At 72.0% G+C, this 56,409-nt stretch carries 51 protein-coding genes and 1 tRNA gene (2 of these 52 cut by a window edge); 17 read left to right on the forward strand and 35 right to left on the reverse strand.

All coding sequences use genetic code 11. The features are described from left to right. The 4 genes in view from ACFWU9_RS16105 to ACFWU9_RS16120 are tightly spaced (at most 51 nt apart) and all read right to left on the reverse strand, a layout consistent with a single transcriptional unit that may run on beyond the window. Positions 1-908, reverse strand: the 5' portion of a protein-coding gene (locus ACFWU9_RS16105) for a serine hydrolase domain-containing protein (RefSeq protein WP_384318655.1). The gene continues 295 nt to the left of window position 1, outside the view; the window shows 908 of its 1,203 coding nt (coding positions 1-908); the start codon lies at positions 906-908; the stop codon falls past the left edge of the window. A 51-nt stretch (positions 909-959) separates the two neighbouring features. Beyond that, positions 960-1,730 carry an energy-coupling factor ABC transporter ATP-binding protein gene (locus tag ACFWU9_RS16110; RefSeq protein ID WP_384318657.1) on the reverse strand — a complete coding sequence of 257 codons (771 nt, stop codon included), beginning with the start codon at positions 1,728-1,730 and terminating at the stop codon, positions 960-962. Beyond that, complete coding sequence (gene cbiQ / locus ACFWU9_RS16115) at positions 1,727-2,488, reverse strand: cobalt ECF transporter T component CbiQ (protein ID WP_384318659.1); 762 nt, start codon at positions 2,486-2,488, stop codon at positions 1,727-1,729. The genes ACFWU9_RS16110 and cbiQ overlap by 4 nt, the downstream gene beginning before the upstream one ends. Before the next feature lies 1 nt (position 2,489). Then, entirely contained in the window at positions 2,490-3,575 is a 1,086-nt protein-coding gene (locus tag ACFWU9_RS16120) for an energy-coupling factor ABC transporter permease (protein WP_384318661.1), read from the reverse strand. A gap of 315 nt (positions 3,576-3,890) precedes the next feature. On the opposite strand from ACFWU9_RS16120, the gene ACFWU9_RS16125 reads away from it, so the two are divergent. Next, positions 3,891-4,325 carry an SsgA family sporulation/cell division regulator gene (locus tag ACFWU9_RS16125; protein WP_384318663.1) on the forward strand — a complete coding sequence of 145 codons (435 nt, stop codon included), beginning with the start codon at positions 3,891-3,893 and terminating at the stop codon, positions 4,323-4,325. Positions 4,326-4,448: 123 nt separating this feature from the next. On the opposite strand, the gene ACFWU9_RS16130 is transcribed toward ACFWU9_RS16125, so the two are convergent. Both ACFWU9_RS16130 and ACFWU9_RS16135 read right to left on the reverse strand, forming a co-directional pair. Further along, positions 4,449-6,698 (reverse strand): MMPL family transporter, encoded by a 2,250-nt coding sequence (locus ACFWU9_RS16130; protein ID WP_384318665.1) that lies wholly within the window; start codon positions 6,696-6,698, stop codon positions 4,449-4,451. 150 nt (positions 6,699-6,848) lie between these two features. Next, on the reverse strand, positions 6,849-7,421 hold the full coding sequence (locus ACFWU9_RS16135) for a TetR/AcrR family transcriptional regulator (RefSeq protein ID WP_384318667.1): 573 nt from the start codon (positions 7,419-7,421) through the stop codon (positions 6,849-6,851). Between the two features lie 218 nt (positions 7,422-7,639). On the opposite strand from ACFWU9_RS16135, the gene ACFWU9_RS16140 reads away from it, so the two are divergent. Continuing rightward, complete coding sequence (locus ACFWU9_RS16140) at positions 7,640-11,044, forward strand: S41 family peptidase (protein ID WP_384318669.1); 3,405 nt, start codon at positions 7,640-7,642, stop codon at positions 11,042-11,044. Between the two features lie 324 nt (positions 11,045-11,368). On the opposite strand, the gene ACFWU9_RS16145 is transcribed toward ACFWU9_RS16140, so the two are convergent. The 4 genes from ACFWU9_RS16145 to ACFWU9_RS16160 form a co-directional block, all read right to left on the reverse strand. Then, positions 11,369-11,548 carry a hypothetical protein gene (locus ACFWU9_RS16145; protein WP_384318671.1) on the reverse strand — a complete coding sequence of 60 codons (180 nt, stop codon included), beginning with the start codon at positions 11,546-11,548 and terminating at the stop codon, positions 11,369-11,371. Between the two features lie 92 nt (positions 11,549-11,640). After that, the gene (locus ACFWU9_RS16150) at positions 11,641-12,522 is read right to left on the reverse strand and encodes an SDR family oxidoreductase (protein ID WP_384318673.1); all 882 of its coding nucleotides are present in this window, start codon (positions 12,520-12,522) and stop codon (positions 11,641-11,643) included. Further along, positions 12,519-13,466: an alpha/beta fold hydrolase gene (locus ACFWU9_RS16155; protein WP_384318675.1), complete on the reverse strand. Its 948-nt coding sequence runs from the start codon at positions 13,464-13,466 to the stop codon at positions 12,519-12,521. Before ACFWU9_RS16155 ends, ACFWU9_RS16150 begins: the two co-directional genes overlap by 4 nt. Beyond that, complete coding sequence (locus ACFWU9_RS16160; RefSeq protein ID WP_384318677.1) at positions 13,463-14,974, reverse strand: flavin-containing monooxygenase; 1,512 nt, start codon at positions 14,972-14,974, stop codon at positions 13,463-13,465. Before ACFWU9_RS16160 ends, ACFWU9_RS16155 begins: the two co-directional genes overlap by 4 nt. 259 nt (positions 14,975-15,233) lie before the next feature. Here ACFWU9_RS16160 and ACFWU9_RS16165 point away from each other — a divergent pair, with 259 nt between their 5' ends. Continuing rightward, positions 15,234-15,851, forward strand: a complete 618-nt coding sequence (locus ACFWU9_RS16165; protein ID WP_384318811.1) for a MerR family transcriptional regulator — start codon at positions 15,234-15,236, stop codon at positions 15,849-15,851. 5 nt (positions 15,852-15,856) lie between these two features. Here ACFWU9_RS16165 and ACFWU9_RS16170 read toward each other — a convergent pair whose 3' ends face one another. Next, the gene (locus ACFWU9_RS16170; protein ID WP_384318679.1) at positions 15,857-16,657 is read right to left on the reverse strand and encodes an exodeoxyribonuclease III; all 801 of its coding nucleotides are present in this window, start codon (positions 16,655-16,657) and stop codon (positions 15,857-15,859) included. A gap of 289 nt (positions 16,658-16,946) precedes the next feature. Between ACFWU9_RS16170 and ACFWU9_RS16175 the strand changes: the two genes are divergently transcribed. Both ACFWU9_RS16175 and ACFWU9_RS16180 read left to right on the forward strand, forming a co-directional pair. Further along, on the forward strand, positions 16,947-20,540 hold the full coding sequence (locus ACFWU9_RS16175) for a phosphodiester glycosidase family protein (protein WP_384318681.1): 3,594 nt from the start codon (positions 16,947-16,949) through the stop codon (positions 20,538-20,540). A gap of 93 nt (positions 20,541-20,633) precedes the next feature. Continuing rightward, positions 20,634-21,113, forward strand: a complete 480-nt coding sequence (locus ACFWU9_RS16180; RefSeq protein ID WP_384318813.1) for a GNAT family N-acetyltransferase — start codon at positions 20,634-20,636, stop codon at positions 21,111-21,113. A 76-nt stretch (positions 21,114-21,189) separates the two neighbouring features. On the opposite strand, the gene ACFWU9_RS16185 is transcribed toward ACFWU9_RS16180, so the two are convergent. Together ACFWU9_RS16185 and ACFWU9_RS16190 are read right to left on the reverse strand one after the other, a co-directional pair. Then, positions 21,190-21,597, reverse strand: coding sequence for a rodlin (locus ACFWU9_RS16185; RefSeq protein WP_384318683.1), 408 nt, complete (start codon positions 21,595-21,597; stop codon positions 21,190-21,192). A 191-nt stretch (positions 21,598-21,788) separates the two neighbouring features. After that, positions 21,789-22,199: a rodlin gene (locus ACFWU9_RS16190; RefSeq protein ID WP_384318685.1), complete on the reverse strand. Its 411-nt coding sequence runs from the start codon at positions 22,197-22,199 to the stop codon at positions 21,789-21,791. A 218-nt stretch (positions 22,200-22,417) separates the two neighbouring features. Between ACFWU9_RS16190 and ACFWU9_RS16195 the strand changes: the two genes are divergently transcribed. The 3 genes from ACFWU9_RS16195 to ACFWU9_RS16205 all read left to right on the forward strand — a co-directional run bounded on the left by ACFWU9_RS16195 (position 22,418) and on the right by ACFWU9_RS16205 (position 24,478). Next, positions 22,418-22,831, forward strand: a complete 414-nt coding sequence (locus ACFWU9_RS16195; protein ID WP_384318687.1) for a rodlin — start codon at positions 22,418-22,420, stop codon at positions 22,829-22,831. A gap of 287 nt (positions 22,832-23,118) precedes the next feature. Next, a complete protein-coding gene (locus ACFWU9_RS16200) occupies positions 23,119-23,352 on the forward strand; it encodes a chaplin (protein WP_384318689.1) in 234 nt (77 codons plus the stop codon). Positions 23,353-23,509: 157 nt separating this feature from the next. Beyond that, complete coding sequence (locus ACFWU9_RS16205; protein ID WP_384318691.1) at positions 23,510-24,478, forward strand: chaplin family protein; 969 nt, start codon at positions 23,510-23,512, stop codon at positions 24,476-24,478. 96 nt (positions 24,479-24,574) lie between these two features. Here the strand turns inward: ACFWU9_RS16205 and ACFWU9_RS16210 are convergent, their stop codons facing one another. Continuing rightward, positions 24,575-25,870, reverse strand: coding sequence for an FAD-dependent oxidoreductase (locus ACFWU9_RS16210; RefSeq protein WP_384318693.1), 1,296 nt, complete (start codon positions 25,868-25,870; stop codon positions 24,575-24,577). Positions 25,871-25,934: 64 nt separating this feature from the next. After that, a complete protein-coding gene (locus ACFWU9_RS16215; protein WP_384318695.1) occupies positions 25,935-27,329 on the reverse strand; it encodes an ATP-grasp domain-containing protein in 1,395 nt (464 codons plus the stop codon). Between the two features lie 147 nt (positions 27,330-27,476). Here ACFWU9_RS16215 and ACFWU9_RS16220 point away from each other — a divergent pair, with 147 nt between their 5' ends. Continuing rightward, positions 27,477-28,688, forward strand: coding sequence for a glycoside hydrolase family 26 protein (locus ACFWU9_RS16220; protein ID WP_384318697.1), 1,212 nt, complete (start codon positions 27,477-27,479; stop codon positions 28,686-28,688). 24 nt (positions 28,689-28,712) lie between these two features. Here ACFWU9_RS16220 and ACFWU9_RS16225 read toward each other — a convergent pair whose 3' ends face one another. The 9 genes from ACFWU9_RS16225 to ACFWU9_RS16265 all read right to left on the reverse strand — a co-directional run bounded on the left by ACFWU9_RS16225 (position 28,713) and on the right by ACFWU9_RS16265 (position 40,013). After that, positions 28,713-29,921: a GNAT family N-acetyltransferase gene (locus ACFWU9_RS16225; RefSeq protein ID WP_384318699.1), complete on the reverse strand. Its 1,209-nt coding sequence runs from the start codon at positions 29,919-29,921 to the stop codon at positions 28,713-28,715. Beyond that, complete coding sequence (locus tag ACFWU9_RS16230; RefSeq protein ID WP_384318701.1) at positions 29,921-30,586, reverse strand: Wzz/FepE/Etk N-terminal domain-containing protein; 666 nt, start codon at positions 30,584-30,586, stop codon at positions 29,921-29,923. The genes ACFWU9_RS16225 and ACFWU9_RS16230 overlap by 1 nt, the downstream gene beginning before the upstream one ends. An 8-nt stretch (positions 30,587-30,594) precedes the next feature. Beyond that, positions 30,595-31,782: a glycosyltransferase gene (locus ACFWU9_RS16235; RefSeq protein ID WP_384318703.1), complete on the reverse strand. Its 1,188-nt coding sequence runs from the start codon at positions 31,780-31,782 to the stop codon at positions 30,595-30,597. Then, on the reverse strand, positions 31,779-32,570 hold the full coding sequence (locus tag ACFWU9_RS16240; protein ID WP_384318704.1) for a polysaccharide deacetylase family protein: 792 nt from the start codon (positions 32,568-32,570) through the stop codon (positions 31,779-31,781). Before ACFWU9_RS16240 ends, ACFWU9_RS16235 begins: the two co-directional genes overlap by 4 nt. Beyond that, entirely contained in the window at positions 32,560-34,434 is a 1,875-nt protein-coding gene (gene murJ, locus ACFWU9_RS16245) for a murein biosynthesis integral membrane protein MurJ (RefSeq protein ID WP_384318706.1), read from the reverse strand. Before murJ ends, ACFWU9_RS16240 begins: the two co-directional genes overlap by 11 nt. Continuing rightward, entirely contained in the window at positions 34,431-35,816 is a 1,386-nt protein-coding gene (locus ACFWU9_RS16250; protein ID WP_384318815.1) for an O-antigen ligase family protein, read from the reverse strand. Before ACFWU9_RS16250 ends, murJ begins: the two co-directional genes overlap by 4 nt. Before the next feature lie 97 nt (positions 35,817-35,913). After that, positions 35,914-37,548, reverse strand: a complete 1,635-nt coding sequence (locus ACFWU9_RS16255; protein ID WP_384318708.1) for a sugar transferase — start codon at positions 37,546-37,548, stop codon at positions 35,914-35,916. Beyond that, positions 37,545-38,738, reverse strand: coding sequence for a glycosyltransferase (locus ACFWU9_RS16260; RefSeq protein WP_384318710.1), 1,194 nt, complete (start codon positions 38,736-38,738; stop codon positions 37,545-37,547). Before ACFWU9_RS16260 ends, ACFWU9_RS16255 begins: the two co-directional genes overlap by 4 nt. 93 nt (positions 38,739-38,831) lie before the next feature. Then, positions 38,832-40,013 (reverse strand): DUF3344 domain-containing protein, encoded by a 1,182-nt coding sequence (locus ACFWU9_RS16265; protein ID WP_384318712.1) that lies wholly within the window; start codon positions 40,011-40,013, stop codon positions 38,832-38,834. Between the two features lie 229 nt (positions 40,014-40,242). On the opposite strand from ACFWU9_RS16265, the gene ACFWU9_RS16270 reads away from it, so the two are divergent. From ACFWU9_RS16270 to ACFWU9_RS16285, 4 genes are all read left to right on the forward strand, one after another. Further along, positions 40,243-40,494, forward strand: a complete 252-nt coding sequence (locus ACFWU9_RS16270; protein WP_384318714.1) for a chaplin — start codon at positions 40,243-40,245, stop codon at positions 40,492-40,494. Positions 40,495-40,730: 236 nt separating this feature from the next. Then, the gene (locus ACFWU9_RS16275) at positions 40,731-40,970 is read left to right on the forward strand and encodes a chaplin (RefSeq protein ID WP_384318715.1); all 240 of its coding nucleotides are present in this window, start codon (positions 40,731-40,733) and stop codon (positions 40,968-40,970) included. A 278-nt stretch (positions 40,971-41,248) separates the two neighbouring features. Next, the gene (locus ACFWU9_RS16280; protein ID WP_384318717.1) at positions 41,249-41,932 is read left to right on the forward strand and encodes a hypothetical protein; all 684 of its coding nucleotides are present in this window, start codon (positions 41,249-41,251) and stop codon (positions 41,930-41,932) included. 141 nt (positions 41,933-42,073) lie between these two features. Next, positions 42,074-42,373: a hypothetical protein gene (locus ACFWU9_RS16285; protein WP_384318719.1), complete on the forward strand. Its 300-nt coding sequence runs from the start codon at positions 42,074-42,076 to the stop codon at positions 42,371-42,373. Between the two features lie 117 nt (positions 42,374-42,490). Here the strand turns inward: ACFWU9_RS16285 and ACFWU9_RS16290 are convergent, their stop codons facing one another. Together ACFWU9_RS16290 and ACFWU9_RS16295 are read right to left on the reverse strand one after the other, a co-directional pair. Beyond that, positions 42,491-43,183, reverse strand: coding sequence for a vitamin K epoxide reductase family protein (locus ACFWU9_RS16290; protein WP_384318721.1), 693 nt, complete (start codon positions 43,181-43,183; stop codon positions 42,491-42,493). A gap of 329 nt (positions 43,184-43,512) precedes the next feature. After that, entirely contained in the window at positions 43,513-44,022 is a 510-nt protein-coding gene (locus ACFWU9_RS16295) for a DUF5949 family protein (protein ID WP_384318723.1), read from the reverse strand. A gap of 176 nt (positions 44,023-44,198) precedes the next feature. Between ACFWU9_RS16295 and ACFWU9_RS16300 the strand changes: the two genes are divergently transcribed. Then, positions 44,199-45,440: a cytochrome P450 gene (locus tag ACFWU9_RS16300; protein WP_384318725.1), complete on the forward strand. Its 1,242-nt coding sequence runs from the start codon at positions 44,199-44,201 to the stop codon at positions 45,438-45,440. Positions 45,441-45,517: 77 nt separating this feature from the next. Here the strand turns inward: ACFWU9_RS16300 and ACFWU9_RS16305 are convergent, their stop codons facing one another. Together ACFWU9_RS16305 and ACFWU9_RS16310 are read right to left on the reverse strand one after the other, a co-directional pair. Beyond that, positions 45,518-46,711: a winged helix DNA-binding domain-containing protein gene (locus ACFWU9_RS16305; protein WP_384318727.1), complete on the reverse strand. Its 1,194-nt coding sequence runs from the start codon at positions 46,709-46,711 to the stop codon at positions 45,518-45,520. Positions 46,712-46,743: 32 nt separating this feature from the next. Next, entirely contained in the window at positions 46,744-48,255 is a 1,512-nt protein-coding gene (locus tag ACFWU9_RS16310; protein ID WP_384318729.1) for a short-chain fatty acid transporter, read from the reverse strand. 143 nt (positions 48,256-48,398) lie between these two features. Between ACFWU9_RS16310 and ACFWU9_RS16315 the strand changes: the two genes are divergently transcribed. Next, positions 48,399-49,370 (forward strand): hypothetical protein, encoded by a 972-nt coding sequence (locus tag ACFWU9_RS16315; RefSeq protein WP_384318731.1) that lies wholly within the window; start codon positions 48,399-48,401, stop codon positions 49,368-49,370. 128 nt (positions 49,371-49,498) lie between these two features. Continuing rightward, positions 49,499-50,266 carry a type I methionyl aminopeptidase gene (gene map, locus ACFWU9_RS16320; RefSeq protein WP_384318733.1) on the forward strand — a complete coding sequence of 256 codons (768 nt, stop codon included), beginning with the start codon at positions 49,499-49,501 and terminating at the stop codon, positions 50,264-50,266. Between the two features lie 238 nt (positions 50,267-50,504). Here the strand turns inward: map and ACFWU9_RS16325 are convergent, their stop codons facing one another. Next, positions 50,505-51,662: a nuclear transport factor 2 family protein gene (locus tag ACFWU9_RS16325; protein WP_384318735.1), complete on the reverse strand. Its 1,158-nt coding sequence runs from the start codon at positions 51,660-51,662 to the stop codon at positions 50,505-50,507. A gap of 94 nt (positions 51,663-51,756) precedes the next feature. On the opposite strand from ACFWU9_RS16325, the gene ACFWU9_RS16330 reads away from it, so the two are divergent. Then, on the forward strand, positions 51,757-52,680 hold the full coding sequence (locus tag ACFWU9_RS16330; protein ID WP_384318737.1) for a LysR family transcriptional regulator: 924 nt from the start codon (positions 51,757-51,759) through the stop codon (positions 52,678-52,680). Between the two features lie 500 nt (positions 52,681-53,180). Here ACFWU9_RS16330 and ACFWU9_RS16335 read toward each other — a convergent pair. From ACFWU9_RS16335 to glp, 6 genes are all read right to left on the reverse strand, one after another. Then, positions 53,181-53,254 (reverse strand) — tRNA-Ala (locus tag ACFWU9_RS16335). Between the two features lie 60 nt (positions 53,255-53,314). Beyond that, entirely contained in the window at positions 53,315-54,367 is a 1,053-nt protein-coding gene (gene glpR, locus ACFWU9_RS16340; RefSeq protein WP_384318739.1) for a gephyrin-like molybdotransferase receptor GlpR, read from the reverse strand. Positions 54,368-54,509: 142 nt separating this feature from the next. Beyond that, positions 54,510-55,133, reverse strand: a complete 624-nt coding sequence (locus tag ACFWU9_RS16345) for a GNAT family N-acetyltransferase (RefSeq protein WP_384318741.1) — start codon at positions 55,131-55,133, stop codon at positions 54,510-54,512. After that, positions 55,130-55,669, reverse strand: coding sequence for a molybdenum cofactor biosynthesis protein B (locus tag ACFWU9_RS16350; RefSeq protein ID WP_384318743.1), 540 nt, complete (start codon positions 55,667-55,669; stop codon positions 55,130-55,132). Before ACFWU9_RS16350 ends, ACFWU9_RS16345 begins: the two co-directional genes overlap by 4 nt. Next, on the reverse strand, positions 55,666-56,235 hold the full coding sequence (gene moaC, locus ACFWU9_RS16355; RefSeq protein WP_384318745.1) for a cyclic pyranopterin monophosphate synthase MoaC: 570 nt from the start codon (positions 56,233-56,235) through the stop codon (positions 55,666-55,668). The genes ACFWU9_RS16350 and moaC overlap by 4 nt, the downstream gene beginning before the upstream one ends. A 71-nt stretch (positions 56,236-56,306) precedes the next feature. Further along, positions 56,307-56,409 carry the final stretch of a gephyrin-like molybdotransferase Glp gene (gene glp, locus ACFWU9_RS16360; protein WP_384318747.1) on the reverse strand. It continues 1,238 nt past the right edge of the window, so only the last 103 of its 1,341 coding nucleotides appear in the window; the start codon falls outside the window, past its right edge; its stop codon occupies positions 56,307-56,309.

A 56,409-nucleotide genomic window follows, 5' to 3' on the forward strand; every position in this document is an offset into this window, starting at 1 on the left:
CCGGCCCGGTAGCCGCGCCCGGGACCGTCCACCGGGCCGATCATCGCCGCGTAACAGCGCGCGAGGGCGCGCGCGGTGGAGATCCCGCCGCTGGCGGGCATCTCGGCGGCGCGGTAGACGGCGCTGTTCTCGTCCGGCGGCGGTTCGATCGCGCCGAACGCCCGCCGGGTGAGCGAATCGGGGTCCTTGTACGCCTCGGTGACCGAGCGCTTGGCGCGCAGCCGCAGTTCGCCGCCGACGGCGGCCGGCTCCTCGATCCGCCCGATCCGGCCCACCCGGTGCGCCTCTTCGACGGGCAGGCCTATCCAGAAGTCCAGGCCGAGCGGGCGGGCGATCTCGTCGGCGATCCACCGGCCGACGGAACGCCCCGTGACGCGTCTCACCAGCTCGGCGAGGAGCCAGCCGTAGGTGTGCGCGTGATAGCCGTGGTCGGCGCCGGGCTCCCACACCGGCCGCTGCGCGGCGAGCGCGTGGGCGCCCGACTCGCCGTCGAGCGCCTCGGTGGTGCCGAGCGGCCGGTCGAGCACGGGCAACCCCGCGCGGTGCGACAACAGGTGCCGTACGAGCACCCGTTCCTTGCCGGCCGCCTTGAACTCCGGCCAGTACGTGCCCACCGGCGCGTCCAGGTCGATCCGTCCGCGCTGGTGCAGCAGAAGCGGTACGGCGGCGGCCACACCCTTCGTCGCGGAGCGGACGACCTGCGCGGTGTCGACGGCCCACGGCTCCGCGCCGTCGACGTCGCGCGTGCCGGCCCACAGGTCGACCACCTTGTGCCCGTCGCGGTAGACGGCGACGGCCGCGCCCCGCTCACCGCGTTCCTGGAAGTTCCGTACGAAGGCGTCCCTGACGGGTTCGAAGCCCGCGGCCACCGTGCCCTGGACGTCAGCGACGCCTACCATCCCGCTCATGCCTCCATGGTGCACGCATCACGGCGCCCGCCGGGCCACCGGGGTTGGCGGCTACGCGACCGACGTGGGGTCGAAACCGAACGGCAACTCCAGGCGGTGCGCGCCCATCAGCTCCGCGTCGCCGAGCAGGTCGCGTGTCGGTCCGTCGGCCGCGATGACGCCCTCGCTGAGGATCACCGCGCGCGGGCACAGCTCCAGCGCGTAGGGCAGGTCGTGGGTGACCATCAGGACGGTGACGTCCAGCGCCCGCAGGATGTCGGCGAGTTCGCGGCGCGAGGCCGGATCCAGGTTGGACGAGGGTTCGTCGAGTACGAGGATCTCGGGCTCCATCGCCAGGACCGTCGCGACGGCGACCCTGCGGCGCTGCCCGAAGGAGAGATGGTGCGGCGGCCGGTCCGCGTACTCGGCCATGCCGACCCGGGTGAGCGCGGCGACGACCCTGGCCTCCAGCTCGGCGCCGCGCAGACCGGACGTCGCGGGGCCGAAGGCGACGTCCTCGCGGACGGTGGGCATGAAGAGCTGGTCGTCGGGGTCCTGGAAGACGATGCCGACCCGGCGGCGTATCTCGGCGAGGTTCTTCTTCGCGACGGGCAGTCCGGCGACGGTGACGGACCCCGCGCCCGCCGTGTGGATGCCGTTGAGGTGCAGGACGAGGGTGGTCTTGCCCGCGCCGTTGGGCCCGAGCAGCGCGACCCGCTCCCCGCGCGCGACGGTCAGGTCGACGCCGAAGAGCGCCTGGTGGCCGTCGGGGTACGCGTAGGCGAGCCCCCGCACTTCGAGGGACGGCGGTGGTGGCGGCTGCTCGGTGGACTGCGTGCTCATAGCGTCCAGCCAAGCAGACAGACCGCGAGCGCCGAGAGGGGGAGTGCGGCGGCGGCCGTCCACTGTGCGCGCGAGGCCGTCATCTCGTCGATGACGGGCATCGTGCCCGTGTAACCGCGGCTCATCATCGCCAGATGCACCCGCTCCCCGCGCTCGTAGGAGCGGATGAACAGGGCGCCGGCGGATTTGCCGAGCACACCCCAGTGCCGTACGCCGCGCGCCTCGAAGCCGCGTGAGCGGCGGGCGACGGACATCCGGCGCAGCTCGTCGGTGATCACGTCGCCGTAGCGGATCATGAACGTCGCGATCTGGACGAGCATCGACGGAAGCCTGAGCCGTTGCAGCCCGAGGAGCAGCGCGCGCAGTTCGGTGGTGGAGGCGAGGAGTACGGAGGCGGCGACCCCCAGCGTGCCCTTGGCCAGCACGTTCCAGGCGCCCCACAGGCCGGGGACGCTCAGGGACAGCCCCAGGAACCCGACCTGTTCGCCGGGCACCACGAACGGCATGAGGACGGCGAAGGCCACGAACGGGACCTCGATCAGCATCCGGCGGAGCAGGAAGCCGGCCGGGACGCGGGCGAGCGCCGCGACGCCGGCGAGCAGGGCCGCGTACAGACCGAACGCCCACACGGCCTCGCGCGGGGTGGAGACCACGACGAGCACGAAGCACAGGACGGCGGCGAGCTTGCAGTGCGGGGGCAGCGCGTGGACCGGTGAGCCGCCGTGCCGGTAGAGCTTGTGGGCGTGGCCCGCTCCCATGTCAGGCCCGCTCGGGGGAGGCGGCGGGCGCGTTCCCCGTCGTACGGCGCCGGTGGACCACGTAGAAGATCCCGCTGCCGACGAGGACCGTCGCGCCGACGCCGATCACACCCGCGAGGCCTCCGGAGAGCCGGGCGTCGGAGACGTCCTTGACGCCGTAGTCCGCGAGCGGGGAGCCGGCGGCGGCGTGCTCCTCGACCTTCTTGTCGATGCCCTTGTCGGCGGCGACCTTCTCCAGGCCGTCGGGGTTGGCGGAGGCGTAGAAGGAGACGACCCCGGCGAGCACGAGGGCCGTGCCGAGGCCGGCGGCGAGGAGTCCGCGCGGCGAGCGCGGGGTGGTCGGCGCGGCGGCCGGGACGGGCGCCGGCGCGTCCACCAGCTCACCGTCGACGCGCAGCTTGAGCGGCGTAGCGAGCCCGCGCGCGCCGTGGACCAGGTCCGGGCGTACGGCGATGACCGCCCCGACCGTCAGCGCGGTGATCGCGGCCTCGCCGATGCCGATGAGAACGTGCACACCGACCATCGCGGTGAGCACCTTGCCGATCGGGATGTGCGTGGTGCCGCCGATCGCGTAGAGAAGGGTGAAGGCCGCCGCGGCGGCCGGCACGGAGACCAGCGCGGCGACGAACGCGGACCCGGTCACGGAGCTCCGCCCGCGCGGCAGGACGCGGAGCAGACCGCGGAAGACCGTGTACGAGACGATCACGGTCACGACGCCCATGACCGTGATGTTCACGCCGAGAGCGGTGAGTCCGCCGTCGGCGAAGAGGATGCCCTGCATCAGCAGGACGACGGCGATGCAGAGGACTCCGGTGAAGGGCCCGACGAGTATCGCGGCGAGCGCCCCGCCCAGCAGATGTCCGCTGGTGCCGGCCGCGACGGGGAAGTTCAGCATCTGTACGGCGAAGACGAAGGCGGCGACGAGGCCGGCGAGGGGCGCGGTGCGTTCGGCGCCGTGACCCTCGGCGAGCGGGCCGGTGCCCAGTTCGCGGCGGGCGCCGCGCAGGCTGACGGCCACGGCACCGGCCGCGACGACCCCGGCGGCGGCCGACACCGGCAGATTGATCATTCCGTCGGGGACATGCATGGGCGGGCTCCGCTTCCGGGCAGACAGGTGTGATGAACCGCTCGAAGTGAACCGTTCGAATAGATAGTCCTCTCTTGCGAACGAGTTGCAAGAGCGCGGGGCATGCGAACCGGTGTACGGCCACCGAACGGCGCGGAAAGTTTGAGATCCGCGGGACACTCGGCGTTAAATAACAGATAAAAGGTTTGTTGTGCTGTAAAGCACCGCAGACTAAGACATGTGGGGCATGGGGCGCGGTGTCACACCCCGTGTCACCGCACCGCGCCACCGCACCGCGTCGAGAGCGCCGCGGAACCGCCGCAGAGGAGCGAAACGATGCCGGCCGTCGTCGAGCAGCCTGCCAAGGTCCGTCTCATCACGGACGCCCCCCACCACGGATGTCTGACGGTCACCCTCCGCTACGACAGTGCCGATCCCCTCGCCGTCCGCGTCGTCTTCCCCGCCGAGGTGTCGCCGGACGGCGCCGAGGTGGTGTGGGCCTTCGCCCGCCGCCTGCTCGAATCGGGCCTGCGCACCCCGTCGGGCGACGGCGACGTACGTGTCTGGCCGTGCGGACGGGCGCAGACGATGCTTGAGTTCCACTCGCCGGAGGGCGTCGCGCTGACCCAGTTCGACACGGCTCCGCTGCGCCGGTTCCTCCGGCTGACGTACGAGACGGTGCCGGTCGGCGAGGAGCGCTACCCGCTGCGCGCCAAGCGCGGCCTCGACCGGCTCCTGCACCACACGCACCTGAGCCCGTCCGGCGATTGAGGACAGGCGCGGCCCGCCGGCCGCGCGACCCCGCCGACACCGCTGTCCACCCCACGGACAGCCCACCGACAGCCCACCGGGCGGACTGCGAAGGCAGCCCGCCCGGCGGTTGAGATCAGCGGGTCAGACGCGCGCCAGCTCCTTCTCCGGCCCGGCGTCGCGGCCCGCGGCCCCGGCCTGCTCCTTCTCCAGCATCCTGCGCAGCTGCTCGCCCTCGACGTCGACGTTCGGCAGCAGCCGGTCCAGCCAGCGCGGCAGCCACCACGCCTTGCCGCCGAGCAGCGCGAGCACCGCGGGCACGATCGCCATCCGGACGACGAACGCGTCGAAGAAGACCGCGATCGCCAGCGAGAAGCCGATCATCTTGACCATGGACTCGCTGGAGCCGATGAAGCCCGCGAAGACCGCCATCATGATCACCGCGGCGGCCGTGACGACGCGCGCCCCGTGCCGGAAGCCGGTGGTGATCGCCTGGCCGGGCCGCTCCCCGTGCACATGCGCCTCACGCATCCGCGTGACGAGGAAGACCTCGTAGTCCATCGCGAGACCGAAGACCACACCGACCATGAAGATCGGCATCATCGACATGACGGGACCGGTCTGCTCCACCCCGAACAGGCCCGAGAGCCAGCCCCACTGGAAGACCGCGACCACCGCGCCGAGCGCGGCGACGACCGACAGGAGGAAGCCGAGGGCCGCCTTGAGCGGTACGAGGACCGAGCGGAAGACCAGCATCAGCAGCAGGAACGCCAGACCCACGACGAGCCCCAGATACGGCAGGAGCGCGTCGTTCATCTTCTCGGAGAAGTCGGTGTTCATCGCGGTGGCGCCGGTGACCAGCACCTTCGCCTCGCTGTCGGAGGCGATCTCCCCGCCGGCCTCGCGGATGGTGTGGACGAGGTTCTCCGTCTCCACCGAGGAGGGACGGTCCTTCGGAACGACGGTGATCGTCGCCGTGTCGCCGGCCTTGTTGTAGCTGGCCGGGGTGACGGCCGCGACGCCCTTCAGTTCCTTCACCGCGTCGGTGACCTGCGCGGCGGTCTCCTTGGCGTTGTCGTCGCCCTTGCCGTCGACGACGACCATCAGCGGCCCGTTGAAGCCGGGACCGAAACCGTCCGACAGGATGTCGTACGCCTTGCGCTGCGTGGTGCTGGTCGGCTGCGAGCCGTCGTCGGGCAGACCCATCTCCAGCTGGGTGGCCGGGACGGCGATGATGCCGAGGCCGACGACTCCGGCGAGGAGCACGGCGACCGGGCGGCGCAGTACGAAACGGGACCAGCGGGTACCCATGTTGGGCTTGCCCTCGGCCACCCCGCCGTCCGCCGAGACCGCCTGCTCCCGCGCCATCCTCTCGCGCAGCTTCCTGCCGTGCACCCGCCTGCCCGCGAAGCCCAGCATGGCCGGGACGAGCGTGAGCGCGACGAGGACGGCGATGACGACCGTGCCGGCCGCCGCGACGCCCATCTTGGTGAGCATCGGGATGTTGACGACCGCGAGCCCGACGAGCGCGATGACGACGGTGAGCCCGGCGAAGACCACGGCCGATCCGGCGGTCCCCGCCGCCCGCCCGGCGGCTTCCTCGGGCTCACGCCCCTCGGCCAGCTCCGCCCGGTAGCGGGAGACGATGAACAGCGCGTAGTCGATACCGACGGCGAGACCGATCATCATCGCGAGGATGCTGGTGGTGGAGCCGAGGTCCATCACGCTCGCCAGCGCGGTGATGCTCGACACGCCGATCCCGACGCCGATGAGCGCGGTGAGCAGCGGCAGTCCGGCCGCGATCAGCGAACCGAAGGTGATGACGAGTACGACCGCCGCGACCGAGATACCGATGATCTCGGTGGCCCCGGTCTCCGGTGCGGCCTGGAGCGCGTCACCGCCGATCTCGACGGTGAGGCCCGCCTCCCGCGCCTCGGCCCCCGTCTCCTCCAGCGCCGTACGCGTCTCCTCGGTCAGCTCCATCGAGTTGACCTTGTAGGTGATCGAGACGTACGCCGTCGAACCGTCCTGCGAGACGGCCTTCGCGGTGTACGGGTCGGCGACCCGGGCGATCTGGTCCGAGCCGGCCGGCAGCTCGTCGACGATCTTCTCGACCTCGGCCTTGTTGGCGCCGGACGTCATCTTCTCGCCCTCGGGCGCCTTGAAGACGACCCTGGCGGTGGCCCCGTCGGCGCTGCCGCCGGGGAAGCGCTCTTCCAGCAGGTCGAAGGCCTTCTGGGCCTCCGTCCCAGGGATGGAGAAGGAACTCGATGTCGCGGTGGACGCGGACGCCGCGCCGACGCCGGCGAGAGCCAGCAGCGCCACCCATACGAGGGCGACGAGATTTCGGCGCCGGAAGGCGAACCGTCCGAGTCTGTAGAGAAACGTGGCCACGAGGCGTACTCCCGGTCTGGGGCTGAATCAAGGGCATGGGGAGCCGACCGACGGCGCGAGAGCGACACGCGTCAGGTGCTGGGTACTGCTGGGGAACCCCGGAGATGGGCGAGCGGCCCAGGGAGGCGGAGCTGCGAGCTGCGGGGAGGGTCAGACGCCGAGGGCGGGGAGAAGCACGGCGTCCAGATAATCGCGGAGGAAGGCCTTGTCGACCGACCGGTCCTCGACGAGCTGCCGGGCGACGAAGGCGCCGACCAGCATGTGTGTGACGTATTTCAGCGCGGGTTGGTCCGCGCTGACCTCGCCCCGGTCCACGGCACGGCGCAGGAAGACACCGAGACCGTTGAGTTCGGGCTCGATGAGCAGGTCGCGCAGGGCCTGGTGGAGATCGGGGTTGGTGTGGACGGCATGGGCCAGGCCCCGCATCAGCGCGGAGTCCCGTTCCATCTGGCAGTCGTCGGCCATCTCGACCATGGCGTGGAAGTCCCCGCGCAGCGAGCCGGTGTCGATCTGTGCGACATCGGCGGGCTTGTTGGCGCGCAGGGCCCGTGCGACGAGCTCCGGCTTGCTCCCCCACTGGCGGTAGAGGGTGGCCTTGCTGGAGTGGGTGCGGGCGGCGACGGCGTCCATGGTGAGGGCGTCGTAGCCGACCTCACGCAGCAGGTCGAGCGTGGCACCGTACAACTCGCTCTCGCGCTCGGGCGTGAGTCTGGTGCGTGCCATGGCCGACCTCCCGTCACGGTCGTGAGGAGCTGAACGAAACGACTTCGTACAGTACGAAGATAACCGCACCCTCATCGAAACGGCAACGTTTCGCTTGTGGCCTCCACCACACCGGCGACCGCACCACCGCCCCACCCGACCGTCCGGCCGAACACATCCGGCCAACTCGGCTCGGCCCACGAGTTGCCGCGCCCCTCCCGCACGGAAAGCATTGGGGGGTGAGTGACGACGTCGCGTATCTCCGTTATCCGCATCTACACGACGACTTGCTGTGCTTCGCCGCCGAGGACGACCTCTGGGTCGCCCCTCTCTCGTCGGCCAAGCACCGCCCGGACCGGGCGTGGCGGGTGACCGTCGACCGCACACGGGTGGGGCACCCGCGGTTCTCGCCGGACGGGAGCCAGATCGCGTACACGAGCTGGCGCAGCCTGGATCCGGAGATCCATCTGGCGCCGGTGGCCGGCGGCCCGGCCCGGCGCCTCAGCTACTGGGGATCCACCGACACCCGCGTCTGCGGCTGGACCCCGCCCGACAAGGACGGCGGGGCGCAGATCCTCGCCGTCTCCTCGCACGGCCAGCCCTTCTCGTACTACTCCTGGGCCTACAGCGTCCCCACCGACGGCTCCCCCGGCGGCAAACTCCCCTGGGGCCCGGTCGCCGACATCGCGATCGCCGACATCGGGGGCGAGCGGCGCAGCCTGCTGCTCACCGGCAAGCCGCCGCACGAACCGGCGGCGTGGAAGCGGTACCGGGGCGGCGCCACGGGCCGGCTCTGGCTGCACGGCGAGCGGCTGCTGGCGGATCTGCCCGGCCATCTCGACTGCCCGATGTTCGTGGCCGGGCGTATCGCCTTCCTCTCCGACCACGAGGGCGTCGGCAATCTCTACTCGACGCTCCCCGACGGGACCGATCTGCGCCGGCACACCGACCACGACGCCTTCTACGCCCGCCACGCCTCGTCCGACGGGCACCGGGTCGTCTACCAGTGCGCGGGCGAGCTGTGGCTCGTGGACTCGCTGGAGCCGGACTCGGTGCCGCGCCGCCTGTCGGTACGGCTCGGCGGACCGCGCGCCGGACGGCGCGCCTACCAGGTCCCGGCCGCCCACCACGTCGACGCGATCTCCGTGGACACCACGGGCCGGGCGAGCGCCGTCTCCGTCCGCGGCAGCCTGTACTGGCTCACCCACCGCGACGGCCCGGCCCGCACGATCACGGACACCCCGGGCGTACGCGTACGGCTCCCCGCGATGCTCGGCAGCGGCGGCAAGGTCGCCTACGTCACGGACGCGGACGGCGAGGACGCGGTCGAGATCGCCTATCTGCCGCGCGCGAGCGGTGACATGCCGCCGCTGCGCCTCGCCTCCGGGCGGCTGGGCCGGGTCCATGAGCTGATCGCCGACCCGGACGGTGAGCGCCTGGCGCTGAGCACGCACGACGGAAGGCTGCTGATACTGAGGGTTCCTGACGACACGTCGGACGAGGGCACCCCGGGGGCCGCGACACCGGCCGCCGACGGCGGAGCCGGGTCCGACACGGAGTCGGTCACCGAGGTGACCGAGGTCGCCGCCGACGACGTGACCGAGCTGATCCGCTCGGTCAACGGCCCCGTCACCGACCTCGCCTTCTCCCCCGGCGGCGACTGGATCGCCTGGTCCCACCCGGGCGTCGGCCGCTCGCTGCGGCAGATCAGGATGGCGCGGATCGCCGACCGTACGGTCGTGGATGTCACGAACGGGCGTTTCGAGGACGAGAATCCGGTTTTCACGCGGGACGGCCGATATCTCGCCTTTCTTTCCTGGCGCGGGTTCGACCCGGTGTACGACGTGCACACCGGCGACCTGTCCTTCCCGCTGGGCTGCCGCCCCTATCTCGTACCGCTGTCGTCGGCGACGCCCTCGCCGTTCGCGCTCCTCCCCGACGGCCGTCCGGCGGCCGGCGGGCTCGACCCGTTGCCGGTCGTCGCGTCCGACGGCACGGCGGCGGTGCCCGACGGGACCGTCACGGTCGAGGTCGAGGGGCTCCCGAGCCGGGTCACGCCCTTCCCGGTCTCCGCGTCCAAGTACTCGGCCCTGCAACCCGTCAGCGGCGGTGGCCTGGTCTGGCTGCGCTGGCCGATCTCGGGCGCGCTCGGCGAGACGTTCGCCAACCCGGCCGACACCTCGGGCCGGCCGACCCTCGAACACTTCGACCTCACCAAGGCGCGCAAGAGCGAACTCGTCGACCACCTCGACTGGTTCGCGGTCAGCCGCGACGGCTCACGGCTGGTGGTCGTGGACGACGACGACCTGCGCGCCGTGCCCGCGACCGAGCCCGGTGACGGCGACTCGACCGTCCATCTCGACCTGCGCCGCATCCTGCACGAGGTCGATCCGGCGGCGGAGTGGCGCCAGGCGTACGCGGAGGCGGGCCGCATCATCCGCTCGTACTTCTGGGAACCGGACATGTGCGGGATCGACTGGGACGCGGTGCTCGACCAGTACCGCCCGCTGGTCGAACGCGTCGCGTCCCCCGACGAGTTCGCCGATCTGCTGCGCGAGGCCCTGGGCGAGCTGGGCACCTCGCACGCGTACGTCACGCCCGCCCGCCGCAACGAGGGACCGCCGCACTACCAGCGCGCGATGGGTCTGCTCGGCGCCAACCTCGTCTGCCGGGACGGCGAATGGCTGGTGAAGCGGATCCTGCCCGGTGAGTCGTCGGACTCCAAGGCCCGCTCCCCACTGGCCGGTACGGGTATCCGTGAGGGCGCGGTCCTCACCCATGTCGACGGCCGGCCCGTCGACCCGGTGACGGGCCCCTTCCCGCTGCTCTCCGCCGCCGGCGGCACGACGGTCGAGCTGACCTTCCGTCCGGCCGAGGACCTGTCACCGGGCAACGGCGGTACGCGGCACGGGGGTTCACGGCGCGTGGCGATCGTCCCGCTCGTCGACGAACGGCCGCTGCGCTACCAGGACTGGGTGGCCAAGCGCCGCGAGGTCGTCCGCGAGATGAGCGGCGGCAAGTGCGGCTATCTACACATCCCCGACATGGGCGGCTCGGGCTGGGCCCAGTTCAACCGCGATCTGCGCCTGGAGGTCTCCAGGCCGGCGCTGATCGTGGACGTACGGGGCAACGCAGGCGGCCACATCAGCGAACTGGTCGTGGAGAAACTGACCCGGCGCATCCTCGGCTGGGACCTGACGCGCAACGCACAGGCGGTGAGTTACGCCTCCAACGCGCCGCGCGGGCCGGTGGTCGCGATCGCGGACGAGGCGACGTCCTCCGACGGCGACATGATCACGGCCGCCTTCCGGCTGCTGAAGCTGGGCCCGGTGGTCGGACAGCGCACCTGGGGCGGTGTGGTCGGCATGACGGGCCGGCACCGGCTGGGCGACGGGACGGTGATCACGGTGCCGATGAACGCGGCGTGGTTCGACGCGTACGGCTGGTCCGTCGAGAACCATGGCGTGGAGCCGGACATCGAGGTGCTGCGGACCCCGCTCGACTGGGCGGAGGGCCGGCACGCGCAGCTCGACGACGCGGTGTGGGTGGCGCTGGAACTGCTGGCGAAGCAGCCGGCGGCGACCCCACCGGGGTACGGCGACGTCCCGGACCGCCGCCGGCCCCCACTGCCGCCGCGGTCCTGAACCGGGCCCGGCGGGCCGGTCCGCGGTGGCTCTTCCTGTCCTCGATCTTGTCCTCGACCGCCGGACGGGCCGAATGAGCCCGTCCGGCGATCGGGAACAACCGGGCCCCGGGCCGCGCGATCGCGCGGCACGCCCACTCGCCGCCAAGCCCCGAGAAGACGCGGGAGTCGCCCCTCGGGAGCTGTCGTCGGCCAGCAACGGTCCGGCCGCCGCGGTGGCAGGAGCGGCGGCAGGAGCTCCCCGATCCACCCGACCGACAGGTCCCCCCAGCACACGGAGAGCGCACGCGAGAAGCGCACCGGGCGCGCCCCGCGGACAGCGGGTTCAGGCGTCGTAGTCGTCGGAGAAGCGGTCACGCGCGTCCTGCGCGCGCCGGCGCGCACGGTCCCGCTCGTCCTCCGAGGAGCGCTCCGGGGCCTCGTCCTCCTTCTCGTCGGCGGCCCGCTTCCTCGCCTGGTCGGCGAGTTGCCGCGACTTGTCCTTGAACTGGTCCGCGATGCCCATGGGATCTCTCACTCCTGGAAGTCCGGTGGGGCCCGTGGACGACTCCCGGGCCCCGACCAGACTTGCACGCCCCGACATACCCCGCATTTCGATCAATTGCGCCGGGCACGCCCCTGCTCGTCGGCCGCCCCGCCGACCCCCAGCAGCCCCCTGGCCACTCCCCCGAGCCTCGGTTCGACAGCCCTCATCCGGCGGGACCCGACCGTCGCGACCAGGCCCGGCAGACACGCGCGCACGGACCGCGTCCCCCGCAGCCACCACTGCGCGTACACATGCGCCGAGCGCCGCTCGATCCCCGAGACGACGCGCTCGGCCGCGGGCCCCAGCGGATACGTCTTGTTGGCCGGCCACGGCAGCCCCTGCCGCATCTCGCGCATCACCTCGTCCTCGTCGGCGCCGCGCACCATGTCGGTGTCGGTCCAGGACAGATAACCGACGCCGACCCGTACGCCCTTGTGCCGGACCTCGGCGCGCAGGCTGTGCGCGAAGGCCTCGGCCCCCGACTTGGAGGCGCAGTACGCGGTCATCATCGGCGCCGGGACGATCGCGGCGAGCGAGGCTATCTGGAGGAAGTAGCCCCGGCTCTCGATCAGTACGGGCAGGAACGCGCGCGCCGTGACCGCGCCGCCGACGAGGTTCACCTCGATCACCCGGCGCCAAGCGACGGGGTCCGAGCCGAGGAAGGGGCCGCCGGCCGCCACACCCGCGTTGGCCACAACGATGTCGACCTTCCCGAACCACTCCTTGACCTCCCCCGCGACACGCGCCATCGCCTCGTGGTCGGTGACGTCGGCGTACCAGTGCGCGCAGTCCGTGTGGAGCCTGCTCGCCACGTCCTTCAGCTCCTCGGCCTCCAGGCCCACGAGCGCCACCCTGGCGCCGCGCGCCGAGAGTTTGCGGGCCAGCGCCTCGCCCACCCCGCGCGCCGCGCCGGTGACGACGGCGACCTGACCCTCCAGACCGACCCCGCTCATACGGCGCTCTCCCTGTCCGCCTCGTCCCTGTGCCCGCCCCTGTCGGCGCCGGCCCGAAGATGGTCCTCCGCGAGCCTCCGGATCACGGCGGTCACCGCCTCGGGAGCCTCCACCGGTGTCATGTGCCCCATCCCCGTCAGCCGGGTGACGCCCACGCAGTCCGGCAACTCGGCGACCAGCCGACTCGTCAGGACCGGCGGTGTCAGCCGGTCGGCGGTCCCCGAGACGACCGCCGTGGGGACCCTCAACTCCCGTACCCCCGCGTCGAGATCGAGCGAGCCGAGCACCTGCGCCCAGGCCACCCGCACCGCGCGCGGACACGCGTGCACGATCTCCGCGCACACCGCGACCCGGTCCGGCGCCGTGCCGGGCCCCATGGTCCCGTACCGCAGGAACCGCTTCGACAGAGGCGTGACCGGGCCGAGCGGGGCCCGCGCGCCGAGGATCATCCGGGTCAGCCGGGTCCGCAGCCGCCCGGCGCGCATCGGCACCACGAGCGCCTCGGCCACCAGGTTCGAACTGCCGGTGCTGCACAGCAGCGCCGCCGCAGCGTGCTCCCGGAAGGCCGGCCGCGCGGCGGCGGCCATCAGCGTCATGCCGCCCATGGAGTGCCCGGCCACGACCGCCTTCTCGCCCGGCGCGAGGGTCGCCTCCAGCACCGCCTCCAGATCGTCGGCGAGCGCGTCGGTGCTGTAGCCGCCCCGGGCGACGGCGGGCGAACGCCCGTGCCCGCGCTGGTCGTAGACGATCACCCGGAAGTCGGCGGCGAGCGCGTCGATCTGCGCCGCCCAGAAGAGGGTCGAGCAGGTCCAGCCGTGGACGAGGACGATCGCGGGCGCGTCCTCGGAGCCGTACACCTCGATGTGCGGACGCGCTCCGTCGGCGGAACGCGCGGTGGTCTCACGGACGGGCCGCGCGGTGGGCCCGGGGACGGATCGGCTCATCGGACGCTCTCCTTGACATCGGGCCGGGTCTTCGCCGCCGGTGCCCGGACGACCTCGTACTCGCCGGGGTCCACGGTCCGCGTGGCCCGGCGGAACTCGGTCGTCGTCCCGGGCCAGATCGTGGTGTTGCGCCCGCTCGCGTCCCGGTACCAGCTGGTGCAGCCGCCGGTGTTCCACACGGTGCGCCTCATTTTCTCCTGTACCCGGCGGTTCCACCCCTCGACGGCCGCCGGTGTGGGGGTGAGGGCCGCGCCCGCCCCGAGCGAGCCGAGCGTGCGCAGATAGTCGCCGAGATAGCTGAGCTGCGACTCGATCATCAGGATCATCGAGGAGTTGCCGAGACCGGTGTTGGGGCCGACGATCGTCATGAAGTTGGGGAAGCCCACGGCGGTCGCGCCGCGCAGGGACGCCATGCCGTCCTTCCACGACTCGGCGAGCGTGATGCCCGCCGCCCCCACCACCCGCTCGACGATGGGCATGTCGGTCACGTGGAAGCCGGTGGAGAAGACGATCGCGTCGACCTCGGTCGCGCTGCCGTCGGCCGCGACGACGGTCGACCCGCACACCTCGGAGAGCGCGGAGGCGACGACGTCGACGTTGGGCCGCGCGAGCGCCGGATAGTACGTGCTGGACAGCAGGATGCGCTTGCAGCCGATGCGGTACGAGGGGGTCAACTTGGCCCGCAGCACGGGGTCCTTGACGGCCCGCGTCATGTTGGCCCTGGCCAGGCGCTCCACGAGCCGCAGCTCACCGGGCCGCTTGGTGAACGCCTGGACCTGCAACTCCCTGATGCCCCAGAGCAGTCCGCGCCGTGCGGCGCCGGCGGCCGGCAGCGTCCGGTAGAGCCATCGCTCGGCGGCGGAGATCGGCCGGTCGGCGCGCCGCATCACCCACGGCGGGGTGCGCTGGAAGAGCGTCAGCCTCGCGACGTCGGGCTGGAGGGCCGGCACGATCTGGATCGCCGACGCGCCGGTGCCGACGACGGCGACGCGCTTGCCCCGGGGGTCGAAGCCGTGGTCCCAGCGGGCGGAGTGGAAGACCTTGCCGGGGAACGAGTCGAGGCCGGGTGTGTCCGGCACCCTGGGGTCGGACAGCGCCCCGGTCGCGGAGACGACGACGTCCGCCGTGAGGGTCCCGCGCGAGGTCTCGATCTCCCAGAGGGCCGCCTCGGCGATCCAGCGCATCAGCAGCACCTCGTGGTTCAGCCGGATGTGCGGCCGGAGCCCGAAGGTGTCGGTCACGCGCTCCAGATACGCGCGGATGTGCGACTGCCCCGAGAAGGTGCGCGGCCAGTCGGGGTTGGGCGCGAAGGAGAACGAGTAGAGATGTGAGGGCACGTCACACGCGCAGCCCGGATAGTCGTTGTCCCGCCAGGTCCCGCCGACCGAGCCGGCCCGTTCCAGGACGACGAAGTCGGTGATCCCCTCGCGCCGCAGCCGGACGGCGGCCCCCAGGCCCCCGAATCCGGATCCGACCACCGCCACCCGTACGTGCTCGTGCTTGGTCATGCCGCCGCCTCCCGCCGGAGTGGATCCCGATAACCGCGCCAGTAATCACTGGCACTGTTGGGAGGGTAGGGCAGCTCCCTACTCACGGGTAGGGGGCGGACAGGAAAAGTTACCGCCGGTACGAGGACATAGGCTGGCCGCCATGTCCGACCAGGAGGAAGCCCAGGACGAAACCCGCGAGCCGGACGAGTCCCGCGCGTCCCACCAGCCCCGCGCGTCCCACCAGCCCCCCGAGTCCCCTGAGTTCCGCGAGTACCGGGTGAAGGAGCTGGCGGAGGCGGCTGGCGTCCCGGTGCGTACGGTGCGCTTCTACCGCGAACGCGGCCTGATCCCACCGCCCCGCAGGGAGGGCCGGATCGCCTGGTACGACAGCCACCACCTGGCCCGGCTCCGTACGATCGCCGCCCTCCTGGAGCGCGGCCACACCCTCAACGGCATCGCCGACCTCGCCGCCGCCTTCGACAGCGGCCGCGACGTGGGCGAGGTCCTCGGCCTCGGCGAACCGACCGACGAGACACCCGTCCGGCTCACCCCCGAGGAGCTGGCCGACCACTTCGAGGGGGAGGTCACGGCGGAGAACCTGGCCACCGCGCTCGAACTCGGCTATCTCGCCACCGACGGCGACGACCTCGTCCACATCAGCCGCCGCCTCCTGGACGTCTCGGCCCGGCTGGTCCGCGAGGGCATCCCGCTCTCGGTGGTCTTCGAAGCGGGCCGCGAGGTCCGCGCCCACGCCGACGCCCTGGCGGAGCTCTTCGCGACGACGCTCACGGCGCACGCGCCCGACACCGCCCCGGAGGTCCTGCGCCCCCTCGCCAGAAGCGTGGTGGACGCGGAGCTCTCCATGGCGATGGACCGCCGGCTGCGCGGGAGGTAGCCCGGCTACCCCAACTCGTACGCCACACTCACCGGCGCGTGGTCGCTCCAGCGCTCGCCGTGCGTCGCCGCCCGCTCCACCCACGCCTTCACCGCGCGCTCCGCGAGGCCCGCCGTCGCCACCTGGTAGTCGATACGCCAGCCCGTGTCGTTGTCGAACGCCCGCCCCCGGTACGACCACCAGGTGTACGGCCCGGCCTGGTCCGGATGGAGCGCGCGCACCACGTCCACGTACCTCGCCTCGTCGAAGACCCGTGTCAGCCAGGCCCGTTCCTCGGGCAGGAACCCGGACGACGTGCGGTTGGCCCTGTGGTTCTTGAGGTCGGCCTCCTGGTGCGCGATGTTCCAGTCGCCGCAGACCAGCACCTCCCGCCCGTCCGCCGCCGCGCGCTCCCGGAGCCCCTGGAGATACGTCAGGAACTCGTCCATGAACCGGACCTTCTCGTCCTGGCGCTCCGTACCCACGTCGCCCGACGGCAGATAGAGGCTGGCCACCGTCACACCGGGCAGATCGATCTCGACGTACCGCCCGCTGGTGACGAACTCCGCGCCGCCGAAGCCGATCCGCACCCGCTCCGGCTCCCGCCGCGAGTAGAGCGCGACGCCCGCGCGCCCCTTGGCCGCGGCCGGCGCGAACACGGTGTGCCATCCCTCGGGCTTGCGCACCGCCTCGGAGAGCTGGCCCTCCTCGGCCCGCACCTCCTGGAGGCACACCACATCGGCCCCGGTCCCGGCCAGCCACTCCACGAACCCCTTCTTCGCGGCGGCCCGCAGCCCGTTCACATTCACGGATGTCACCGTCAGCACAACACTCTCCTGAACATGGGAAGACCCAGGCACGCTACTTGACGGCGGACGCCTCCTCCTTCGGCACCCACGAGGAGGGTTGACCGGGGCGCGCGAACCGCTCGGCCCATGGGACGGACCCAAAAAGCTGCAACATACAGCCAGCGTTCACCCAAGGATCGCGGTGACGTCGTTCGCAGGCATTGGTCGGGCTTTGTGATCCAGTGTGCGCCCATGGACGAAATGGGCGCGGCAGGCGAGTCTCCCCCGCTTCCTCTCCCGACCCGAGGTACCCATGAGATTGATGGTCTTGAACCATCGGCACAGAAAACCCCTGCTGGTCGTGGTCGCCACCGCGACCGCGCTGGCAGCCGCACCCGCCGTCGCGTACGCGGACAGCGGCCCCGTCGCGCCCCCGGTCGTCGTCGCTCCGGCCAACATCGACCCGGTCACCGGTGTGCCCGTCGCGGGCGCCCGGACCGGCGCGCCCGTCATCGGCGGACCGGTCACCGGCGCGCCCGTCACGGGTGCTCCCGTCACCGGCGGCATCCCCCTGACCAACACGTCCGAGAATATCGGCCCGGGGATCGCCCTCCAGCACGTGAAGGCGCTGGACCAGAAGGGCTGGTACGACGCGCGGTTCCTGAGCGTGGACCTGTCCAACCGCGCGGTCGGCACGGACCTGCTGACCTCCGGGCCGGTCGCGTCGGGCGGGCCGCTCAGCGAGGCCGCCGACAGGGCCGGCGCCGTCGCGGGCGTCAACGGCGAGTTCTTCGACATCGGCAACTCCAACGCGGCGCTCGGGGGCGAGGTCCAGAACGGAAAGCTGGTCAAGTCCGCCGACATCAGCGGCCGTCAGCACGTGGGCGTCAGCAAGGACGGCGTCGCCCAGCTCGTGGACCTCGCGGTCGACGCGCACGCGAACTTCGCCGGCGCCGACCACAAGGTGCTGTCCCTCAACGCCGCGAACGGCGGCGGGGTCCCCGCGGACGGTCTGATCGCGTTCACCTCCGCGTGGGGCGACTACACGCGCAACCGCGGCCTGACGGGTGTGCCCAACGACCAGATCGCCGAGGTCCTGGTCAAGGGAGGCTCGGTCGTGTCGGTCACGCCGAACGGTCCCGCCGGCTCGGGGACGGTCCCGGACGGCGGCTTCGCACTCGTCGGGCGCGGCGCCTCGGCGACCGCGCTCCGCGCGCTGGCGCCCGGCGACCCGGTGAAGCTCGACTACGCGCTCGCTGACAACGTTGCCAGGACGATGAGGTTCGCGCTGGGCCACGGCGGCACGATCGTCTCCGGCGGCAAGGTCGTCCCCGGCCTCGACACCTCGATCGCCCCGCGCACCGCGCTCGGCTTCAAGAACGACGGCAGGACGCTGGTTCTCGCCACCTGGGACGGTCCGGGCGGCACCGGCAAGGGCGGCGTCGGGATCGACAAGGAGGCGCGCGACCTCGCCGCGATGGGCGTGGAGACGGCGGTCAACCTTGACGGCGGCGGCTCCACCACCATGGTCGCCCGCGCGCTCGGCGAGAACTCCGCGACCGTACGCAACGTCCCGTCCGACGGCCAGGAGCGCAACGACCCCAACGGTGTCGGGGTGTTCGTCTCGAAGGGCGACGGCAGGCTGGACCAGCTCCTCGTCAAGCCCGCGCCGGGCGGGGCATCGGCCGACGGTGGTGTGAAGGTCTTCCCCGGACTGCACCGCCGCCTCGTCGCGGCGGGCGTCGACAACCACCGGACGCCGGTGACGGTGGACCCGAAGTCCGTGCGCTGGAGCGCGAACGGAGCCTCCGTCAAGAACGGCACGCTCAAGGCTCCGGACCACGCGGACCGCACGATCACCGTCCGTACGCAGGTGCGGAACGAGAAGGCGGAGCAGAAGGTCTCCGTCCTCGGCGCGCTCCACAGCGTGGAGATGTCGTCGCAGCGCCTGTCGATCGCCGACGCCACGCCCGACAACGCCGTCAGCGTCTCCGTGACCGGCCGCGACGCCCAGGGCTACACCGCTCCGGTCGACCCGCGGGACCTCTCGCTCGACTACGACCACGGCGTCGTCGACATCACGTCCGTGGACGGCAAGCTGAAGATCACCCCGCTCACCAGCGCGGGCACGGTCCTCAAGGTCTCGGTCGGCGGCACCTCGGTCCAGCTCCCGATCACCGTCGGCGTGCAGACCACGACGGTCTACGACTTCGACGACGACGTGCTCGCCCGCTGGTCCAACAACAGCACCGCGGCCACGACGTTCTCGGCGGACCCGGACGGCCTGCGGATCGACTTCAACGCGATGCGCAACGTGGGCATCGCGGCGAAGTCCGCGGCCGTGCGCGTGCCGGTCCCCGGCGAGCCGCTTCGCCTGCGGGTACGGCTCAAGTCGAGCATCGCCGTGCCGAACGGTCTGACCTACATCAGCTACGTCGACGCCGACGGCAAGAGCAACGGCACCTACGGCACCGGCCTGATCGCGGGCGACGACTGGCAGAACGCGTCGTTCACGCTGCCGGCCAGCACGAAGTTCCCGATCGCGGTCTCGGGCTTCCAGGGCATCAACACGAGCGCCGCGCAGCAGAAGGCGGGCACGTTCGTCCTGGACCGGGTCGAGGCCGACATCCCGACCTCGGTGGACCTGCCGGAGAACCCCGGTCAGCCCGACGAGCGGCCCGACCCGCTGATCTCCGACGACGGCTCGCTGCTCCAGGGCCGCGACACATGGAGGTTCGCCACCCTGTCGGACGTGCAGTTCACCGCCGACAACCCGGCGCTGACCCAGGTCGCGACGGCGGCCGTCCGGCGGATCCGCAAGACCGATCCGGACCTGATCGTCCTCAACGGGGACATCACCGACCGCGGCCTGCCGCAGGACCTCGCCCTCGCCCGTGAGGTACTCACCGACGCGGGGTGCGACCTCGTCCCGGTCGGCCGGGAGCCGGAGGCGAACAGCACGCCGAACCCGAGGTCGGGCTCGGTCCCCTGCTACTACGTGCCGGGCAACCACGAGTCCTACGGCCTCAACAACGTCCAGCAGGACCTGACGAACTTCACCGAGGAGTTCGGCCGGCCGTACCGGACGTTCGACCACAAGGGCACGCGGTTCATCCTGCTCGCCAGCTCCGTCGGTTCGCTGCGCGGGACGGCGTGGGACCAGCTCCCGATGCTCCAGAAGGCGCTGGCCGACGCGGAGCGGAACAAGTCGGTCCACAACGTGATGGTGTTCGCCCACCACCCGGTGGACGACCCCGCCGAGACGAAGTCCAGCCAGCTCGGTGACCGTGACGAGGCGGCGCTCGTCGAGCGGATGCTCACGGACTTCCGTGACTCCACGGACAAGGGCGCCGCGATGGTCGGCTCCCACGCCCAGATCGCCGATGTCCACCGCCTTGAGGGCGTCCCCTATACGGTGCTGCCGTCGTCGGGCAAGGACCCGTACGGCACGCCGGACCACGGTGGCTTCACCGGGTGGGTGAACTGGTCCGTCGACGCGGACCGGAGCGCGAACGAGCAGTGGCTCAAGACCGATGTGCGCGCCTTCGCGCAGTCCGTCACGCTCGACGCCCCGGCGTCGGTCAGGACCGGCGCGACAGCGCGGCTCTCGGGCAGCATCGTGCAGCCGCAGGGGGTCGGGACGGGCACGCGTGTGGTGCCGCTGCGCTACCCGATGTCGGTCCACTGGAGCGGCTCGTCCACCCTGGCGATCGGCAGCGGGAAGCAGGCCGTCGACCGGGCCCGTCACCAGGGCAAGGTGGCGATCCTGGACCCGCGCACCCGGACGCTCACCGCGCTGCGCGGTGGCTCGGTGACCGTGTCGGTGACGAACGAGTCGATGCGCGCCTACACCGGCGACAGCTCGCTGGCGCCGATCAAGGCCTCGAAGACGATCGAGGTCCGGCGGTCCGCAGCGAAGTGACCGTCCGGCCGGGGACGGCCCGTACCGCCGCCCGGTGGCCGTACCTCGTCCGGCCCGACCGTGAGGAGACCCTCTACCATCGGTGCCGTGGCCATCCATATACGTCAGGTCCCCTACGACCACCCCGACGCCGCGAAGCTCGACGCCGAGGTTCAGCTCGAATACGCGGCGCGCTACGAGAGCGAGGGGGACGCCACCGTCCTCCACCCCCGGATGTTCGACCCGCCCGGCGGCCTCTATCTGCTGGCCTACGACTCCGACGAGCGCCCGATCGCCACGGGCGGCTGGCGCTCGCAGGAGAGGAACGACGAGGGCTACTCGGACGGCGACGCCGAGATCAAACGGATGTACGTGACGGTCGAGGCGCGCGGACTCGGGCTGGCCCGCCGCATCCTCGCCCGGCTGGAGGAGAGCGCCCGGGCGGCGGGGCGTACCCGGATGGTCCTGGAGACGGGCACCAGGCAGCCGGAGGCCATCGCGCTCTACCGCTCCAGCGGCTACACGGACTGTTCGAAGTTCGGCTACTACCGGCACGACCCGCTGAGCATCTGTCTGGCCAAGCCGCTCGGCTGAGGACGCCGGAATCGGCTCCGGACATGACAGAGCCCGGCCCGGCAGCCGAGCTGCCGGACCGGGCGTGGGCGGAACGTCAGTGGTTGCCCACACCGTTCGCCGAGAGGATCGGGATGTCCTCCAGGATGTGCGACAGCGGCTCGTCGCCCTTCGCCTGCGTCGAGTTCTCGGTGCACTGCTGGTTCTGCGGGGAGGACAGGACGTTGAGGTCCTGGACCGCGATCGGCACGACGCCGATGAGCGAGCCGACGTTCGCCTTGACGGGCAGGCCGATGCAGGGCTTGTTGAGCGTGCCCTGAACGAGGCTGAGCTGCGGGCTCAGGTCCCCGTGGGTCTCCGAGTTACCGAACGCCTGCTCGGCGCCGTTGCCACTGAGCGAGGTCGTGCCCGTGTCGTTGCCGATCGCCAGCGCCGGCGACGCGGTGGCGGCGAGACCGCCGACCATCGTGGCCGCTACAGCGGCGGTAGCCCACAGCTTCTTCATTTTGTTGCCTTTCCGGAAAGTCGGACTCCACCGGTGGAGTGCCGGTTTGATCAACTCGCTGTGCGAGGTTTGGTTGCGCCCGTTCGCCCGATCGGTGGATAAGGCATATCGGTACATCACGGCGAGCGCGAAAACGGCCGGGCCGCCGCGGAATTCAGCGGCGGCCCGGCCGCGGCGATTCGTCTCTGATATCAGCCGTTGCCCGCACCGTTGGCGGACAGGATCGGAATGTCGTTCAGGATGTGCGAGAGCGGCTCGTCACCCTTGGCCTGCGTCGAGTTCTCGACACACTGCTGGTTCTGCGGGGAGGACAGGATGTTGACGTCCTGGACCGCGATCGGGACGACGCCCAGCAGCGAGCCCGCGTTGACCTTGGCCGGCAGGCCGATGCAGGGCTTGTTGAGCGAGCCCTGGATGAGCGCCATCTGCGGGCTCATGTTGCCGTACGTCGCGGAGTTGCCGTAAGCCTGCATCGCGCCGTTGCCGCTGAGCGACGTGGTGCCCGTGTCGTCGCCGACGGCGAAAGCGGACGGCGCGGCCACGGCCGACATGCCGACGACGGAAGCCGCGACGGCCGCGGAGGCCAGAACCTTCTTGATCACGATGAGTCCCCTTCTGAAGGATGCCCCAAGTCCCCGGGGCGCCATGAGCAACTACATTCCGCAGGTTTAGTTATCGCGCTTCACTCCAACAGCCCATTAGGCACTCAATCAGCCCGCTCGGCCCCCGCAAGCCGTACGAGTGAAGGACCGGAACCAAACCAAGGCGATTCGGTTGGGCAGGCCGCACCACCTGCATTTCTTGAGAAAAGGAACTAACCGTGATCAAGAAGATTCTGGCGACCGCGGCGGTCACCGCCTCCGTGGTCGGCGCCTCCGCCGCGGCCGCGCCGTCGGCCCTCGCCGTCGGCAACGACACCGGCACCACGTCGCTCAGCGGCAACGGCGCCAAGCAGGCGTTCGGCAACGCGGAGACCCATGGCGCCATGAGCCCGCAGCTCAGCCTCGTCCAGGGCACGCTCAACAAGCTCTGCGTCGGCCTGCCGGCCAAGGCCAACGTCGGCTCGCTCGTCGGAATTCTCGTGCCGGTCGCGGTTCAGGACGTCAACGTCCTGTCCTCCCCGCAGAACCAGCAGTGCACCGAGAACTCGACGCAGGCCAAGGGCGACGAGCCCCTGTCGCACCTCCTCAGCGACATCCCGGTCCTCTCGGCCAACGGCGCGGGCAACGGCTGACAGCCACCGCCCGGCCGGCCCCCGTCCGGGGCGGACCCTGGCCGGCCGGGGCGAATTCGTCCCGGCCGGCCTCCATTTCATCCCCTGGTCCCACCAACCCGTTCGCCACGCAAAAACGTCCATTCCCCGGGGCGATCGGGTGAACTCGCAATGCCTACAAATCAGGGCAGTTTCCTCATAAGCGCCTACTCGTTGGAGTTCCAGCAGCGGCGGTGCGGGCTGAGAGAATCCGCGCTCGCGTGGCACGAGAGCCGTGCACGCGAACCGTTGCGGAAAGGGCTCAAACAATGAATGCCAAGAAGGCAGCCACTCTCGTCGCGGGCGTTCTCCTGGCCGTCGGTGCCGCGGCGCCGGCCGTCGCCGACGCGGGCGCGCAGGGTGCGGCGACGAACTCCCCGGGCGTCCTGTCCGGCAACGTCGTCCAGATCCCCGTACACGTGCCCGTCAACGTGTGCGGCAACAGCGTCAACGTGCTCGCACTGCTGAACCCCACCTTCGGCAACGCCTGCGTCAACGCCTGACCCGTACGAACGTGCGCGTCCGCGCACACGCGCCCCCCGGGGTGCACCCCGGGGCCGGTCCCGACCGCGTACGGCGATACGCGCGTCGGGGCCGGCCTCGGTCGACACAGATACACCGACGCACCGGCGACACTCACCGGCGACACAGGAGAACCAGATGCGAGAACTCATCGGCAAAGGACTGCTCACCGCCGCGGCGGCGTCGAGCGTGCTGTCCCTCAGCGGTGGATACGCCCAGGCCACCAACGGCGCGGCCGCGGCCGCCGGGTCCCCGGGGCTGCTGTCGGGCAACAGCGTCCAGGCGCCCGTCGAGATCCCGGTCAACGTCTGCGGCAACACGGTGAACCCCGTCGGCGTGGGCAACCCCGCCTTCGGCAACAGCTGCGCCAACGCCTCCGGTGCGCACGCGACGTCCAAGCCCCGGCCCGCCCACCAGACGCGGCCCCAGGCCCCGCACGCCGAGCCCGCGCCCCACACGGTGCCCGCCCAGGCGTCGCGCCCCGCCCCGCCGCGAGCCACCCACGACGGCCACGGCACCGACGCCGGCTCGACGCACGCCGCCAAGCCGGCCGGGAACGGCGGCGGTTCGGCGCCGGCCACGACGCACGGGCACCGCCCCGGTGGCGGCACCCACGAGGCGCCCGCCGGCCACTCCGGGCGCCCGGACCACAGCGGCTCGTCGGCCTCCGGCGCCGCGACCAACTCACCGGGTGTGCTCACGGGCAACCTCCTCCAGGCCCCGCTCCACATCCCGCTGAACCTCTGCGGCAACACCGTCGATCTGATCGGTGTGCTGAACCCGGCCTTCGGCAACGCCTGCGTGAACGGCACGGACAGCAAGCCCCAGGACCCGCACACCCCGGTCGACCCGCCCCACCCCGGTGAGCCGACCGATCCCCGCAACCCGCCGAGGCCGCCCGGGAACCCCTCGCCCCCGGTCGCGCCGGAGAACAACACCCCGATGCTGCCCGAGCAGCCCCGGCCCGTCGAAGAGGGCGACTTCGTGGACCAGTTGGCCGCCACCGGCTCGGACGTCGATCTGCTGGCCTCCGCCGCCGTGAGCGCCGGCCTGCTGATCAGCGGCGGCATCCTCTACCGCCGCAGCAGGACGGCTCCGCGCCGCTGACCCACGTCCCACCCTCCCGGCCCCGCCCACCCGGGCTCCGGACACGCCGCCCACGCGGCGCGTCCGGAGCCCGAGGAGAGCGGGGCTCCGGTCCGTTCAGAACCTCTCCCTCCAGTTCGTCTGCGTCGAACCGACCGGGTACGTCTCGCGGGTCTCTCCCGGCCGCGGGTGCCGGGGGCCCGTTCCCAGCCGCCGTCGCACCCCGCGTACGACACGCCCCGCCGTGTACGTCGCGCCGAACACGAACCGCATCGACGGACCGAACGACGGCGCGCTCAGCAGACCGGCCACGAAGAGACCGGGGTGCGAGGTCTCGAACGCGCCGTCCGTCTCGGGGGCGCCGCTCGCGCCCACGGTGCGCAGGCTCCGGCGCAGCCGCTCGTCGAGGACTCCGGTCCTGTCCAGGCCGGGGGTGAACCCGGTCGCGGCGATGACATGGTCGGTCAGGGCCGTGTTCACCGATCCGCCGCCGGAGACCAGGTCGAGCCGGAGACGGCCGTTGGCCGGGGCGGCGGCCGTGACGCTCTCGCCGAGCTTGACCTCCACGGTCCGCTCGAACCGCTCCCGCAGCCACCACGCGCCGGCCGGGCCCAGCGCCGAGGTGAAGACCCGGGCCCGGGTCGACGCCGGCAGCCGGTGGAAGAGACCCGGGGTCCGCGCGTAGAGCCAGTTCGTCCAGCCGGCGCCCAGGCCCGTGTGGGGCGTGCGGGCGGCCTCGCCCAGGGGGCGTTCGAGGGGCGGCGGGAGGGTGTTCCAGTTCAGCCGGTCGGAGCGGGCGACCACCCGTACGACCGTGCCCTGTTCGGCGAGGAGCGTCGCGGTCTCCAGCGCGGCCTGGCCCGCCCCGACGACCGTCACGTCCATGCCCTTGAAGCGCGTGAGGTCCGCGTGGTCGACGCTGTGGGACACCCGATCGGGCGGGAGGGCGCGCAACGGGTCGGGGATGTCGGCGAAGGGCCGGACACCGACGGCCAGCACCACCGTGCGGGCGAGCACGGTCTCGGCGCCTCCGGCGTCCGCCTCGTCCACGGTGACCTCGAAGCCGCCCCCGGCGCGCGGGCGCACCGCGGTGACGGTCCTGTCCTCCACCGGCGGCGCGGCCCGCTCGGCGAACCAGAGACCGTACGAGGCGAAGAAGCCGACCGGCAGCGGAACGCCGTGCCGGGCCTGCACCCCCTGGGTCGCGGCATAGGCGGCCAGCCCGTACTCGCCCTTGGGGTCGGACAGGTTCGACGCCCACGGCTCCGACTTCAGGAACATGCCGGGCGGCATGCCGTCGCGCCAGGCGGCCATCGGCCGCCCGAACACCCGGGGCTGGAGACCGGCCGCCGCCGCGTGCGAGGCGATGGACAGTCCGTAGGGCCCGGCACCCACAACTACCAAGTCCTGCATAGGAGTTCGCGCTCTCTCTTCTCTCGGGGTCTGCTGGCCGCGCGGGACCGGCGCTCGGTGCCGGTCAGCGCGGAACGGGCGGGGTGGTGCTGTCGGGGGCCACGTCCGGCACACGCCGGCGCTGGTGTACGGACAGGAGCGGGCGCGGCGTGCGCTCGGCGCCCGCCAGCCCGGGACGCGGCCGTTGCCCGAACCGGAGCCGGCGCGCGCTCCCGCGCGCGGCGTGCAGGAGCCAGGCCGCGGTCATGGCGTACGCGGGGCGCGGATCGTCCCGCGCGAACCAGGCCGCCTCCGTGCTCACCCTCCGGGTGCGCCGCTCACCGGCCCGCGCCCGTCCCCGTTTCCGGCGCCCGGCCGACGACAGCGCGGACAGCAGCGCGTAGTGCTCGACGACGAAGGTCCGGCCGAACGCGGGGACGGAGGGCGGGACGGGGCGCCCGGTGAGGTCCAGATGCAGCGCCCGTACGACATCGGTGCCCGCCCGGTCGGTGAAGAGCCGGAACTGGGCGCCGGGTCTGGGGTTGAAGTCGAGCAGATGGTAGGAGCCGGTGGCGGCGTCGAAGCGGAAGTCGAGGTCGACGATGCCCCGGTAGCCGAGGGCGGTGATCACCTGGGCCGCCAGCCGCTCGACGGTCGGGTTGGGCAGCCAGCGGCCGACCGCCGTCAGCCCGGCGGCCACCGGCCACGACCGTTCCTTGCGTCCGGTCGCCCCCATCAGGAGCCTGCCGTCGACGCCGCTGTAGCCGTGGAAGAACCAGTCCAGATCACGTCCGCGCGGCAGCATCTCCTGGAGCAGCAGACGGCTCCCCGCCTCACCGCTGCGCCGGAAGAGCTCCCTGGCCTCGCGCGGCGAGCGCACCACGACCGTGCTGCGCAGCCCGGAGCCCTGGGGCAGCAGCCACGGCCGGCTCCACTTCGCGACCACCGGCAGCCCCAGCGTCCAGGCCGCGCGCGCGGCCTCCCCGCTGTCGCCGGGGACGAACGTGCGGGGATGCGGCAGCCCGAGGGTGGCGCAGATCGTGGCGAGCTCCGCCTTGTCGGCGACCCGCTCCGGCAGCCCTGACGGCTGTTCGGGCAAGAGATAGCGGCCGGCCAGCCGGGGTCCGAGCCGGGCGACGGTGATGGCGCTCAGATCGTCGAGGGGGACGAGGACTGCGGGGGTGCCGAGCCGCTCCGAGATCCGCAGCAGCAGTCCGTGCAGCTCCTCCCCCTCGTCGGCCGGCGCGGCCCAGGGCACCGGCCCACGTCCCCTCCCATGGCCTGAGGCCCGGTCAGGACGCGGATGGACGCTGTGCAGATAGCGGGACCGGGCGACGGGGCTGCGGGCCGACTCGATCACCGCGTGCACCGTGACTCCCGCCCGGCCCAGGGATCTGACGGCGCCGAGGGTCCCGTGGTGGAAGGGGTTCCGGTCGAGCCGCACGAGCACGGCGGGAACGCTGATGTCAAAGCTCGGCACGGTGGTGTCCTTCATTTTCGATGGCCCATGCGGGGGGTGAAATCCACGGACGGTCTAGAGAAAGGCCGGACCGGGTTCCCGATCGGCTTATTCGAAATACTTTTGGAGCAGTGCGACACGGAACGCGTCCCCTCATGAGGAGCACACATGTCCTATCGCCGTCGACGGCTGATCAGCACCTGGCTCGGTGTCATCACGGCCGGCCTCCTTGCTTCCGGTTCCGTGCTTCCGATGGCGAGTTTCGCCGCCGGTCCCGGCGCCCCCGGCAGTCCCGAACCGCCGGAGGTGAAATCACCGGCGATGGGGGCGTACCTGAATTTCGGTCCCGACGGCGTCCGCCGTATCGCCGGAATGCAGAAGTGGCTCGGCGGTACCGAACTGCGGGTCGGGCACACGTACCTCCCCGGCGACGTGTGGTCCAACATCGAGGGAAGTCCGAGCTACCTGCGGAACTGGGCCGACTGGAAGAAGGCCCGCGACGACCGCATGTTCGTGCTCAACGTCCCGATGCTGGAGCGCACCGAGGGCCGGGTCCGCGACCTGGCCGTACGCAAGGAACTGCGCCGGGGCGCGCGGGGGGACTACGACCGGCACTTCCAGATCCTCGCCGAGCGGCTCGTCTCCCTGGGGGTGCCGGACACCGTCGTCGTACTCGGCTGGGAGATGAACGGCACCACGTACACCCATCGGTGCGCCCCCGACCCGGGGGCCTGGAAGGCGTACTGGAAGCGGATCGTCGGCACCATGCGGGCGGTGCCCGGTCAGAAATTCCGTTTCGATTTCGCTCCGAACCGGGGAAGGGACGCCATTCCCTGGACCGAGTGCTATCCGGGCGACGACGTCGTGGACATCGTCGGGATGGATTCCTACGACCAGGCGCCCGGGCGGACGTTCGAGGAGCAGGTGAATGCGCCATTCGGGCTCCTTCACCATGTGAACTTCGCCGCGGAGCATGGAAAGGTTATCTCCTATCCGGAGTGGGGCCTGTTCCGAAACGGCGACAACCCCGAATACATGCGGGGCATGCTCAAGTGGATCGCGGACCACCGGCCGCTGTATCACACGCTCACCGACTACTGCCCGCACGGCGTATATCAGTGCCGTCAGAATCCGCGGTCGACGAAGGTGTTCCGTTCGACGCTGTACGGGCAGAAGCCCGAGGCGGAACCCGGCGTGCCGCCGGTCACGCCGGTTCCGGACCCGAGCGCTCCCACCGCGCCCCGGCCCGATCCCAGCGATCCGGCGAAGCCGGAGGCGCCCGCGAAGTGCCGGACGCTGACGCTCAGTTCGTGGATCGAGACCATCCTCGGGAAGCGGGTCTGCCTCCGCTTCGGCGGGTGGGAGCGCTGGCTGACCTGAGAGGTCGTCCCGGCGGCGGCGAGGTCACTCCTTGCCGCCGCCGCGGCGTGTCCGCTTCGCCAGGCCGGCCTTCATCGCCGGCAGCCGCTCGTTGACCAGGACGGCGGCCCGGCCGCGCGCGGCGGCGTGGGCGGCGACCAGCCGCAGCGAGGCGGCCAGCATCGGGCGCGCCATCAGCAGCCGTCGGTTGCAGACGGTTTCCGGGCGCCAGTGGTGCTTGTACGGTTCGTTGCCGCGCAGCATGCTCAGGGTCGAGCGCCCGTCGGCGCTGATCCGCCGGGCGCTCTCGCGCAGCAGCATCGTGGCGACGTCGACCTTCCGGTCGCGCAGCACGGGGTCGGCGCCGTACAGATAGCCGCCCGCGAGCCGCGGTGACATCAGGGTGAGATCGGCGGCCACCACCTCGCCGCCGAGCAGGAACTCGGTGACCCGCGCGTCGCCGCACTCGACCATGGCCCGCACCGAGCGGGTCAGATGGCCCGCGAAGCGGGCGCTGAGGTGTTCCTGGGTGACGCCGCGTCCCTGCCACTGGAGCCGGTGGAGATGGAGGAGCCGTTCGACGGCGGTGGGGATCTCGTCCCCGGGCACCTCGCGCTCCTCGACGCCGGCCGAGTCGATCTTGCGGATCTTGGCCCTGACGCGCTGGGCGCGGGCGGACGAGAGACGGCCGAGCAGTTCGTCCATGGGGACGGCGGGCAGTTCGAGACAGGGCGAGTCGGTGAGCGTGTCGCGCGGGCCGTCCCAGCACTCGTAGACCCGTTCGACGGCGGCGCCCGGCCGTACCTCCCGGAGGTCGACGACGGCGGTGCGCGCGGCGTTGGCGAGGGCCTTGGCGAGCGCGGGGGCCGCGCTGTCGGCGCACTCGTCGTCGAGCAGGACGTCGGAGAAGTCGGAGATGGAGCCGCCGAGCTGGACCAGGACGGGGAACGGCCGGTGGACCAGCATCAGCGGGGCCGCGCCGACGAGGACGCCGTCCCGGCGCAGCAGGACGACCCGGAGCCGGCCGGGGGCGCCGTACGACAGCCACCAGGAGTGCAGCCACGCGTGGCTCTGGAACGGGGTGGCCGCGCCGGAGCGGCGGTGGAGCGCGTTCCACTCGGCAGCGAGCGAACCGAACCTGACGGGGTCCCGGCAGATCTCGGAGGTCAGCGCGGTGAAGGTGCCTCTGCCGACGGTCTTCGCCGGGGCCGCGCCCGCCCGGAGGGAGCGCCGGGTGGTCGATTCGGCGGCCATCAGACGCTCTCCGTCTGTGGCACGGGCGCCGCCGAGGGGCCCGGCACCGGTGCGTGCACCTCGGCGCGGCGGCGCTTGGGACGGACCAGTACGACGAGCCCGCCGAGGAGTCCGCCGCCGGCGGCGCCGACGAGCGCGGCCAGCGGCGCGGACGGGGAGACGGGGCTGGTGGGCTTGACCGCGCGGGAGAACTGGACCACCCGGACGTTCGTACTGCCCTGCATCTGTGTGCCGTTGAGCACCAGCGAACGCGCGACACCGTCGGCCATGCTGACGGCCGCCTGCCGGCCGCTGGAGGTGGCGGTCACCGAGATCATCGGGGCGTCGGGCGAGGTGACCGTGGTGACGTTCTCCCTGAGGACCTTCTTGGAGACCCCGGCCCACACCTGGGCGTCGCCGATGGCGGCGACCTGGGAGGCCACGCGCCCGTACGCCTGCGCGAAGCCGAGCGCGGCGGCCGGGTCGGTCTTGTCGGTCGGTACGACCAGTACGTAGCTGGTGGCGGAGTACTGCGGCGTGCGGAGCATTCCGTACGCGCCGCCGGCGAGCGCCCCGATCAGGACGCAGACCGGCACGATCCACCAGACGGACAGGGCCCTGATCCTCGCCAGGACGCGGCCGGGCCGGGAGCCCTCGGGGCGTCGGCCGCTCTCTTTCTCGGTCATCGTCGAACTCACTCCTCGGGGGTGGCGCGGCGGCGGACGGGACGCTCGGAGGAGCCACCGTTCCGGCGCAGGGCGTGGTCGTAGACGGACATCAGCTGTTCGGCGCTGCGGGAGATGTCGTAGTGGCGCGCGGCGGGCGGCACCGGCAGCCGGCGTGGGCCGTCCTGGGCGGTGAACCGCTCCTGGAACGCGGTCAGTTCGGTGACGAGGCCGGAGACCGTCCCGCTGATCTGACGCGCGCCAGGGGCGGCGTCGGCGGGCAGGTCGGTGAGCGCCGGGCAGGTGACGTGCAGGACGGGCAGCCCGGCGGCCAGGCCCTCGACCACCGCGAGCCCGAAGGCCTCGTCCTCGGAGGTGGACACGAAGAGGTCCATCGCGGCGAGGAGCGAGGGCAGGTCGGGTCCGGTGTCGGCGGCGGGGTCCGGCGGCGGGTCCTCGCAGGCGCCCGGGGTCAGGACCCGGTCGGCGGCGCCCAGTTCCGTCGCCAGGGCGCGCAGCCGCTCACGCTCGGGGCCCTCGCCGACGAGCAGGAGGCGGGCGCCGGGCAGCGCGGCGACGGCCCTGACGAGGGTGTCGAAACGTTTGCCCGGACTGAGCCTGCCGACTCCGCCGACGACGAACGCGTCGGCGGGCAGGCCGAGTTCGGCGCGGGCCTTGTGCCGCGCCGTCTCGTCGTAGCCGAAGCGCGGTACGTCGATGCCGTTGGGCACGACATGGATACGGTCCCGGCGTACGCCCCAGCGGCGCAGCCGGTGCGCGACGGTGGTCGAGACGGCGACGGTCGCCGAGCCGAGACGCTCGGTGCCGAGGTAGAGGGCGCGGGCGCCGGTGGTCAGCGGGCGGCCCTCGATCTGGGTGGCGCCGAGGGAGTGCTCGGTGGCGACGACGGTCCGTACGCCCGCGAGGCGCGCGGCGAGGCGTCCGTACACACAGGCGCGGTAGAGGTGGGTGTGGACCAGGTCGTACCCGCCCTCCTTGATCAGTCCGGTCAGCCGGGGCAGCGCGCCGAGGTCACGGTTGCCTCTTATGTCGAGGTTCGTGACGGAGCGGCCGTCGGCGGTGATGCCCCGGGCTACGGCGCCCGGGTTGGTGAGCGTGACGACCGCGCTGTCCGTGGGCAACTGGCGCAGCAGCAACCGCAGTTGCTGTTCCGCACCGCCGATGCCGAGGCCGGTGATGACATGCAGCACCTTCATGCGCCGCCGCCCTCGCCGGTGGTCGTGGCCTCGGCGGGCAGGGTGGCGGGGCCGTACGGGGTGTACGGGACCGGCTCGCGGCGCCGACTGTGCAGCACGCGCTTCAGGAAGAGCCGGGCGGCGGTGTCCTCCTGGCCGATGTGCACCCGCGGCAGTGCGAACAGGCCGGTGAGCGGGCCGGGGCTGATGCCGACCGCGTACCGGTAACCGGCGTCCCGTACGGCGGCCATGGCGCGCTCGTCGACCGTTCCGTACGGATAGCAGAACCCGGTCACCTCCTCGCCCGTGATCGCGCAGAGCGCCTCGCGGCTGCCGCGGGTCTCCTCGGTGAGCAGCGCGTCGTCGGCCTCGGTGAGATCGGTGTGGCGCAGCCCGTGCGAGCCGACCTCCATGCCGGCCGCCGCGGCCTCGCGGATGCCGTCCGCCGTGAGGAGGGGCTTGCGCGGGCCGAGGCCGTCCCACTCGTTGACGCCGCCGAGCCGGCCGGGGAGCACGTAGACGGTTGCGGTGAACTCGTAGCGGTGCAGCAGCGGGACCGCGTTGTCGAGGAAGTCGGCGTAACCGTCGTCGAACGTGAGCCCGACGAGCCCGGCGTCGCGGCCCCGCGCGCGGGCGCGCAGCAGCCGCTCCATGCTCACGCCGGTGAGCCCCCGACGGCGCATCCAGCGCAGCTGGCGGTCGAGCCGGTCGGGCGAGACCGTCACCTGGTAGGGGTCCTCGGCCGGGTCGGTGATCGAGTGGTACATGGCTGCCCACAGGGGGCCTGCGGAGACCGTGTCAGCGGACATCGATGAGCTTTCGTGTGGCGGAGCGGACGAGGGAGTCGATCTCGGGTACCTGAAGGGCCCGTGCGATGACGAGGAACACCGCGGCGACCACCAGACAGGCGACGGCCGCCGCGGGCACGGGGGCGGGGATGAGGGCGCCGCAGAGCCATCCGGCGCCGGTGGCGGCAGCGGCGGAGGCGCTGAGTTTGACGAGCCCTCCGGTCATGTGGCGGACCCGCACCGGAACGCTGTGCCGGGCCACGCCGTTGAGCAGCAGCCCGGCGGTGGCGGTGATGCCGAGCGCGTTGCCCGCCGCGATCCCGAGGACGCCCCAGGTGCCGACGAGCAGTGCGCCGCCCAGGGTGGTGAGGGCGAGGCCGAGGAGCATGGCGAGCGCGGGGAACCACAGGGGACGCGCGGCGGAGAAGTAGCAGCGGACCAGGGCTCCGACGAGGGTGTGGCCGAGCAGCCCCAGTGCGTACACACGCATCACGGCGGCGGTGGCCGCCGTGTCCGCCCGGTCGAAAGCACCGCGCTGGAAGAGGATTTCGATGATCTGCGGTGCGCACGCGACGACGGTCGCGGCGCCCACGAGCACGATGACACCGGCGAGCGCGAGGTCGCGTTCGACGCGCCGCCTGGCCCGGTCGGTATCCCCGGCCGCCATGGCGCGCGCGACGACGGGGAAGGTGACGGTGCAGAGCATCAGGGACAGCACCATCGGCATCTGCGCGACCTTCTGCGCGTAGTTGAGGTGCGAGATGGCGCCGGCGGGCAGGGGCGCGGCGAGGAAGCGTTCGATGAGGACCTGGGACTGGCGGCTGAGCGCGAAGACGATGACGGGGGCGAGCAGTCCGAGGACGACGAGGGGCCGGCCGGTGGCGGGCTGTTCGCCGGTGGGTTCGTGGGCCTGCTCGTGCGGCGGCTGGTGCGCTTTCTGGTGGGGCGGCTCTCCCGCGCGGCGGTCACGCAGCCGGCGCCAGACGACCGGCGCCTGGACGAGGACCATCAGGACCCCGCCGATGGCGACGCCGACGGCCGCCGCGCGGACCCCCAGCCGTTCGCTGAGGATCAGCATCGTGGCGATGATGCCGACGTTGTACGCCACGTAGATCATCGCGGGTGGTACGAAGCTGCCGTGCGCCCGCAGCGCGGCGCTGCAGAATCCGGCGATGCCGAAGGTGAACGCGCAGGTGGCCGTCAACCGGGTGCAGTCGACGGCCAGTCGGGCGTCCGGGAGGCCGGGGGCCAGGGCGGCGACCACCCAGGGCGCGGCCAGCATCAGCAGCACGGCGCCCGCGCTGAGCGCGAGCAGCAGGGTGGGCAGGGTCGTACGCAGCAGGGCGTGGACGGGGTCGCGGTCGTCGTGGCCGGCTCGGTCGGGTTCCGCGCCCGGCAGGAGTGGCTGGCGCTCGGCCCTGCGCGCGAGGGCGAGGCTGAAGGCGGGCACCAGGATCAGCGCCATCGCGTCCTCGATGAGCAGGGTCGAGGCGACCTCGGGGACGGTCCAGGCGACGAGGAAGGCGTCGGTGTCGGGGCCCGCGCCGTAGAGATGGGCGATGGTCTGGTCGCGTACGAGACCGAGCAGCGCTCCGGCGGCGGTGAGGGCGGCGGTCACCAGGGCGGCGCGGGCGAGGAAGCCGCTGGAGAGATGGACGCCGCGCCGGCTCGCGCCGGCCGGGTGGGTGTCGTCCTTCCCGGCCGGCGAGACGGAGGACGGCGGTGGCCGCCGGCCGGGGACGGCGGGCTGAGCGGGCGGGGCGGACTCGACAGGGGCGAGGGGCGCGGCGGGGACTACGGGCGCGGCGGGTACGGCGGTTGTGTCCGGCACCGCGGTCCCGGGCGGTTCCGGCGGTGACTGTGTCGCGTCGGTCAGGTCGCTCACACCGCGCCAACTTCCGCGGTCGTACGCCGCTCTGTTCCCCGGTCCGCCACCCGGTCCGCGTCGCCGTCCTCCCGGCGGTGCGCCCGCCGGTCGAGCGCCCACCACGCGGCCAGGCCGAGCACGACCGCGGTCAGCACCGTGGAGGGCCCGCCGATGTCCGCGTAACCGAAGTCCACCAACTGCCAGATCAGCAGCCCGGCGGCGACCAGCGCGCAGTCCGTCCCCGTGCGTCCGCGCCGCGCGCCGGGCAGTCGCCGCAGCGCCAGCACGAGCAGCGCCGTCCAGCTCCCGGCCAGGGCCAGCAGACCGACGATTCCCTGCTCGCCGAGGATCAGCAGATACATGTTGTGCGGCGAGAGCAGCGGCTGGCGCTGGAACGCCTTGCCCGCGCCCGCCGTGTCGCTGCCCGACGAGAGGGCGATCGAGGAGTGGCTGTCGCGGTGGGCGGGGAAGCCCTTGAGCCCGACGCCGGTGATCGGGTCGGTGCGCCACATGCCGGCCGCCGCCGCCCACATCGTGTACCGGTCGGTGACCGACCGGTCGGGTGCCTCGGTGACCTCGGTGATGCTGCCGACCCGTTCGGAGACCATCTGCGAGCCGATGCCGAGTCCGCCGACGAGTACGACGCCGAGCGCCGCCGCCACCAGCGCGACGCGGGCCGCGCGGCGCAGCCCGGAGAGGGCGAGTTGGAGCGTGACGGCGACGACGGTCGCGATCCACGCGCCCCGGCTGAAGGAGAGCACGAGCGGCAGGAAGAGCAGTGCGGCGCAGCCGAGCGCGAGGGCCCGCTGCCGGCGCGGCGTCTCGTGCCCGCCGCCGGGTCCGGGCTCGGCCCCCGCGCCCAGGGCCAGTCCGACGGCGGCGACCATTCCGTACGAGACGACGGTGGCCATGCCCATGACGTCGGTGGGTCCGAACGTGCCGACCGCGCGGACGTCCTCGCCCATGTACGAGGCGCCGGTGCCGGTCAGATACTGGACGACTCCGATGAGCCCCTGCACCAGCGCGAGGACCACCATCGACCAGGCGACGAGCCGGAAGTCCCGGCGGTGTCTGATCAGCAGCAGCAGCGCGCCGGGCACCAGCACGAAGATCTGGAGGTAGCGGGCCACGCCCGGCAGGCTGGACGCGGGGTCGTACGAGGTGATCGCGGCGACACTCACCCCGAACACGGGAAGTCCCAGCACCAGCGCGGCTGTTCGGGTCAGAGGCCGGGTGCGGTCGCGCAGCGCCCGTACGAGGCAGAAGAGGACGAGCAGCGCGGAGGCGGCGTCGGCGACCGTGCCGGAGCTCGCCGACCCGTCCCCGGCGGGCCCGGCCACCGGGACGGCGAGCAGCGCCACCACGGCCAGTACGGGCAGCACCGGCGCCGCGCGGCCGATCGCCTCGCGCCAGTCGCTCTCGCCGGGCTCGGCGCGCGGGAGGGGATCGGATTCGGTACGGGGGGCCAGGAGGAGCGAGCCTCGGGCGTCGGCCACGTCAGCTCCCCGCCGGACGTACGAGCGAGAGGGCGGTTCGGATGATGATGCACACGTCCTGCCACAGCGACCAGTGGTCGATGTAATGGTTGTCGAATCGGGAGCGGTCCTCGATGGAGGTGTCCCCGCGCAGCCCGTGGACCTGCGCGAGACCGGTGATACCGACGGGCATCCGGTGGCGCGCCGCGTAACCGGGGTGGGTCTTGCTGAAGTTGGCGACGAAGAAGGGCCGTTCGGGGCGCGGGCCGACGAGGCTCATGTCGCCGCGCAGGACGTTCCAGATCTGCGGGAGTTCGTCCATCGACGTACGGCGCAGGAGATGGCCCACCGTGCTCATGCGCCGGTCGTTGGCGACGGACCAGCGGGTGGCCGCCTCGTGGTCGTCGGCGGGGCGCAGGGTGCGGAACTTCAGCAGGGTGAAGGGGCGGCCGTGCTGCCCGATGCGTTCCTGACGGAACAGCACCCCGGGGCCGTCGAGGAACCGTACGGCCAGTGCGCAGGCCAGCAGCACCGGTGAGATCGCCACCAGGATGGGGCCCGCGACGGCGATGTCGAGCAGGCGCTTGGCGAAGGTGCCGCGGCGCGCGGTGGGCGCGGGGACACGGCGGCAGGTGAAGCCCCAGAGGTGCTGCGACATCCGGCCGCCGGCGCCGCTTCCGCCGACGAACCAGGTGGCGCAGCCGTATTCGTGGAAGAGCGCGACATGCCCGGACCGGTCGGCCTCGGCTCCCGCGCTCGTCCCGTCTCTGGTCTCGTCGAGGAACACGGCGTGCCGGACACCGTTCTGGATGACGGCCCGGTGGATCTCCTCGACGGTGCCCAGCAGGGGGAGCGCGGGAGCGGAGGCGTCGACGGCGGTGTCGGCGACGGTGTCGGACAGCTGCTCCTCGCCGGTGGGGTCGGCGCCTTCGGGAGCGACGATGCCGACGGGCCGCAGGCCGTACACGGGGTGCGCGGCGAGCAGCGCGGCGAGCCGCCGGGCCGCGGGACCGGTACCCACGACCAGCGCGGAGCTGAGCCGGTTCCGCGCCGTGTGCCGTCTGTATCCGTGGACGAGGGCGCGGCAGAGGCAGCAGCCGAGTAACTGGGTGGTGCTGCCCGCGAGCAGGACGGTGAGGCTCAGCGCGTGCGCGGGAAAGAGCGCGGCCAGCAGCGTGGCGGCGGCGCACCAGGCGACGAGGACGCGCGCGGCAAGCGCGGGGAGTTCGTCCAGGGCGTTGCGCGGTCCCGACCGGCGGTAGAGCCCGGCGTACGCGTTGAGGACGGCGACGCACGCCATGAGCTGCGCGATCAGCACCACATGGCGCTGCGCGGAGTCGAGCACGACGGTGCCCAGCAGGGCCGCCGCCCAGTCGGCGCCGATCAGCGGCAGCGCGAAGCGCAGGGGCGCGGCCGTACGGCGCCGGGGCGGGACGGCGACGCGGTCGGTCGCGTCGCGCGGGGACGCGATCTGGACGAACCCGAGCGGCGGCAGGCCGGTCGCGGTGAACGTCGCCCGGCCGGCCCCGCCGGGGCCGACGAGCTCACCGGGGCCGAGGCCGCCGGACTCCCTGTCCCGCTGTCCGACACCCGCCGCCGGGTGGCCTGTCGATCCGCGTCCGGAGGGGGCGGGGACGCTGGTGCTTTCGGTGGTCACTGGGGGATCGGCTCCCTGCGCTCGGAACGCGGCACGGTGGCCACGTCGCGGTACACGTCTGCGATTGCCCTTGCTGTCCGCCGTACGTCATAGGTGCTCAGTACGTGCTCATGGCCCTGGCGGCCGAAGTCCTCGCGCAGCGCCCGGTCGCGCAGCAGCGCGGTGATCGCGGTCGCGGTCGCGGTGTGGTCCTCGGGCGCGGTCAGGCAGTGCGCCCGCTGGGCGGGCGGCAGGCTCTCGCTCGCCCCGTCCACGTCGCTGAGCAGGACGGCGCGCCCGCTGGCCATGGCTTCGAGCGGCGCGACGGCCATGCCCTCCCAGCGGGAGGGCAGGACGACGAGGTCGGCGGCGCGGTACCAGGGCGCGGTGTCCCGTACGGCCCCGGCGAAGAGCACCGACGGCGGGGCGTCCTCGCGCAGCCGCTCGGCGTCGGGGCCGTCGCCGACGAGGACGAGGCGGGCGTCCGGCATCCGGTCGAGGACCAGGGGCCAGGCGCGTAGCAGGACGTCCTGGCCCTTCTGGCGGCAGATCCGGCCGACGCACGCCACCAGTGGTGTGTCCGGGGGGAGTTCGGCGAGCTGGGGGAGCGCGGCGCGGGCGGCGGCCGTGGAGGCGAGTCCGCCGGCCGTGTCCGCCGGGCGGAAGCGGTCGGCGTCGACGCCGTTGTGGACGACGGACCAGGGCGCGCGTACGCCGGCGCGCTCGCCCCTGCCGCGCTCGGCCTCGCTCACGCAGACGACACGGGCGGTCCAGCGGGCGGCCAGCCGTTCCCAGCCCCGGGCGAGGGCCGCCGTCGTCCCGCTGACCGCCTCGAACGACCAGGCGTGCGGCTGGAACACGGTCGGGATGCGCCCCCGTACGGCCAGGCGCCCGGCGAAGCCGGCCTTCGCGCTGTGCGCGTGCAGCACGTCGGGCCGGATCCGGCCGGCCAGTTGGGCGACCCGCCGGATCTCGGCGGGCAGTCCGAACCCGGGGTCGCGGGTCGCGTCCCAGACCTCCGTCTCGGCGCCCAGCGCGGCCACGTCCGCCGCGAGGGGCCCGCTTCCGGGGCAGGCGACGACCACCCGCATTCCGGCGGTGACCTGTGCCCGGACGAGATCCGCGACAACACGGCCGACTCCTCCGTCGACCGGTTGTACGAGGTGAAGCACCGTGAAGCCGGGACCGGGACTGTGCGTTGTTGGGCGCACGCGCAACTCACTCCGCTCGTGGTCTCTGGTGTCGTGGATCGGACAATCCGGTAAGCCCGAATGCGCCGCCGTTGTGCGGACGCGTGAGCCGGCTCAGCGCCGCGCGTCCACCGCGACGAAAAACGCGCCGAGCCAGACCGAGTCCCGCCCGGTCCGGTAACTGACGTTCATAGTGTCGCCTCCCGGGACCAGCGCTTCACGCAGGTCGAAGATATCCGAGTCATATCCGAGAGTGTTCTTGTAAGCGGGTTGTCGTTTAATCTGATTGATACCGTCATCTGCAATGCTGGAATTCATCACATCGGCACGCGGGTTCGCACTGTCGACGATCGAACGCGCTTTCCCGCGCCCCGTCCCGACGGCCAGCGATTCGCCGCCCGTACCGGAGTCCCCGTCGTACGAGACGACGCCGAGGACGCCCGTCGCGCCGGCCGGAGTCGCCAGCTTCCCGAGCCCGACACGCACCTGGGGGCGCTCCGCGTGGAGCGCCTCGAAGCCGTCCCAGAGGGCCAGATGACGCAGCGGGTCCTCGGCCCTCTCGTACGCGACGACCATCGTCCAGCCGCCCCACGCGCCGACCGCCGTCCGGCCCATGGCGACATTGACCTGCGCCACGGTGTACGTGCCCGAACCGGCCGCCCGCACCAGGGGCGTGATGTCCGCCGACGCCTGGTAGGCATCGGCGCCGCCGGCCGTACGGTGGCCGATCAGCGTGTCGGACAGGACCTCCTTGTACGCGCCGCCGGGCTCCGCGATCAGCACACGGCCGTTGTCCCGCGGCGGCTTCTGCTCACCGACGCGGAGGTTGCCGCCCCAGTACAGGCGCGCGTAGCTGACCTTGGCGCCGGCCGGTACGCGCAGGTCGCCCCGGGTCGAGTTGTAGGTGTTCGGGTCCTTGTCGAGGTCCGTGTAGAACATGTCGTACCGGCCGTTGGACGCCTTGGCACTGCCCCGCGCCGCCCTGCAGGCCGAGGCATCGGCGGGGGTGACGGGGGTGAACACGCCGGTGGTCCGGCAGGTGATGGCCGAGTTGGCGGCCCGGACGATCCCGCCGTGCTGGACCGCGTGATAGCGCTCGGCGAAAGGAATTCGACTCGCCTCTTCGGCGGAATCCGCCGAAAGCGCCGAAACCCTCGACACCGTCGGGGCCGTTGTGGTGACCGAGGCGGCCACTGCCGATGAACCCGGGGTCGGAGCCACTGCCACGGCCGTCGCCGTCGCCGTCACGGCGAACAGCAGACCGCGCCTTACAGCATGAACCGCACTATCGCGCATAGGGACTCTCCGACCGGAAGAATGAAACGCCAGTGCACCCTTACAGAGCGCGGAGTGAAAATCACGTGAGCCGCGCGGACCGTACCAAAGCACAGTCGCTTTCCCGGAATCGGGCGGTGCTCAAACCAGCACCCGCCGCCATTCGAACTCTTCGGCCGGTCCGGCGTTTCCCGAACGGCCGCCGGTCGTTGAGCCTGTCGCACCATTGGTAAATCGAAAGGATATGGTGATGAAGCGAGTCGCTAAGTCCGTAGTCATGGCAACGTCGAGCGCCGCCCTTCTCCTCGCCGGTGCCGGCATGGCGTCCGCCACCGGTCACAGCGGCGCCTCCGCCGAGGGGGTCGCGGCCAACTCGCCCGGCGTCCTCTCCGGCAACGCGATCCAGGTCCCGGTGCACATCCCGGTCAACGTCTGCGGCAACACCATCAACGTCGTCGGCCTGCTCAACCCGGCCTTCGGCAACACCTGCGTCAACGCCTGACCCACGGCGCAGCAGCACCGGCGCCGGTCCGGCGCCGCCGCTCCCCCTGTCGGGGCCGAGGACGGCCGGTCTTATGGCGCACCGGCCGTCCTACCGCCTCCGACGGTCCACCGGCGGAACCGGACCGGCTTCTTCACTCATTCGGACCGCAACCGATCAGCACCCCCCGCGTTGATCGGTAAGTCGGGCAACACGCCCGTACCGCCATTCCCCTTACGACCGAGGAGCTCATCCCCATGTCGCGTATCGCCAAGGCTGTTGTTCTGTCCTCCGCGGCCGCCGCCGCCGTCGTCGGCGCCTCCGGTGCCGCCATCGCCGACAGCGGCGCCCAGGGCGCGGCTGTCGGTTCCCCGGGTGTCATCTCCGGCAACGTCATCCAGGTTCCCGTGCACGTGCCCGTGAACGTCTGCGGCAACACCATCAACGTCATCGGCCTGCTCAACCCGGCCTTCGGCAACACCTGCGTCAACGCCTGAATCTGAACAGCAGCACAAGCGCCGTCACCTACGGCAAGAGCCGCTCTCCCCGTCCAGGGGTGGGCGGCTCTTCCGTTGCCCGGGGACGGCGGCGGCCACCCTTTCGGCCCCGGCACACGTCCCGGACGAGTGAGAGTCCCCGCCGTCCCGGTCCAGGTCAGCGGGGTCGAGACGGCCGGATGGCGGACAGGGGGCGGGTCTCTCGAACGGTTGCGGGCGGCGGTCCCGCGACCCACGGTGAAGACGAAACCCCCCTCGTGTCCCGAAAGGACCTTTTCATGCGTTCCCACGTCTCATCCCGCGCCGCAGCCGCCGCCGTCTGCGCCGTACTCGTCCTCGGTACCGCCGGTACCGCCGCCGCCGTCACCGTCCAGGAGACGCCGGTCGGTGTCGGCGCCGAGGCCACCCGCGCGCCGATCGCCGACGCCGAGGCCCTCAAGCAGCAGACGCGGACGCTGAGTTCGCTCTCCGACGCCATCAAGCCGGTCACCGCGCTCCTCGACTCCGTCATCGCCGCGGACAACGGCCAGATCTCCGCCGCCGACGTCCAGAAGCACCAGAAGGCCATCAAGAAGGCTCTGGACGCCGTGAAGAACGCGGCGTCGGCCGCCCCCGCCAAGCCGGCCGCCCCCATGGCCGGCATGGACGCGGTGACCACCATGGGCGCCGACGACAAGGCCCAGGCCGCCGCCGACCTGACGGCCGAGGCCGTCGCGTGCGTGCAGCGGTCCACGGACGCGCTCCTCAAGGCGACCACCACCAAGGACGCGAACGCCGTCGCCACCCAGTCGAAGGCCGTCGTGACCTCGCTGGTCAACCTGACCGCCGCGCTGGTGATGAACGGGCGTCTGCCGGCCCCGAACCTGCCGGGTCTGCCCGAGCTGCCGAAGCAGCCGGGCGCCGAGGTTCCCGCGCCGGCTCCGGAGCTTCCGGGCGTGCCGTCGACGCCGAAGCTTCCGTAGCACCGCGGAACGCCGCCACGGCCGTACCGGTCCCGTCAACCCGGGGCCCGTACGGCCGTTCGTCGTGTCCGGCGCGGCCGGAGGTCGTTACTGAGGACGAGGTCAGGCAAGCGAGAACTACCGTTGAAAGAAGGATTCACCATGAAGCCCATGAAGGTCGCCGCGGTCGTCGCAGGTTCCGTGCTGGCGCTGGGCGCCGGCGCCCCGGCGTTCGCCGCCGAGAGCCTCCCGACGAGCCTGAACGGCGGACTGGGCGGGGCCCTCGAAACGGTGACCAACCAGGAGTCGCTCGACGCCCAGGTGGTGAACACGAACGCGCTGGACCCGAAGAACAAGGGCTCCCTCGTCAACAGCCTGGGCGACGTGGCGAAGGGTCTGAACGGCGGGGCCAAGGGCGGCAAGGGCGGGGCGATGCTCGGCGGGATCCCGCTCGGCAGGTAGCCCCGGCAGCGGTGACTGCCCTGCCGACGGCGGCCGCACGGAGACGGCGCACGCGAGTGCGCGCCTCCTGCGGCCGCTTCGTCGTTCTCGGGGGAGCGCCGTCCGCGTACGGGCCGGTCAGCTGGTCCAGAAGTCCCACCAGCGGGTCAGGACCAGCATCCCGATGACCCCGATCCACAGCACCGGCGGCACCCAGTGGAACTCCCCCAGCCCACCGCGCAGCCACCTCGGCGCGGGAAGAACCCGGTGCGTGACGTTGAACGTCGTCACGTAACAGAACATCACGATCGTCGCGGCCCAGGCCAGCGAGCACCACAGACAGAGCGACCCGATGCTGTACAGCGACTGGTACTGCAACCACGTACAGAAACCGACACCGAACAGCATCCCGCCGTTCAGCCCCACCCAGAACCACCGCCGGAACCGCGCCCCCGCCAGCAGCCCCGCACCCACACACACCACCACCGCGTACGCCACCAGACCCAGCATCGGATTCGGAAACCCGAACACCGACGCCTGATCGCTCTTCATGATGTTCCCGCACGACACCACCGGATTCAGACTGCACCCCGGCGTGAACCCCGGATCCTCCAACAGCCTGAACTTGTCAATAGTGATCACCCACGACGCCACCACACCCGCCGCACCCGTCACCACCAACAACCACGCCAGCACCCGCCCCGCACCGAGCAGGCGCTCCTCGTCCCGCCGCCGGCGCCGCCCGTCCCGCGTGGGCTCCTCGTCCCCGTATCCGTATCCGTCCCCGTATGCGCCGGACGCCGACGCGTTGTCGCTCAATGCTGTTGTCATGGTGTCTGCTCCACCGGTTCGGTCACGCATTCGAAGTAGCGTTTCAGCTGTCCCCCTCGACACGCCGCGCACAGTGACTCCGGGGTCGCGTACGGCGTTTGCCAGAGCATGAACTCCGTCCGAGCACCCCGATGGCAGCGCCTCTCAGCGGTGCCCGAGCATCGTGCCGAAGCGGTCCCGTCCCCTCCCCCGACCCCGCCTCCTCCCACCGCCTCGCCGATCCCCACCCCCATCTACAGCGCGCTGGTACGGGAGTGGGGCGCGGCGGGACGGACGATCCCGGCGAACGGCGGGCCGGGCCACAGCGGTCGGTGAGCCGGGGGCCGCGCTCAGCCCCGCAGGCTGCTCACCGGCACCAGGCAGTGCGCGGCGCCGGTCAGCACGGCCTCGTCGCCGACGAAGGCGCGCAGCGCCTCCTCGCTCACCGGCTTGCCGGGGGTGCCCTCGGGCCACGGCTGGGTGGCGATGATGAAGTACACCGCGCCCGTCGCGCGCGCGTCCTCCTCCCACTCCGGCGGAACGGCGCACTGGGCCTTCAGATACGGCATGGTCAGCACGGCCCGCCCGGCCTGCACCAGCAGGGTGATCGGCACGTTCGGAGACGTGGCGACATCGGTCAGCCCGGCGCCGGTCCGCAGGCCGATCTCCTCGATGACGGCGTGCATCGCCTCTTCCCCGGCGTCCGCGCCGTCACGGCCGTCGCCGAGCGAATAGGCCAGCAGGAAAGGCGGGTTGCGCTCGCCGTCGGAAGGCTGCTCACCGGTCCAGGGAATGACGGTGAGGGTGCCGAGCAGAGGGGCGTATTGCAGGCTTCCCTGCGCGGTGTTGGTAGAGGTCATGCTTCGGCACAGTAGCGGCCCCTCGACACTGGAGGTGAGTTCGCGTCACCCGAGTGGCGGAGTGATCGTCCCTCTGTACGAGAAGAGTCCTCCGATACCCCCGTCTGCCCTACGTCCGGCGCACGCCGATGCCCAGTCCGCCGTGGGAAGCTCGAAGCCACGGAAGGAATGGACAAATGACGCCGAATCTCGCCGATCCCTCGTTCTGGCAACTGCCGCATTCCGAAAGGCTGGAGGGTTTCGCCCGGCTCCGCGCCGCCGGCCCGCCGCAGTATTTCGTGGAGCGGCCCGGGAGCCGGCTGCGGCCCGAGCGGGGCTTCTACGCGCTGGTCAGCCATGCGGACGTGGTGGAGGCGAGCCGTAACGCGGAGGTGTTCGGCAGCGCGCCCGGCGTCACCACCCCCGAGCCGGCCCGTTGGGTACGGACGGTGTTCGGCGAATCGCTGGTCAATCTCGACGACCCCCAGCACACCCAGCTGCGGAAGATCGTCTCCCGCGCCTTCACCCCGCGCATTCTCGCCGCGACCGAGGAGGATGTCCGCTCGGTGGCGAAACGCATTGTGGACGACCTGCTCCGGGAACGCCCGACCGATTTCGTCACCGCGGTCGCCTCGCGTATGCCGTTCGAAATCATCTGCAATCTGATGGGAATTCCCGAGAAGGAACGTCCCTCGATCCTCGCCCAGGTGAATCGGGCGTCGGTCGAAACGGGTGTGGCGCGGACGCCGAGACAGCGCATTCGCGTTCCCGGTAAGGGTCTTCGCGCGCTGGCCTCGATGCAGGGAATGGTCGCGGACCTCGGTCGGCAGCGGCGCAGGAATCCGACCGGCGATCTCATCTCCGCTCTCGTGAACGCCGATATCGACGGGCAGTCGCTGAACGGCCGCCAACTCGGCTCGTTCTTCTCGCTGCTGATGGTCGCGGGGGTGGAGACCACACGGAACGCGATCGCGCACGGTCTCTCCCTGCTGACCGATCACGCGGACCAACGGGCGCTGCTGCTGAGCGACTTCGACCGGTACGCGGACGGCGCCGTCGAGGAGATCGTGCGGCACTCGACGCCGATCATCCAGTTCCGGCGCAGACTGATCCAGGACCACCGGATGAACGGCCGCGACTTCCGGCGGGGCGACCGGGTGGTGCTCTTCTACGCCTCCGCCAACCGCGACGCGTCGGTCTTCACCGACCCGGACCGCTTCGACATCACCCGGAGCCCCAACCCGCACGTGGGGTACGGCGGTGGGGGCCCGCACTACTGCCTGGGCACGTTCCTGGCGAAGCAGGAGATGAAGGCGCTGTTCCGGGAACTGCTGACGAGATCGCCCGAACTGCGCTCCGTGGGCGCGCCGGTGCTGGTGCCGTCGAACTTCGACAACCGGGTCCGCTCGATGCCGTGCGCGTTCGCGGGGGACCGCTGAGCGCTGACCGCCGAGCACCGACCGCGCGACCCTGTGCGCTCGCGGACCTGTGCGTGCGGGGGGTGCCCGGCGGGTCGTCAGCCCGCCAGCTCGTCCTCCAGCCAGGTGCGTCCCCGCGTACGGGGGCTGAGCCTGACCTCCCCCAGGGGGACGGCGAGGCGCTCGGCCTCGCGCCGTACCGCCGCCTCCGCGTCCGCGCCGACGTCCTCCAGGAAACGGCACACGATCTCGCCGCCGCCGTCCTGCGCCCAGCCGCCGACGATCCGGCCGTCCCACCAGAGCGAGGGGCCGATGTTCCCGACCCCGTCGAAGAGGCGTGGCCCGTGCTCGCCGAGGAACCACTCGCGCGCGTGCCACCCCATCGGAGTGGAGTCGAGCGCGGGCAGCAGCGCGGCCCACGGCTCCGGCGGCTCCGTCTCGGCCAGGTCGTCGGGCAGGAGCAGCCCGCTCGCGCCGCCGCCGAGGTCGACCTCCACCGGCTTCAGTTCTGTCAGCACCCGCTTGACCTGTGTCTTCGTCCACCCCGCCCACCAGCGCAGATCGTCCGCGGTCGCGGGGCCGAACGTCCGCAGCCAGCGCCGGGCCAGCTCCTCCTCCGCGCGGTGGGTGTCCCAGTGCGCGAGGCCGCCGGGCAACCAGTCGGTGAGCGCCGCCCAGCGGTACTGGTGCGAGGTCCAGGAGCCGCGCGGCCGGCCGCGTACCACCCGGCCCTCGGCGGCGAGCAGAAGCAGCAGCCTGCTCGCGACCTTCTGGGTGCCCTCGTAGTGCTTGCCGGGCGAGAGCACGACCTCCGTACTGAGGCGGGGGTCGTCGCCCGCGAGTTCGGCCGCCGTGGACTCGCCCCGGGCGGCGAGCGCGCGTACGGCGATGTCCTCCGTGTCGGCCAGCCACTCCCGTACGCCCGCCTCGTCGTCCGCGACCCGCGACGCGGCCAGGAACCCGAGCAGCTTGCGACGCTCGCGCGCGGCCACGGCGTCCGAGCAGGCGGCCTGGAGCACCGGGGCCGCGTCGAGGGTGGTGACGAAGACCGTACGGCGCATGCCGAGCAGCCGGATGAGCGTGCGGTCCTCGTACAGGGCGCGCTCCACCTCCCGTACCGAACCGCCGTTCGTCCGCGCCCAAACGGCGACATAGACGGAGGACGGGTCGGTGCTGTGGAGGGCGAGGAGGTCGCGCGCCACCTCGGCGGGGCCGTCCGCGCGGGCGGCGACCGCCAGCCGGTGCCGTACGCCGAGCCGGGCCCGTCGCTCCTTCACGTCGATTCGCCGCACCGCGCCGCTCCTCCGCCTGTCGTGCCTCTTGCCTACGGGAAGGGAAGCGTACGGGCGAAGAGGGTCACGAGGATCAGCACGGCGGGGAAACAGGCGAGGAACATGGCGAAGGTGTAGCCCATGATGTCGCGGGCCTTGAGACCGAGGATCGTCAGCGTGGGCAGCATCCAGAACGGCTGGAGCAGATTGGCGCTCGCCTCGCCGAGGTCGTACACGACGACCATCCAGCCCTGGTTCACCTGGAGCTGGTTGGCCGCCTCCAGAACGTACGGCGCCTCGATGACCCACTTGCTGCCGCCGCTGGGCACGAAGACGCCGAGGACCATGCTGTAGATCGCGATGAAGGCCGGATAGAAGAACTCGTTGGACACCGAGACCAGCCAGCCGGCGATGGTCTTGCTCAGCCCGGTGAAGGCGATCATGCCGAAGATGCCGCCGTAGAGCGGGAACTGGAGGAGCACGCCGGAGGCCGCGGGCGTGCCCTCCTTGACCGCCTGCGCGAGGCGGAAGGGGCGCCAGTGCAGGATCAGGGCCAGCAGGATCAGGATGAGGTTGACGGTGTTGAGGTCGAGCGCGTTGAGCGGGTCGCCCTCCGCGAGGGCGAAGTGGCGTACGAGGTACCAGGCGCCGAGCGCGAACAGCAGGATCGCGAAGACGGGGCTGTACTCGATCCACTCCCCCGGCCGGCCGCGCCGGGCCTCCGCGCGTTTCTCGGCGACGCTCGGGCCCAGGTCGATGCCGAGCTGCGCGGCGGTCTTGGCGCGGTCGGGGGACGGTGAGAGGAACCAGGCCATCACGACCGCGATGACGAAGATGACGGCGGTGGCGGCCATGCCCTGCCACAGGAAGATGGTCTCGGTGAGCGGGATGAGACCACTGCCGCGACCGTCCGCGATGACCTCCTGGACTGCGGGCGGACTCGACGCCTCACTGGCCACCTGGAGGGCGGCGGAGCCGGACAGCCCCTGGGCCCAGACGGTGCCGAGCCCGAGGAAGGCCATGGCGCCGAGGGCCCGGTAGTCGACGCCCTGGACGCGGCGGGCGATCTCCTTGGCGAGGATCGCGGTGAAGATGAGGCTGAAGGCCCAGTTGAGGTACGAGGTCCCCATCGCGACGGCGGCCGTGAACGCGACCGCGCCGCGCGGGGTACGGGGCACGCGGGCGATCCTGGCGATCAGCCGGCTCATGGGCGGGGAGACCGCGACCGCGTACCCGGCGATAATGATCATCGCCATCTGGAGCGTGAAGGTGATGAGCGACCAGAATCCCTGGCCCCACGCGTCCACCAGCCCGAACCCGGCGGTGTCGGCGGGGTCGTCGGGCCTGCCGTACAGCCCTTCCCCGGTGGCGAGGCCGAGCGCGAAGACGGCGAACGTACCGACGAGGACGAAGCCGAGGGCGTCGGGGAGCCACTTCTCGGTGAAGGCGGTGAAGCGCAGGGCGAGCCGCGCGAGCCAGTTGTCCCTTGCGGGCTGAGGGTCTGACTTGGGGCTGGGCTGGGGGTCGGACCGGGGTTCCGGCTGAGGTGGGGGCGCCGTGGCCATGGGGGTTCTCCTGTGGGGGACCTGTGCTGAGGAGCTCGTACAGGAGTCACGGACGCGGGGGCGGAGCGGTTCACGGCATGTCCCCGAAGGGCCATGGGCCGGACGAGCCGGGCGATGTCAGACCCTCCCGCTAGCGTTCCCGCATGCCCCTTGACAAGGACCTGGCCGCCCGGATGACCAAGCCGGACTTCTGGCCGCTGTATCTCTTCGACGACGAGGCGACGGAGGCGTACGACGAGGAATGGGGAGAGGAGGACGAGGAGGAGCTCTTCCGTACGGAGTTCTCGCTGGGCCAAGGGCTCGGGCTGGAGCTTGAGTTCGAACCGGGGCTCACCCATGTCAATCTGGGCGTCGTGTCACCCGGGGTGGCCGAGGCCGAGACCGTGGGCTGGGACGACATGGCCCACTTCCACCCGCATGTCATGCCCTGGTCGGAGCTGGACCTGCTGTGCCGTGCGGCGGCCCTGCACGATCCGGCGCTACGGCACCCGGGCCCGATGCTCGCGCTGCTGCTGCGCTTCGCGTTCCTGGCCGAGGACGCGGATCCGGATGCGATCACGCCGCTGGTGGACGCGGCGTTCGCCGTGGTGCGGCCCGCGGAGGCCGGGGTGGCGGGTGGCCTCCGCGACGAGACGCGTGACTTGTTCGAGCCGCGCGATCTGCGCGGTACGGGGATCGAGTGGACGACCCGGCCCGACGGCTGCCGGGCGGTGACGCAGCACGGTCGCGACCGACTGCCGCTGTACTCGCTCCGGGAGCCCGAGTCGGACGGCTTCCCGTTCGCCGCCTGGTCCGCGCTGCTCGCTCGCGCGTCGGAGGTGGTGGGCGCCGTCCAGGGGGACCCCGCTCTCCGTAACCCCGAGGTACGGGCCGCGCTCGACAGCTGCGCCGAGCCGGACGGCCACCGGCACCTCGGCCCGCTCGCCACCGCGCTGGCCGGGGCGGGCTTCGATCACCCCGTGCTGCTTCGAGCGGTGTCGGAGCCGGTCGCGCCGGCGGAGGCGGCGTGGGCCGTGGAGACCCTGGCGGGGCTGCCCCAGGGCGAATTGATACCGGCCTGGTCCGGTGCGAGCCGGCTGATCGGGGGCAGTTCGAGGAGCGCGCCGCAGCCCTGAGGGAGAACGGCCTGAGACGGACGGCGACCTGCGGCGAAGCTCCCGCCTCGCGATCGACCGACTCCCCCACCCGTGATACTAATACCGGTATAAATATTGCGGACGGGTGAGGCGAGGAGTCACAGCTCATGGTGGAGATCAAGACGGACGCCGCGATGGACGCGATGCGGGAGGCCGGGCGGGTGGTGGCCCACGCCCTGGCCGCGGCCCAGAAGGCGGCCGGCATCGGGGTGCCCCTGCGGGAACTCGACGAGGCGGCGCGCGAGGTGCTGGCCGACGCGGGGGCCGGTTCCCCCTTCCTCGGATACCGGCCGTCCTTCGCGCCGGTCCCCTTCCCCGCCGTCGTCTGCACCTCGGTCAACGACGCCGTGGCGCACGGCATCCCCACCGACTACCGGCTGCGCGACGGCGACCTGGTGAGCATCGACTGCGGCGCCCTGCTCGACGGCTGGGCGGGCGACGCGGCGATCAGTTTCATCGTCGGTACGCCGCGCCCCGCGGATCTGGAGCTGATCGACGCCACCCGACGGGCCCTGGACGCGGGCATCGCCGCCGCTCTCGTCGGCAACCGTCTCGGCGACATCTCCCACGCGATCGACACGGTCGCCCGCGAGGCTTCCTGCGGCATGCCGGCCGACTTCGGCGGCCACGGCATCGGCCGCCGCATGCACGAGGACCCCCACCTCCCCAACCGCGGCCGCCCCGGACGGGGTCTCCCCCTCCGCCACGGCCTGGTCCTCGCCATCGAGCCGATGCTGATGGCCGGCGGACGGAACACCTACCGCACCGACACGGACGGCTGGACCCTGCGCACGACCGACGGCACCCGGGCGGCCCACATGGAACACACGGTCGCCCTCACAACCACGGGCCCCCGCATCCTGACCCTGCCCTGACCCTCACGCCGAACGGCCCCCGGCTCCGTGCGCGGCCTGAACCGCCCCCGGAAACGCCGGGATCCCGTCCGATCAGTCAGATCGGACGGGATCCCGGGACGTTTCCTGAGAGCTACTCAGGAACTGCCGGTTGTGGGGTGTTCACGAGTGAGGCCGAGGTGCGGCGGCAAAAGGCCCTGAAGATCGTTCCCTGTGTGCCTAGTGATCGTTTCCCGTGGACAGATACCGGTTCCCGCTCTCAGGAATGACGGTGATACGCCTTGCCGGCGATGTGCCAGCGCCCGTCGGCGCGGACCAGCAGGAAGATGTCGGTGAACGTGTCCGCGCCGTGCGACAGCGTCATGGTGGCGGTCGCGACGGTGCCGTGGACATCGATGGCGTCGATGCGGCGGGTGCGGGTCGGTTCGTCCGGGGCCGGCCGGCCCTGAAAGAGGGTGCAGTACTCGTCCAGGCGCCAGGAGACGAATGCGGCGTCCCGGATCCCTTCGATGCGGGCGGAGGGAAGGAACGCCTCGCGGAAGTGGGTGGGGTCGCCGGTGGCGTGTCCGCGGATGTAGGCGTGGAGCGGTTCGAGCACGGCCTTTTCCACGGCGGGGGCCGTGGCGGCGACGGCGATGTCGGCCCCGGAGGCGGCAGGGGTGCCGGCCAGGCCGGCCGCGCTGCGCAAAGGGATGTCCGACGCGGCGGCCAGCAGCGCCATGTCCTTGGCCAGCGCGCCGATCGTGAACTCGGCCATGGCATCGGTCGGCTCATCGAGGAGGAAGTGTCGCTTGCGGGCCACGAGGCCGCCGAGCTGGCCGAGTTCGAGGACGTCCAGAACGTGAGCACGGGGCAGGCCGAGGGCGTCGGCCTGCCGCAGTGCGTCACGCAGCGCGAGGACGGCGCCGGCGAGGCTGTTGTTGGCGATCAGCTTGAGCGCGGCGGCGGTGGAGGCGTCCTCCACGCGCCGCACGGTGCCCAGCGTTTCCAGAGCCGGTCGGACTCGACGGAGCACGTCCGGATCGGCGGCGGCGAGGATCCGCAGGGCGCCGGCGGCTGCGGCCGGCACCGAGCCGAGCACAGGTGCGTGGACGTAGGACGGGCCGAGTTGCCGGGCCAGCCCCGCTGCTTCGGCGGGGGCGACGGTGCTGGTGTTGAGCACGATCGTGTCCGTTCGCAGCGAGTCCCGGACGGCGTCGAGGACCTGCCGGCAGGCCGGGCCGTCGAACAGTGCCAGGAGTACGAGGTCGGCCTGCGCCACGGCCTCGTTCGGGTCGCCGGTCATCGTGAAGGTGCCCGCTGCGCGCCCTGAGCGGGTCCAGCCGACGACGTCCCGACCCTGGGCGGCCAGGCGGGTCGCGATGGCGCTGCCCATGCGTCCCAGACCGAGGACGGCGATCGTGTGCGGTGTGGTCATAGGCGCCACAGTGGCGCACCTCGATGACTGCGACAAGCGCAGACTTCGCATGCCTGCCCTGCGAAGATCGCATGGGGGTTGGCATACTGCCGTCATGGATCTGGCTGTGTGGCGGGCGTTCGTGACGGTGTGCCGGGTCGGATCGCTGTCGGCGGCGGCAGCCGAGCTGAATCACACGCAGTCGGCCGTCTCCCGGCAGATCGCCGGACTGGAACGGCAGCTCGGCGTGCCTCTGGTGGAGCGCCACGCGCGTGGTGTACGTCCGACACCGGCCGGTGAGGTGTTCCGGCGCCATGCCCTGGCCACACTCCACGAGGCCGACCGCGCCGTTCGCGCGGTACGAGACGTTCGCGAGGGGGTGTGCGATCGTCCCCTGGCCATCGGAGCGACGCCGTCTCTCGCCGCGGGGATCGTCCCCGAGGCCGTCCGGGGCCTGCTGAAGCAGACCGGATCCCTCCGGTGGAGCCTGCTCCCCGGCCTGAGCGCCCAACTGCACGGCCGGGTGATCGCCGGCGATCTCGACATCGCCTTCGTCACCGACGCTCCGCCGGGGCTGGCCGTCGACCCGCGGGTCGACCGGCGGTTCCTCGGGCTGGACGAGATGGTCGTCGTACTGCCCGCCGACCATCCGCTGGCCGGGCAGGAGTCTGTGCGCATCGAGGCGCTGGCCGACGAGACCTGGGTCGAGGACAACGACGGCTCGGCGGCGCTCCTGCGCCAGCACGCCGCCCGCGCCGGAGCCAGCGCCCACATCGACCTCACCGCGGCCGATCTGCCGGGCAAACTGGCCCTGGTCGCCACCGGTCATGCCATCGCGCTGATCCCCGGAGTGCTGACGAGCGCGCTGCGGGCCGATGTCACCGCGGTCGGCCTTGTGGATCCCCCGACCCGCGGCGTCTACACGATCACACCACGCCGCGATACCCACCCTCGCGCGGCATCTCTGCACGACCAGCTCGCCAGGGTGTTCGCAGGCTCGGACCAGACCGGAAACGACAAAGCCCCCGACCGATCATGAAGATCAGCGGGATCTCGTCAACCGCTCCCGAGCGAACTCGGGAACAGTCGCTCCCGGAGCTGAGGGACATGGGGCGCGAACAGCCCGGCCAGGCAGTGCTGCTCGCGCCCGATGCCACGGACGCGACCGTTCGCAACACCTCTGCACCGCCCGCACTTCCCCGCCGCCTGGCGGGGATTGCCACCCGCATGACCAGCCGATCAGCGATATCTCGTCGCGGCATCCCAGGGAGATCAGTGACCGGGGTGAACCACAGGACGGCGCGCGACTGGAGGACCTGCTCGGTGAGCCGGTAGTCCAGCACGACCCCACAGGACAGCCTCAGCGGGCCTCTTCAGCGGCCGGGCAGGTGCCGAGCGACCACACAGACCCGACAGACCGTCATCCACCACCCCGAACAGGCATCGAACGAGGTTCGAAACGACGAAGATCCCGCCCGATCTTGCGATCGGACGGGATCTCGTGAACTCTTCCTGAGCCAGCTCAGGAACCGTCGGTTGTGGACCTGTGGGGATTTGAACCCCAGACCCCCTCGATGCGAACGAGGTGCGCTACCAGACTGCGCCACAGGCCCTTGCGACGAGTGAAACTTTAGCACCACCGTCGGGGTGCTTGGAAATCCGTTCCTCGCTGGTCACTCGTTGGCCGCGCGGGGGCGGTCGTCCTCGTCGAACTGGTCGAAGAGGGGGGTGCGGCTGCGGTCGCGGGGGCGGCGTTGGGCCGGGGGTTCGGCGGGGGACGGTTCCGGTGGGGTCGGTTCGGCCGTGGAGGAGCGGGCCGCGCTCCAGGTCTCCGGGTCGCTGACGTTGACGCCGCCCGTGGCGCGCGGGGCGACCGGGGCCGTCACGTACGTCGGGAGCGGGACCGGGACCGGTTCCCAGCTGTCGCCCCGGGCCGGGCCGCGTTCGCGCTGCTGGTCGACCCACTCGGCGTGGTCCGTCTGCTCGACCAGGGCGCGGCGGCCCGCCTCCTGCGGGGAGACCGCGGCGGCCGGTTCCGGGGCGGTGCGGGGTTCGGGCTCCTCGTCCGGCTCGGCCGGGGCCGGGGCATGGTGGCGGCGCGGGCGGTTCTCGCGCAGGCGCTGCGCGGCGATCTCCGCCCTGCGGCGGTCCATGGTGAAGACGAAGCGGCGCCGCTCCTGGGCGCGCAGATGCACGATGTACACGCTGAGGAGTACGGCGGGGACGGCCGGTGCCCAGAGGAAGGCGAGCCCCTGGACGCCCGCGACGACCGCGCCGACCGTGAAGACCAGGAAGAGGACCACGGTGGTGCGCCGCCGGCGGGCGAGGACCTGGGACCGCTGGGCGCGGCGGGCGCGCTCGGCCGCGGCACCCGAGGGGGCCGCGCGCCGCTCGGGCACGGGCTCGGGCGAGGGCGCCGGGATCTCCAGACGGACTTCCGTATGGTCCGGGGGCGCGGAGAAGGACCGGACGTCGACAGAGCTCGTCGGCTCCGCCGCGACGTCCGGCTCGTCGTCGGGCCCGGCCTCCTCGGTGGTGCGGTCCTGCAACTCCCTGGCGTACCGGCGCTCCATCGCCGCCCGTCCGGACAGCAGCCGGATGGCGGTGCTGAAGCGTTCCGTGGGACGGGCTTCGTTGAGCTCGTCCTGCCTGCGGAGCCACATCGGTACCAAGTAGGCGGCCCAGGCCCCGACGATGACTGCGTAGATCAGGCCGCTGCTGCTCACGGTTCACACCGTAGAGGTGTTCGCGCGAGGGCATCCGCCAATTGAGCCGGTGTGTCGCACGATCTGGCTGATATCACGGACTTTTTTTGTGATTGTTCGGATCGCCTGATGGTCGGATAGCGACTAATCTCGAACGTTTGTTTTATTTCTGTGGCGTTCCAGGTCGTGCCTGGTGCCAGCGGTGGAGGAGCCCTTCCGGTACTTCCTCGGCCGTGAGCGCGAAGACCAGATGGTCCCGCCACGCCCCGTCGATGTGCAGATAACGGGGTCGGATGCCTTCCTCACGGAATCCGAGTTTCTCCACGACCCGGCGGCTCGGCCCGTTCTCGGGCCGAATGCAGACCTCGATCCGGTGCATCCCCACCAGCCGGAAACAGTGGTCGACGGCGAGGGCCACGGCCGTCGGCATGACGCCGCGACCCGCGACGTCGCGGTCCACCCAGTAGCCGACATGCCCCGAGCACATCGAGCCCCAGGTGATCCCGGCCACCGTCAACTGGCCGACCAGACGCCCCTGGTACTCGATGATGAACGGCAGCATCCGCCCCGCGTTCGCCTCCGCGCGCAGATGACGGACCATCTGCCGGTACGTCGGGCGCTGGACGACCGGGGCGCCGGGCGGGGCAGGCGGAATCGTCGCCTCCCAGGGCCGCAGCCACTCGCGGTTGCGCCGGTTCACCTCGCGCCAGGCCCGTTGGTCGCGCGACTTTATGGGCCGGAGGACGACATCGCCGTCCACCAGTGCCACGGGCCAGAAGGAGTTCATCCGTCGGTACGGGGGTGATCGCCGCCGTGGATCTGGTCGACGGCATGGACGAGCAGCCGGTTGAGGACGGCGAGCCCGTCCCGTACACCGCCGGAGGAGCCCGGCAGATTGACGATCAGCGTCTGGCCCGCGACACCCGCGAGGCCCCGCGACAGGGCGGCGGTGGGGACCTTGCGGGCGCCCTCGGCGCGGATCGCCTCCGGGATGCCGGGGATCTCGCGGTCCAGGACGCGGCGGGTGGCCTCGGGGGTGCGGTCGGTCGGCGAGATGCCCGTACCGCCGGTGGTCAGGACGACGGCGTACGACGCGGCGACCGCGTCGCGCAGGGCGGCCTCGACCGGGTCGCCGTCGGGCACCACCAGCGGCCCGTCGACCGAGAAGCCGAGCTCCGCGAGGGCGCTCGCGATGATCGGGCCTCCGGTGTCCGCGTAGACGCCGGCCGCCGCGCGGTTGGACGCGGTGACGACGAGGGCCCGGTACGGCTCCGGCGCCCGGGCCGGCGGGGGCGCGGTGCCGCTCTCGGCGGGATCGCTCATGCCGTGCCCCTCTCCGGTGCCCCGTCCGTCGGTGGCCGCCCGCCCCGCCCGGGTGCCCGGCGGGAGTAGGGGCCCGACACGCCGCCGGTCTTCTCCTCGACCCGTACGTCCGTGATCACCGCGCCCTTGTCGACGGCCTTCACCATGTCGACCACCGTCAGCGCCGCGACCGAGACCGCGGTCAGGGCCTCCATCTCCACGCCCGTGCGGTCCGTGGTCCTGACCGTCGCCAGGATCTCCACCGCCTCGTCCGTGACGGAGAGGTCGAGGGTGACTCCCGAGAGGGCCAGCGGATGGCAGAGCGGGATCAGCTCAGGCGTCCGTTTCGCCCCCATGATGCCCGCGATACGGGCGGTGGCCAGGGCGTCGCCCTTCGGCATCCCCTCGCCCCTCAACAGCGCCACCACGTGGGGCGAGACCAGCACCCGGCCGCTCGCGCTGGCGGTGCGCGCGGTGACCTCCTTGGCGGAGACGTCGACCATACGGGCCGCGCCCGCCTCGTCGATATGCGTCAGGCGGCCTTGTGGAGAAGGTCCGGGGGTCTCCCCCCGGGAAAACGCAGTCATCGCTGTGGCGCTCCCGGTCCGGGCCCGGCGGGGCCTGTCTGGCAGGACACGCTACCGCCACCGCGCGGTCGTCAGCCGAGCAGCACCACGTCGACGTCGCTGCCGGGCTCCACCGAGACCGCCTGCTCGGGGACCACGATCAGCGCGTCGGCGTGCGCGAGGGCCGCGACGAGA

This window comes from Streptomyces sp. NPDC058653, from assembly GCF_042716895.1.
Taxonomy (GTDB): domain Bacteria; phylum Actinomycetota; class Actinomycetes; order Streptomycetales; family Streptomycetaceae; genus Streptomyces.

What these genes read in the sequence shown, in the direction of transcription:
- moaC (WP_384318745.1), bottom strand. Translation starts at nt 56,235, where the DNA reads ATGACTGCGTTTTCCCGGGGGGAGACCCCCGGACCTTCTCCACAAGGC.
- ACFWU9_RS16225 (WP_384318699.1), bottom strand. Translation starts at nt 29,921, where the DNA reads ATGGCCGCCGAATCGACCACCCGGCGCTCCCTCCGGGCGGGCGCGGCC.
- ACFWU9_RS16220 (WP_384318697.1), top strand. Translation starts at nt 27,477, where the DNA reads ATGTCCTATCGCCGTCGACGGCTGATCAGCACCTGGCTCGGTGTCATC.
- ACFWU9_RS16230 (WP_384318701.1), bottom strand. Translation starts at nt 30,586, where the DNA reads ATGACCGAGAAAGAGAGCGGCCGACGCCCCGAGGGCTCCCGGCCCGGC.
- ACFWU9_RS16310 (WP_384318729.1), bottom strand. Translation starts at nt 48,255, where the DNA reads ATGGCCACGGCGCCCCCACCTCAGCCGGAACCCCGGTCCGACCCCCAG.
- ACFWU9_RS16350 (WP_384318743.1), bottom strand. Translation starts at nt 55,669, where the DNA reads ATGAGCGATCCCGCCGAGAGCGGCACCGCGCCCCCGCCGGCCCGGGCG.
- ACFWU9_RS16270 (WP_384318714.1), top strand. Translation starts at nt 40,243, where the DNA reads ATGAAGCGAGTCGCTAAGTCCGTAGTCATGGCAACGTCGAGCGCCGCC.
- ACFWU9_RS16330 (WP_384318737.1), top strand. Translation starts at nt 51,757, where the DNA reads ATGGATCTGGCTGTGTGGCGGGCGTTCGTGACGGTGTGCCGGGTCGGA.
- ACFWU9_RS16210 (WP_384318693.1), bottom strand. Translation starts at nt 25,870, where the DNA reads ATGCAGGACTTGGTAGTTGTGGGTGCCGGGCCCTACGGACTGTCCATC.
- ACFWU9_RS16160 (WP_384318677.1), bottom strand. Translation starts at nt 14,974, where the DNA reads ATGACCAAGCACGAGCACGTACGGGTGGCGGTGGTCGGATCCGGATTC.
- ACFWU9_RS16135 (WP_384318667.1), bottom strand. Translation starts at nt 7,421, where the DNA reads ATGGCACGCACCAGACTCACGCCCGAGCGCGAGAGCGAGTTGTACGGT.
- ACFWU9_RS16200 (WP_384318689.1), top strand. Translation starts at nt 23,119, where the DNA reads ATGAATGCCAAGAAGGCAGCCACTCTCGTCGCGGGCGTTCTCCTGGCC.
- ACFWU9_RS16155 (WP_384318675.1), bottom strand. Translation starts at nt 13,466, where the DNA reads ATGAGCCGATCCGTCCCCGGGCCCACCGCGCGGCCCGTCCGTGAGACC.
- ACFWU9_RS16240 (WP_384318704.1), bottom strand. Translation starts at nt 32,570, where the DNA reads ATGTCCGCTGACACGGTCTCCGCAGGCCCCCTGTGGGCAGCCATGTAC.
- ACFWU9_RS16275 (WP_384318715.1), top strand. Translation starts at nt 40,731, where the DNA reads ATGTCGCGTATCGCCAAGGCTGTTGTTCTGTCCTCCGCGGCCGCCGCC.
- cbiQ (WP_384318659.1), bottom strand. Translation starts at nt 2,488, where the DNA reads ATGGGAGCGGGCCACGCCCACAAGCTCTACCGGCACGGCGGCTCACCG.
- ACFWU9_RS16185 (WP_384318683.1), bottom strand. Translation starts at nt 21,597, where the DNA reads ATGAAGAAGCTGTGGGCTACCGCCGCTGTAGCGGCCACGATGGTCGGC.
- ACFWU9_RS16125 (WP_384318663.1), top strand. Translation starts at nt 3,891, where the DNA reads ATGCCGGCCGTCGTCGAGCAGCCTGCCAAGGTCCGTCTCATCACGGAC.
- ACFWU9_RS16280 (WP_384318717.1), top strand. Translation starts at nt 41,249, where the DNA reads ATGCGTTCCCACGTCTCATCCCGCGCCGCAGCCGCCGCCGTCTGCGCC.
- ACFWU9_RS16315 (WP_384318731.1), top strand. Translation starts at nt 48,399, where the DNA reads ATGCCCCTTGACAAGGACCTGGCCGCCCGGATGACCAAGCCGGACTTC.
- ACFWU9_RS16205 (WP_384318691.1), top strand. Translation starts at nt 23,510, where the DNA reads ATGCGAGAACTCATCGGCAAAGGACTGCTCACCGCCGCGGCGGCGTCG.
- map (WP_384318733.1), top strand. Translation starts at nt 49,499, where the DNA reads ATGGTGGAGATCAAGACGGACGCCGCGATGGACGCGATGCGGGAGGCC.
- ACFWU9_RS16325 (WP_384318735.1), bottom strand. Translation starts at nt 51,662, where the DNA reads ATGACCACACCGCACACGATCGCCGTCCTCGGTCTGGGACGCATGGGC.
- ACFWU9_RS16345 (WP_384318741.1), bottom strand. Translation starts at nt 55,133, where the DNA reads ATGAACTCCTTCTGGCCCGTGGCACTGGTGGACGGCGATGTCGTCCTC.
- ACFWU9_RS16120 (WP_384318661.1), bottom strand. Translation starts at nt 3,575, where the DNA reads ATGCATGTCCCCGACGGAATGATCAATCTGCCGGTGTCGGCCGCCGCC.
- ACFWU9_RS16295 (WP_384318723.1), bottom strand. Translation starts at nt 44,022, where the DNA reads ATGACCTCTACCAACACCGCGCAGGGAAGCCTGCAATACGCCCCTCTG.
- ACFWU9_RS16285 (WP_384318719.1), top strand. Translation starts at nt 42,074, where the DNA reads ATGAAGCCCATGAAGGTCGCCGCGGTCGTCGCAGGTTCCGTGCTGGCG.
- ACFWU9_RS16235 (WP_384318703.1), bottom strand. Translation starts at nt 31,782, where the DNA reads ATGAAGGTGCTGCATGTCATCACCGGCCTCGGCATCGGCGGTGCGGAA.
- ACFWU9_RS16290 (WP_384318721.1), bottom strand. Translation starts at nt 43,183, where the DNA reads ATGACAACAGCATTGAGCGACAACGCGTCGGCGTCCGGCGCATACGGG.
- ACFWU9_RS16265 (WP_384318712.1), bottom strand. Translation starts at nt 40,013, where the DNA reads ATGCGCGATAGTGCGGTTCATGCTGTAAGGCGCGGTCTGCTGTTCGCC.
- ACFWU9_RS16110 (WP_384318657.1), bottom strand. Translation starts at nt 1,730, where the DNA reads ATGAGCACGCAGTCCACCGAGCAGCCGCCACCACCGCCGTCCCTCGAA.
- ACFWU9_RS16300 (WP_384318725.1), top strand. Translation starts at nt 44,199, where the DNA reads ATGACGCCGAATCTCGCCGATCCCTCGTTCTGGCAACTGCCGCATTCC.
- ACFWU9_RS16150 (WP_384318673.1), bottom strand. Translation starts at nt 12,522, where the DNA reads ATGAGCGGGGTCGGTCTGGAGGGTCAGGTCGCCGTCGTCACCGGCGCG.
- ACFWU9_RS16145 (WP_384318671.1), bottom strand. Translation starts at nt 11,548, where the DNA reads ATGGGCATCGCGGACCAGTTCAAGGACAAGTCGCGGCAACTCGCCGAC.